Origin of the sequence: Amycolatopsis marina, assembly GCF_900111885.1 — a bacterium.
Classification (GTDB): domain Bacteria; phylum Actinomycetota; class Actinomycetes; order Mycobacteriales; family Pseudonocardiaceae; genus Amycolatopsis; species Amycolatopsis marina.
Genome location: NZ_FOKG01000001.1, coordinates 677,197 through 732,516 on the forward strand (window position 1 = coordinate 677,197; position 55,320 = coordinate 732,516).

Consider the following 55,320-nt stretch of genomic DNA (forward strand, 5'->3'; position numbering starts at 1 on the left):
GGCTTCGATGTAACGAAATGGGCCGGATATGCGGTACTCAGGGCAGCGCGTGAACTCAAGCTGACAACGAGTGTCCTGCCGATCCTGCGCAGCCATCCCGGAGTCCGTGCGGAGTTGCGCAGGCGGCTGGAGGACCTACGCGCCGGACGCACTGGAACACGCTGGGCACGTTTCCGGTGACTCTGTGCTCGCACGGGGACGGGTTTCCGTGACGTTCGGCGACAAGAACTGACCGTTCGTCGTTTGTGGTGCGCGCATTCTCGAAGGGTTATTAATTCGGCCCGACTAATCACCCCGGTTGACGTAGTCGTTCCCCAAAAGTGCAACTTGCAGCTACTCACGGTCATTTCACACCGAACGAGCGTGATTCACGACACGGGAGCACGGCTCAGTACGGCCGCGAAACCGAACGCCAGCCCCATGACGGTCACCTCGAGCGTTGCCCAGGTCGCCAGTGCGGTCCGCTGGTGCCGGACGATTCGGGGCAGCAACCGCCAGCGGATGTGCGCGCCGAACAGCGCGATCAGTACGACGCAGGTGGTCTTCAGCAGCACCAGCAGTCCGTACGGCGTCCCGAGGAGCCCGGCGAACAACGTCACCTTCGGGTTCAACACGATCTCCACGATGCCGTTGAACAGGCCGGTCAGCGCCGTGAGCGCCAGGCAAACCGTCGCCAGCCTGGAGAACCGGGGCAGCGCGCGGGCGAGCAGTGTGCGGTTACCGAGCAGCAGGACCGCCATTGCGACGAGTCCGCCCGTCCAGGTCACCGCGCTCATGACGTGCAGTTCGACGGAGATCATCGTGTAGTCGCGAAAGGCCCAGTTCGACGCGTGCCCGGTGACCGGGAGCGGCAGTAGCGCGAACAGACCGAGCCCGATCCTCAGCTCGGCGGGAACCCGCTCGCCGAGCCGCAGCGAGACCGTCCCGAGCACGGCGTGGGCCAGCGCGAGCGCCGCGACGATCAGCAGTGCCTTGCCCGCGCCGACCGTCACGACGTAGTCCCACACATCCAGGACGCCGATCGTGCTCGCCCGCGGCCGGAATTCCGCGGTCTGCAGGATCAGCATGACCAGGGCCAGCACCGACCACACCACCGCGCTGACCAGCGCCGCCTGCCGCGCCCGGAGCAGCACGGGTGCGGCCCGGCCGGGGCCCTCGCCGCCGACCAGTACCGGCAGCAGCGAAAACCCGACCGTGGCGACAGCCGCCAGGTTCAGCAGCACCCGGTTGATGCCGATGGCGGCCGAGACCACCTCGCTGACGTCCGCCACTCCCGGTATCGGCGCGGTCGCGGTGAGGGCGACACCGATGAGCGCACCGATGATCGCCGCCCCGACCAGGCCGAACGCGATGGAGTAGCGGACGCCGGAGGTGGTCCCGGCCTGGCTCACTCGGCGTTCCGTCCCATGCGGAGCGCCAATGTCAGCCCGACACCGAGCAGAACGACCGCGGCCGCGATCCACACCCAGATAGGCACGCCACCGGAGTCGGTGTCACCTTCTGCGCTGCCGGGGTCAGCGTTCTCCGCCCCGGGATCGGCGCCCGCGGCCGAAGCGCTCGCGCCCGCCGCGGGTGTTCCGGTTCCCGCTGTGGTGAGCGTGAACCGGATCTTCTCCTGCACCGAGTGCCCGTCGGCCGACAGAATCCGGAAGCCCAGCGTGTACTCACCCGCGGGGCCGAGCGGCCGCAGTGGTGCGGTCACCACGTTCTCCTGGACCTCGACCGGTCCCTCGGTCCACTGGCCCCCGTCCGGACCGGTCACCGCCACCTGGTTGACGTCGGCGTCCTGCACGTACTGGTCGAAGGTCAGCGTGACCTGGTCCGGACCGGCGTCCAGCTGCGCCCCGTCCTCGGGATCCGAGGAGATCAGCACGTTGTGCGCCGACGCGGGACCGGCGCCTGCCAGCAGTGCGAACATCGTGATTGCGACGGCGACCAGTGTGGCGAAACCGCGCCTTCCGCCCCGGCTCAGCGTGCGACTCACTGCTCGACCTTCGGTGTCGAAGCTGTCGTCTTCCGCGAACGCAGCAGCGCACCCGCACCGACGCCGAGGCCGAGCGCGCCGACCGCGAGACCGGCACCGCCGAGCCACCGGGCGGTGTCGTCGTCGGCGGAGGCCGCGGCGTGCTCGGTGTCCTCGCCGTCCTGCTCGGTAGCTCCGCCGTGGCCGTGGCCGTCCTGGTCGGCTTCGGCCAGCGCGACGGTCGGCGCGGGGTGCTCCGGCTCCTCGCCGCCCTCGGCAGGGGGTGGATCCTCCCAGTTCACGACCTTGCCGCCCTCGTAGGTCTGGGCGGCGGGCAGCACGAGCGTGTTGACCGTGGTCGGCAGGGGGCCCGCGGTGAAGGCGAACTCCTGATACTCCGTGGTTCCCGCGGCGATCTTGTTCTCCCCCTGCGCGGTCCAGGTGATGCTGGTGGCCACCTCGCTGACCTCGGCGTCCCGGCCGTTGCGCACCGGTTCGGGCAACTGCGTCTTGGTGACCTCCGCGGTCCAACCGGGAACCGGCTTCGTGCGCACCGAGCTGAGCGCGTATTCAGGGGGAATGGTCACTTCGACCTTGGTGGTGCCCGCGTCGGGCTCCTCGTTCGGCACCCGCAGCACGATGGCGCCGTACCCGCCCTTGGCGGGCTGCTCGCCGTAGACGTTGGCGGTGACGTGGGCGGAGGCGAGGCCCGGTAGCCCCAGGGTGAGCAGGCCTGCGGTGCCGAGTGCGGCGGTCAGTAGTCCGGCGCCGCGCAGTGGGCTGGGAATGTGACGGTTTTTAGACATGCGAAAGAAACTCCTGATCAGGATGATTCGACGAGCCGGTGGCTCGTGGGGATGAGGCGTATGGATCAGGAGGGAAGCGGTGGGCCGCGCAGACCGAGCACCTTCGGGACCAGCACCGACACCACGAGGGTGCTGCCCTGTGGCAGTGTGATCGTCGGCAGCGGCGCCGCGGCGGGGATCGGAGCCGGTCGCCACAGGATCGGCAGCAGCAGGCGCACGCTCGCCGCCACGGCGAGCAGCGCGACCTCCGCGCGTGCCAGGATCAACGCGGTGAGGACGGTGGCGACGACGTGAGCCGTGGTCATGGCGAGGCCGTCGTACGTGGGTGCGACGTGCGCGCCGTGGCCGACGAGCAGCTCGCTGAGCGCGAGGTGTGTCAGCAGTTGGGCACAGCCGAGCACCACGAGGATGCCGACGGGCCCGCGCGTCTGCTCGGCCAGCGCGGTCGAGACCCAGCCGATCAGCACGGTCAGCAGCAGGACCAGCGCCGTGTTCGGCAGCCCTCCGTCGGCCACCGCGTGCGCGGTGATCGCGAGCGCAGCCGAGGCGACGGCGAGCAGCGCACCGCGCGCCGCCGCGATCCCCGTTCGCGCAGGACGCGAGCGTCGAGCGCGGTGCGGAGGGAAGGCCGTGATCACCCACCCAGGGTATTCGACCCCGGTCCGTGAGCACGACGGCCGGGAGGGTGGCGCAGGTAACCCTGCGGCCAGGACAGCGAACCCTGTCGAAATGGTTATCTTCGCTGGTGGGAAGCGTCGAACGGGGCCCGGGTGGCCGGTAACACCGTGGACACGGGTTGCTGATCATTCAATCTTGGGCAACTGTATGTCCACCGCTGGCACTGTTGCGCCGAATGGGTGACGCATGAATTTGTTCGAGTACGTGGTCGACCGCTGGGACCGGCTGTCCCTGCAGAGTTGGCTGCATGTCAGCGTGGTCGTGCAGTCCACGATCATCGCCGCCGTGATCGGGATCCTGATCGGTATCGCGGTCTACCGCAGCCCGCTCGGATCCTCCATCGCCACCGCCCTGGCCAGCACGATCCTGACGATTCCCTCGTTCGCGCTGTTCGGCCTGCTGATCCCGGTCGTGGGGCTCGGGGTCGAGCCGACCGTGATCGCGCTGGTGCTCTACGCCCTGCTGCCGATCGTGCGCAACACGATCGTCGGACTCGGCGGGGTGGATCCGGCCGTTTCCGACGCGGCGAAGGGCATCGGCATGAACCGCCTCGGCGTGCTGACCAGGGTCGAGCTGCGGCTGGCCTGGCCGGCCATCCTCGCGGGAATGCGGGTCGCCACGCAGATGCTGATGGGTATCGCGGTGATCGCCGCATACGCGAAGGGGCCGGGCCTCGGATCCGAGGTGTTCTCCGGACTGACCGGCGCCGGTAGTGCGAACGCCCTCAACGAAGCCCTCGCAGGCACGCTCGGCGTCGTCATTCTCGCGCTGCTCGTCGACGGCCTCTATGTCCTGATCGCCCGTTTCACTGTCCCGAGGGGTGTGTAAGTGCCTGATAGTGCGTCTGAAAACGCGGAACTTCCCGGTAACGGCGATGCAGGACCCAGTAACGACACTGAACAAGTTTCCGGCGTCGAGATCCAGCTGGAGCACGTGACGAAGCGCTACCCGGGCAGCAAGGAGCCCGCGGTGGACGACTTCTCCATGGTGGTTCCGGCAGGCAAGATCGTCGTCTTCGTCGGCCCCTCCGGCTGTGGCAAGACGACCACGATGCGCATGATCAACCGGTTGATCGAGCCGACCTCGGGGCAGATCACCATCGGTGGTGAGGACGCGCTGAGCCTGAACCCGGACACGCTGCGTCGCAAGATCGGCTACGCGATCCAGCAGGCAGGACTGTTCCCGCACTTCACCGTGGCACAGAACATCGCCGTCGTGCCCGGCCTGCTCGGCTGGGACAAGAAGCAGATCGCCGACCGGGTGGACGAGATGATGGACCTCGTCGGTCTCGAGCCGTCGGAGTACCGGGACCGATTCCCTCGCCAGCTCTCCGGTGGTCAGCAGCAGCGGGTGGGGGTGGCCAGGGCGCTGGCCGCCGACCCGCCGGTGCTGCTGATGGACGAGCCCTTCGGTGCCGTGGACCCGATCACCAGGGGGCACCTGCAGGACGAGCTGCTGCGGCTGCAGGTGGAACTGCGCAAGACGATCGTCTTCGTCACCCACGACTTCGACGAGGCGGTCAAGCTCGGCGACAAGATCGCCGTGCTCGGGGACCGCTCCTCGATCCTGCAGTACGACACCCCGGAGGCGATCCTCGCCAACCCGGCCGATGACACGGTCGCCGGGTTCGTCGGCGCGGGCGCCTCCCTCAAACAGCTCACCCTGCTGCGGGTGCGCGATGTCGACTACTCGGCGGACGACGTGCTCACGGCGGGTCTCGACGAGTCGCCCGCCGGGCTGCGCGAGCGGATGACCGAGCGGCGCAAGACCTACGCGCTGGTGCTCGACCAGCGCAAGCGGCCGCTGCGCTGGGTGCACGTCCGCAACCTCGGCAAGGCGAACTCGCTGGTCACCGCCGGAAGGCCGGTCGGGGACACGGTGAGCACCCAGTCCACGCTGCAGGACGCGCTGGAGGCGATCCTGGTCGAGGGCGGCAACGCGGTGGTCACCGGAACGCGCGGGGAGTACGTCGGCACGATCGACATCCAGACCGTCACCAACACCATCGCGCAGCTGCGCGAGGAGCACGCCGAGGGTGCGCCTTCATGAGTACGGTCGACACGCAGGGCTTCTCCACCGAATCCGGCTCGAAGCGGGCCGAGCGGATCAAGCTGGTCGCCCAGCCCGCGGCGGTGCTGCTGATCGTCGGCGCGGTGCTGATCTGGGCGTTCGCCGGTGAGTTGAACGCCACGGAGCGGGAGACGCTGAACGTCACCTCGGTGCTGCGACTGCTCGGCGAACACCTGTTGATCACCATCGTGGTCACCGCGATGGTCGTGGGTATCGCGGTGCCGCTGGGCATCGCGCTGACCCGCCCCTGGGCCAAGGCCCTCGCCCCCGTCTTCCTGGCCATCGCCAATATCGGCCAGGCGGCTCCCGCGCTCGGTGTGCTGGTGCTGTTCTTCCTGCTCACCGGCTGGACCGGGTTGTGGGTGGCATCCATCCCGCTGGCCTTCTACTCACTGCTGCCGGTGCTGCGCAACACCATGGTGGGCTTGCGACAGGTCGATCCGGCGCTGGTGGACGCCGGTCGCGGAGTCGGCATGTCCAGTGCGGGAGTGCTCTGGCGGGTCGAGTTCCCGCTGGCGGTACCACTCATGCTGGCCGGTCTGCGGACCTCACTGGTGCTCGCGGTCGGCACGGCCACGCTGGCCCACTTCGTGGACGCGGGCGGCTTCGGCGTGCTGATCGACACCGGATACAAGCTCGCCCTGACGAAGGTGCTGGTCACCGGCGCGGTACTGGCCGTGGGTCTCGCGCTGCTCATCGACTGGCTCGGCGCTGTGGCGGAGCAGTACCTCGGACCGAAGGGACTGCGATGAAACACCGGCTCAAGGCCGCACTGGGGACCGCGCTGCTCGGCGTCTCCCTGGCAGGCTGCGGACTCGACGTCAACGCCGCACTGCCCTACAAGGTCGAACCCGGCTCGATCCAGGCGGTTCCCGAGTTGGCGGGCGTCGACGTCACTGTTGGTTCGAAGGACTTCACCGAGCAGATCCTGCTCGGCTACATGGCCGAACTCGCCCTTTCGGCGGCGGGCGCCGATGTCACCGACCTGACCGACATCAAGGGGTCGAGCAGTTCCCGGCAGGCGCTGCTGAGCGGCGAGGTCGACGTGATGTGGGAGTACACAGGCACGGGCTGGATCAACTACCTGGGCAACGAACAGCCGGTGCCGGGCGGGGAGCAGGCGCAGTACGAGGCCACCAGGAAGGCTGACCTGGAGCAGAACGGTGTCGTCTGGCTGGACTACTCGCCGCTGAACAACCAGTACGGGCTCGCGACCACGGAGGAGTACGCGGCCCAGCACGACCTGGCGACGACGAGCGACCTCGCCGCCTTCCTGAAGGAGAACCCGGCGGAGGCCGTCTACTGCCTCGAAACCGAGTTCATCAGCAGGCAGGACGGCTTCCCCGCCGCGGAGAACACCTACGGCCTTCCGGTCGCCCAGGTGATGCAGTTCGGCATCGGGGCCATCTATGCCGCCGTCGACGGCGGAACCTGCCCGATCGGGGAGGTCTTCACCACCGACGGGCGGATCGCCGGTCTCGGGCTGCGCGTGATGGAGGACGACAAGCTGGCGTTCCCGCAGTACAACGCGGCGATCACGGTGCGCAAGGAGTACCTCGACGCGCACCCGCAGATCGCCGACGTGCTGCAGCCGGTGTCCGACGCTCTGGACAACGAGACGCTGATCGAGCTGAACAAGCAGGTGGACGTCGACGGCAGGGAGCCGGGTGAGGTCGCCCGTGACTGGATGGTCGAGCAGGGCTTCATCACGACTCCCGACACGTAAGGTCCCCGAGTCAGGAGTTCCCCCGATCACCCCGCAGGGTCAGCCTTCCGTGGCTTGTTCGGCATCTGACTCACCCGAGAACGCGATGCGCCAGGTCGGTCAACGCCCCTTTGACCTCGGCGGGCGTGTGTTCGAGGGTTTCGCGCTGATAGCGGTGCACGTCTGGCGCTACCGGCGCGAGCAACTGGTCGACCATGACGTCCGGACGGTCGACGTGCGCGTCGCGTAGGAGCGTCAGCACGTGTGCGCGCCAGAACTGGTAGGCGCCGACGTCGAAGCGGGAGTGGCCGACTTCTGCCCCCAGGACGAGGTGGCCGTGCTGTTCAAGCAGGTCGACCATGACCGAGTAGAACGCCGCGAGGCGCTTCGCTGGCGCCGCGCCCGGTCCCAATGGTGGCGCTCCCGAGATGAGCTTGTCCTGTAGGGCGCGCTCGTGTTCGTCCAGCAGCGCCTCCGCGATCGCGGCGCGATCCGGGAATCGTCGATACAGCGTGGCCTTGCCGACACCGGCGTTGGCGGCGATCTGCTCCATCGACACGTTGGCGGCGCCGTGTTCGGCGAACAACGTCATCGCGGCATCCAGCACGCGGCGGCGATTGCGCGCGGCGTCTGCCCGTTCTGCGACCACGGGATTGAGACTACCGGAATAACCGAGACCACCGTCCGGTTAGGCTTATGTGGACGCATCGTCCAGTTAAGTGGAGCCTAGGAGACCAGCCATGCCCCCGTTGAACTTGTTGCACCTCGACAGCAGCGCTCGCGCGAACTCGTTCTCCCGGCAGCTGAGCCGCGCGTTCGCCGACGCCTGGACATCCGCCCAGCCCGACGGCCAGTACGTCTATCGCGACCTCGCCGCAACACCGACGCCGTCGATCGGTCAAGGCTGGACCGAGATCTGCGACGAGCTGCTCCGGCAGCAGATCACCGACCCCGCCCAGTACCCGGCGGTCGTGCACACCCCCGCCCAGCAAGACGCCTGGGCGATCGTGCGACCACTGCTCGACGAGCTGCTCGCCGCCGACGCCATCCTGATCGGCGCCCCGATGTACAACTTCTCGATCCCGGCGGCGCTGAAAGCATGGATTGACCAGGTGACTTTCCCCAGGATGTCCCTCGCGCCGCGCACGTTCGTCATCGCCGGAGCCCGTGGCGGCTCCTACCAGCCCGATACTCCCAGATTCGCGTTCGACCACCACGAGAGCTACCTGCGCGACTTCATCGACGGCCACTACGGCGTCGACGACGTCACCTTCATCAACGCCGAGCTCGTCAACACTCTCGTCGACCCCGCGCTCGAACACCTGGCACATGCACACGAGGCGTCCGTCGCCGCGGCGACCGCGCGCGTGCCCGAAGTCGTCGCCGACATCACCGAACGGCGGGCCACGTCATGAACTGGCTTATCCTCATCGCCGCCGGGATCCTCGAAGTCGGATTCGCGGTCAGTATCAAATCCACTGAGAACTTCACCCGGCCCCTGCCTACCGTGCTGTGTCTCGTCCTGATGATCAGCTCGGTCTACCTGCTCTCCTGGGCCATGAACACCATTCCCGTCGGCACCGCCTACGTCGTGTTCACCGGCATCGGCGCCGTCGGCGCGGTCACCCTCGGCGTCGTGATCGCAGGCGACGCGGTCACGTTGACCCGCCTCGCTTCGCTCGCCCTGATCGTCGGCGGCATCGCACTCGCACGACTGACCACCACTTCATGACCCCACGCATTTGGCCAGAACCAGCGCGCGCAAGCTCTAGCGGTCTGGAACGTTCACCACAGCTAAAGGCCCAGACGGTGCAGCAGGTTGTTCTCGAGCGTGTCGAGTTCGGCCCCCACCGCACGGTGCGCGGCCTTGCGGCGGGCCGTCGGCATCCGCTCGGCGGCGCGCACGGATGCCGCGAGCTGCTCCAGCGTGGCCAGGCCGTCCACGGCGAACTCCCGGTCGTCGGCGGTTGCGCGCTCCGCGGCTCGTAGCTCGCTCAGCCCGTCGGAGACACCGGCGATCCGGGCGTGCAGTGCCGCGCCCCTTCCGGTGAACTCGTGCAGCCGGTCGACCGCCACACCGAACTTCCGCGCCTGGTAGCGGTCGTACGCCTCACGGGCCGCGCCCGCCGCATGCACCGCGAACGGCGCCACCGCCGGGATGACGACCGGCGCGACGACCTTGGCGACACCGAGGGCGTTGCGGGCCTTTTTCACGGCGTCCTTTTGTGCCTTCTTGTCCGCCTTCTGCTCGGCCTTCGCAGCAGCCCTGTCTGCCTTGCCGGTACCGCGGGTTCGTGAGCGCACTGTCGTCACCTGCCTCTACCTCCGGTGTTGTCCGGACCGAACCTACTGGTCGCCCTCCGGGCGGGCATGTCGGCCGGTGTCGGCGGCACGCTAGTTCAATGGCCCGGCCAGCTGCGAAGTCATCAGCCTCGTGCGTTCCTGCTCATCAACGCCTTCTGCCCTTGCTTGATGCTCCTGCTCGTTTCCCACAGGGGCCCCGCATCGCCAAGAATCCTCACAACGTCCACCTCTGTTACCCATTCAAGCGCTGTCGGCTGTCGCCTTCGGGGCGGGCATGTCGGCCGGTGTCGGTGCCCGCTCTTAGAGTGAACCTATGAGTTTCGAGGTGCTGCTGGACGCGGGTGCGGTCACCCGCTGCAGGCGCAGGGTGCACCTCGAGCACGATCCGGCCATGCGCGCGGTCGAGCTTGGGCCGCCCGATCCGTCCATCGAGCAGCGCATTGCCGACGCTGCGACACACCGCGCGGACATCGCTCGGCGGCTGATCGCGGCCTCGGCGCGGGACCAGAGCGACAACGCAAGGATCTGGGCCACCGTGCCCCGTGACCTGCCCGCGGGTGAGCGGGTGCAACTCACCCGCACCGCGCTGGCCGACGGTGTCCCGTACATCTGGGGTGCGCTCCTGCCCGCCGACCGTGCCGCGGGCCGCAGGGGCGGGTCGGAGCTGCTGGTTCGCACCGAGCAGGGCTACCTGCCCGTGCTAGTGGTGCGCCACCGCATCACCGACCGGGGCTCCGGCGCCCGGACCACACCCATGACCGATCTCGACCCCGAGCATGCGAGCGCCGACCCCGAGCGCAAGGTGCGGTCCCAGCCGCGGGACCAGCTGCGGCTGGCGCACCTGCGGCGGCTGTTGCAGGCCGCGGGACACGCGGAAGGCGGCCGCGCGCTGGGCGGGGTGATCGGTCTCGACGCCGATGTGGTGCTCTGGCACGACCTGGACGCCGCCACATGGCCGGGCGGGCGTACCGCCATGTCGGAGTACGACGCCCGCTTCGCCGACCGTCACGCCGTGGCCATGGCGGCGGCCGAACAGCGGGAGGCGCTTGCCGAACCGTCCAGGATCGTCGAGTGCCGCAGCTGCCCGTGGTGGCCGACCTGCAATGCCGATCTGACCCGGACCCGGGACGTCAGCCTCGTGGTGCGCGGTGAGGACGCGGTCGAGCTGCGCAGGGTCGGCGTGTCCACGGTGGACAAGCTGGCCGCGCTCGAGCCGAGCGACGAGTTGCCGGTGCAGTGGACCGGGACGACGTTCACCGACGCCGTCGCGCTGGCGAGGGCCTGGCTCGCCGACCTCACAGTGGTGCGCAGGGTCGACGAGGTCGCGGTGCCGAGGGCGGACGTCGAGGTCGACATCGACATGGAGAGCTTCGGCGATTCCGGCGCGTACCTGTGGGGCTGCCTGCTCACCGGTGCGGACATCGGTATCGAGCAGGGCTACCGGGCGTTCGCCACCTGGGAGCCGTTGCCCACGGTCGATGAGGCACGTTCGTTCGCCGAGTTCTGGGCCTGGCTGCGCGAGGTCCGGCGGCGGACCGCCGCGGCAGGTCTGACCTTTCACGCGTACTGCTACAACGCCATGGCGGAGAATCGCTGGCTGTTCGGCTCGGTGCAGCGGTTCGCCGGGATGGACGGGGTTCCCGCACCCGGCGAGGTGCGGGAGTTTGTCGACTCCGACGAGTGGGTCGACCTCTTCCGCAGCGTGTCCGACCAGTTCCTCTGCTCCCATGGCAAGGGGCTCAAGGTCGTCGCGCCGGTCGCCGGGTTCCGCTGGCGGGACCCGGAAGCGGGCGGCGAGGCCTCGATGCGCTGGTACCGCGACGCTGTGGGGATGGACGGGGCGGCGCCGGACGCCGTCCAGCGGGAGCGCCTGCTGCGCTACAACGAGGACGACGTCCGGGCCACCTACGCGCTCCGGGTGTGGATGAGCGGTCCTGCGATCACCGAGGCCCCATACATGGGAGACCTGTAGCCCGGCCGGGGGCATCAGTCCAGGCAGAACTCGTTGCCCTCGGGGTCGGTCATCACGATGAAGCCGCCGCTCATCGGGGGATCGGGCTCGAAGCGGCTCACGCGAGTCGCGCCCAGCGCGACGAGCCGGTCGCACTCGGCCTCCAGCGCCGCCATCCGCTCGTCGCCCTGCAGCCCGGGAGCCGCGCGGACGTCCAGGTGGACGCGGTTCTTGGCGACCTTGTCCTCCGGCACCTGCTGGAAGAACAGTCGTGGGCCGTTCCCGTCGGGGTCCTCGACGGCCGATCCCGAATTCCGCTCCTCTTCGGGGACGCCGATCCGCTCGAGGAACTCGTCCCACGCGGCGAAGGCGTCGGCGCCCTCGGCCAGCTCGACCCCGGGTGGGGCGGGGTGGACGTAGCCCAGTACCTCGCGCCAGAAGGCCGACAGCCCCCTCGGGTCGCGGGCGTCGAAGGTGACCTGGATTTCGCGGCTCATCGTGTTGTTCCGTTCGTCGTGGATTGCGTGTGCAGGTAGAGGTCGCGTAGCAGGCAGACCTCGGCCAGGTGATGGAGCAGCTCGCGGTGGATGTGCAGCACCAGGTCGGCCATGGTCAACTCGGGGTAGGGCTCCTTCTCGCCGACCGGGACCCGGAGACCAGCCTCGCCGAGACCGCGCACCCCGGCCAGCCAGACGTCGAGCTGGGTCTCGAGCTGGTCGAGTGCGGCGGCCGCGCTGCCCGCGTACTCCCAGGTTTCGTACGACGCCTCAGGCGCACCGAAGTGCGACGCGTTGCGCATGGCGAGCACGCCGACGATGACGTGGCCGAGTCGCCAGGCGATCGTGGTGAAGGGCGCGGGGTCCGGCGGGGGAAACGCGTAGTCGATCGTGAAGTCCCCGGCACCGGCCTGCACGGGCGCGGTCGAGCTGCCGCGCGGCCGCAGGCTCCAGGCGTCCGGGACAGGCGACCAGAAGTACTCGTCGTCGGTCAGGCCGTCGAGCCGGCGTCGGACGTGCTGGTTCCAGTGGAACTCCCACTGCTCGCGCAGCGACCGGTTCCAGTCGAGTTCGTTCGTGTCCATGTGGTCACCATGGCACCCATGGCGGACAGGATCGGTCCGCTATTTCTGCCAGGGTGGGTGACATGGGAGTGGCAAGCGGTGACGACCTCGGTACGACGGAGCGCGTGCTCACCCTGCTCGGGCTGCTGCAGCAGCGCCGGGTCTGGACCGGCCCCGAGCTCGCCGACCGGCTCGGGGTCACGCCGCGCACGGTGCGGCGGGATGTCGAGCGGCTGCGCACGCTGGGCTATCCGGTGTTCGCCGATCAGGGTGTCGGAGGCGGCTACCAGCTCGGCCGGGGACAGGAACTGCCGCCGCTGCTGCTCGACGACGCCGAGGCGATCGCCACCGCGGTCTCGCTGCTCGCCGGTGCGGGTGGCGCGGTGCACGGCGCTGGCGATGCGGCACTCCGGGCGCTGACCAAGCTCGACCGCGTGCTGCCCACCCGGTTGCGGCACGAGGTGCGCGCGCTTTCCGCCTCGGTGGAGTCCTTCGGCGGAGGTCGTACCCCGGTCGACCCCGAGGTGCTCATGACGCTGGCCAGAGCCTGCCGCGACGAGGTCGAGGTCGGCTTCGACTACCCCGGACGGGGCGAGGTGCGTCGGCGGCGGGTCGAGCCCTACCGCCTGGTGGCCTCCGACCGGCGCTGGTACCTGCTCGCCTACGACCTCGACCGCGACGACTGGCGCAGCTTCCGCGTCGATCGGATGACCGAGGTGACAGCGCGGACCTGGCGCTTCCAGCCGCGCACCGCCCCCGACGCCGCGACCTACGTGCAGGAGGGTGTGGCGAGCCGGGTATACCAGCACCAAGCGCGCTTCCTCGTGCAAGCGCCGGCCGACACGGTGCGCGCCCAGGTTCCGGCATCGGCGGCCGTCGTGCGCGAGCGAGGGAGTGAGCACTGCGAGGTGCTCAGTGGCGCCGCTGACCTCGACTTCGTGCTCATGCACGTGCTCCTGCTGGGGCACGACTTCGAGGTGCTCGACCCGCCGGAACTCGGACGGCGCTGCCACGTGCTGGCGCAGCGGCTGCGGAAAGCAGGCGGCCCGGACACAACAGGGGTGTCCGGGCCCTCCTCCGACTAGCGCGTGCCCTAGCGCGGAGCCATCCGCAGCGAACCGTCGAGGCGGATGACCTCACCGTTCAGGTAGTCGTGCTCGACGATGTTCACCGCGAGCTGCGCGTACTCGTCCGGCCGGCCGAGGCGCTGCGGGAACGGCACACCGGCGGCGAGGCCGGCGCGGAACTCCTCGCCGACACCGGCCAGCATCGGGGTGTCGATGATGCCGGGGGCGATGGTCATCACGCGGATGCCGTGCTTGGCCAGGTCGCGCGCGGCGGGCAGGGTCATCCCGGCGACACCACCCTTGGACGCGGAGTAGGCGATCTGCCCGATCTGGCCGTCGAACGCGGCCACCGAGGCGGTGTTGATCACGACGCCGCGAGCGTCGTCGGTCAGCGGGTCGGTCTTGGCGACCGCCTCCGCGCCGAGGCGCATCACGTTGAACGTGCCGAGCAGGTTCACCTCGAGCACCTTGCGGAACAGCTCCAGGTCGTGCGGGCCGTTCTTGGACAGGATGCGGCCCGCCCAGCCGACGCCCGCGCAGTTGACGATCGTGCGCAGCGGCACGTCCGCACCAGCCGCCTGGTCCACCGCGGCCTGGACCTGCTCGGCGCTGGTCACATCGGCCTCGACGTAGGTCACGCCCTCGACCTGGTCCGCCTTCTCGATGGAGGCGGCGAGGTCGAGCCCGAAGACCTTGGCGCCCTTGGCGGCCAGTGCCTTCGCCGTCGCGCCGCCCAGGCCGGATGCGCCCCCGGTGACGATGGCCGCGGTGTCCTTGATCTGCATTTTCTTGGTGTCCTTCCTGTTCCCAGTCTGCGGACAGGTTAACGCCCGTTCGCGCCCCCTCGGGGAGTGTGCCTCCTCACCTGTCGCGCGGAGTACGTGGGCAGGTCCTCTTCCGTTTGCGGGGCGGTCAACTGCGGCTGGGACTTTCTGTGCATGAGCTCAGCTCGCATCGTGGTTGTCGGGACGGGATACGTAGGACTCACCACCGGGGCGTGCCTCGCCAGCCTCGGACATCAGGTGACCTGCGTCGACGTGGACAAGGCCAAGATCGCCAGGCTCGCCGCCGGGCGAGTGGACATCATGGAGCCCGGCCTCGCCGAGCTCGTCACGCGGGGGCTGACCTCCCGCAGACTCTCGTTCGTGGTCGGTGCGCGCGACGCCGTCGCCGATGCGGACGGAGTGTTCCTGTGCGTCCCGACGCCGATGGGTGCGGGTGGCGCGGCCGACCTGCGTGCGGTCGAGGCGGTGGCCGCCGAGATCCGCGACGGGCTGCCGTCCGGATGCACGCTGATCACCAAGTCGACCGTGCCCGTGGGCACCTCCGCACGGATCCGGGACCTGCTCCGCCGGGACGACCTGCCGGTGGTGTCGAACCCGGAGTTCCTGCGGGAGGGGACGGCGGTCGCGGACTTCCTCGGCCCCGACCGGATCGTCGTCGGCTCGGACGACCTCGACGCGGCCCGCTGGGTGGCCGAGCTGTACCGGGACCTGGCCGCACCGACAGTGGTCACCGACGCGGCGAGCGCGGAACTGGTCAAGTACGCCGCGAACTGCTTCCTCGCGATAAAACTGTCCTACGTGAACTCCATCGCCGAACTGTGCGAACGCCTCGGTGCCGACATCGACGCCGTGACCGACGGTATGGGCCACGACCGGCGGATCGGCCGGTCCTTCCTCCGGCCAGGGCCGGGCTGGGGCGGGTCCTGCCTGCCCAAGGACACCAGCGCGCTGCTGAACATCGCCGAATCGGTGCGCTTCGACTTCGGCCTGCTGTCGGCGGCGGTGGACGAGAACCTCTTCCAGCGGGACCGGATCATCTCCAAGATCGCCGGTGCCGTCGGCGGGAACCTCTCCGCCGCCCGGATCGGCCTGCTGGGCCTCGCCTTCAAGGCCGGGACGAACGACCTGCGTGACTCGCCCGCCCTGGCCGTGGCCTCGGTGCTGTGCGCGCACGGCGCGGAGGTCACGGCCTACGACCCCGCGGTCGGCGGCGAGCTGCCGGGGATGACCGTCGTCGACGACGCCTACCGCGTGGCGAAGGACGCCGACGTCGTCGTCGTACTCACCGAGTGGCAGGAGTTCCGGAGGCTGGACTGGGCGCACATCGGTGAGCTGATGGCCGGCGACGCCGTGGTGGACACCCGAAACCTGCTCGACCCCGGGGCGATTCTGGACGCGGGCCTGTCCTGGCAGGGCATCGGTCGCCCGCGGCGCCAACGTCGCCTCACCACCGCCTGACCCCGTCTCCGATCTCGCACTTTCCCGGGAAAGTGCGATACCCCGGGTACGCAACTACCGCACTTTCCCGGGAAAGTGCAGGTCCTAAGACTCTCGTCCGAGGTCGCGGGCTTGCCCCCTCGCACTTTTCCGGGAAAGTGCGAGGGGCGGGCCCGGCGAATAAGTTAGTTGGGTAAACGAAAGTCTTCGCCTACGCTGGTGACGTGTTCACGACGAGGCCGGAACTCGCCGGCACCCACGGCATGGTCGCGTCCACGCACTGGCTCGCGTCGGCCACCGCCATGGCGGTGCTCGAGGACGACGGCAACGCCTTCGACGCCGCGGTCGCGGCCGGATTCGTCCTGCAGGTCGCCGAACCGCACCTGAACGGACCCGCGGGCCAGGTCCCCGCGATCTTCGCGACCGCAGCCGACCGTACCCCTCGAGTCCTCTGTGGTCAGGGAACCGCACCCTCGGCCGCGACACCGGAGCACTTCGCCGGACTCGGGCTCGACCTGATTCCCGGCAGCGGCCTGCTCTCCGCAACCGTCCCCGGCGCGTGGGACGGTTGGCTGCTGCTCCTGCGCGACCACGGCACCAAGCGCTTGCGCGACATCCTCGGTTACGCAATCTCCTATGCCTGGAACGGCGTCCCCGTGGTCGATCGGATCACCAGCACGATCGGCACGGTCGCCGACCTCTTCGCCCGGCACTGGCCCACGTCCGCCCAGCTCTGGCTGCCCGGTGGCGAGCCGCCCGCGCCGGGTTCCCTGCACAGCAACCGCACGTTGGCCCGCACGTGGCAGCGTCTGCTGACCGAGGCCGAGACGGCGAGCGGCCGCGAGGCCCAGATCGACGCCGCCCGTAGGGCCTGGTCGCACGGCTTCGTCGCCGAAGCGGTCGACGCCTTCAGCAGGAAGGCGTTCCGGGACGACTCGGGCCGCGATCACGCGGGCCTGCTCACCGGGGACGACCTGGCGAACTGGGAGGCGACCTACGAGGACGCGCTGATCACCGACCTCGGCGAGTGGAGCCTCGCCAAATGTGGCGCCTGGACCCAGGGGCCCGCACTGGCGCAACAGTTGCTGATGCTGAACGGCTTCCGCGACGAGTTGTCGTACGTCGACGGCGTCCCCACGGCGCACACCGTCCACGTGGCCACCGAGGTCACGAAGCTGGCCTTCGCCGACCGCGAGGCCTGGTACGGCGACAGCGACGACGTGCCGCTCGACCTGCTGCTTTCCCCGGAGTACACCGAGGCCAGGCGAGCGCTGGTGGGCGCGCAGGCCAGCGCCGAGCTGCGACCGGGGGCACCCGGCGGCAGGCAGCCGCGGCTGCCGGACGTGCTCGCCCGGACCCGCGGCGGCGGCTCCGGTTCCGGCGCGACCGGCGAGCCGACCGTCAGCCCCACCGGAGCGTCCAGGGGCGACACCGTCCACATCGACATCGTCGACTCGTTCGGCAACATGATTTCCGCGACGCCCTCCGGCGGCTGGCTGCAGTCCAGCCCGACGATCCCCGAGCTGGGTTTCTGCCTCGACTCCCGCGCCCAGATGTTCTGGCTGGAACAGGGCCTGCCCAACTCGCTCGCGCCGGGGAAACGGCCGAGGATCACCCTGTCGCCCTCGATGGCGCTGCGTGGCGGGGAGCCGACGATTGCGTTCGGCACTCCGGGCGGTGACCAGCAGGACCAGTGGCAGGTGTGCTTCTGGCTGGCGCACACGATCGACGAGCTGAACCTCCAGCAGGCCATCGACTCCCCGGCCTGGCACACGACGGCTTTCCCCAGCTCGTTCTACCCGCGCTCGTGGACACCCCGAGAACTGGTCGTGGAATCGCGGCTCGGCGCCGAGGCGATCGAGGAGCTGCGCGAACGCGGGCACGAGGTGGTGGACGCCGGTCCGTGGGCCCTCGGCCGGCTGTCCGCGGTGTCCCGCGATCGGGCCACCGGCATCCTGCGTGGCGCCGCGAACGCCCGCGGCATGCAGGGCTACGCCGTCGGCCGCTGATTTCGGGGAGTGTCAGGCCAGGTCGAACGCGGCGCGAATCGCTTCGGCCAGCTGGGCTTCCTGCTCGGGCAGCAGAAACCCGATATGGCGGCCGAGTGCGTTCTTGGGCACGGTGACGATGTTGTCGCAACTGACGACGCTGTCGTGGTCGAGACCGTTCGCGCCGTCAACCGGCACCTCGGTGGACAGGCCGCGAATCGTGCTGGTGATGGGCGCGACGCTGACCCGCGTGAGATGGGGCCGCACCAATTCCCGGGTAAGGACGAGCACCGGGCGCGCCTTGTCCAGCTTGGCGATGTGGATCGGGCGCATCAATCCAGGTCATTCATGGGAGTACGGGCGGCGTACTCCGCGAGTTCATCCATATCGTGATCGTTGTGCAGGCCGCTCAGGATGGCGGCATCACGAGCGGCGACCGTTCGCCGTCGTTCCCGCTCAACCGCCTGTGCCACGAGCGCGGCCCTGCTGGTGGCCGTTCCATGTTCGACGGCTCGGTCGATGAACTCGACCAGGTCGTCCGGGAGCCGTACCGCGATCTGCTTGCTCATACCACAATGGTACCAGCGCGGTACCAACTTCGATGTCACTCCGAGTACCAGACAGGCCGCGCGCTGCCCTTCGCCACTGTTCAACTCGAATCCGCTACGACGCGGGCCAGGATGACGACACCCAAGGCGAGCACAGCACACGTCGCGGCAAGCCACACGTAGCTCTGCATCGGAGAGTCATAAAGGGTGTGCTCGTCGCGGTACCGGTTCAACCGCGTGCCGATCAGCCTGATGAGGACGGCGCTGAGTACGAACCCCATTGCCCAGCCTGCGTCGGTGATCAGGGATTTCCCGTCGAACACCTCTTGAACAACCGCGCCGAAGACAAGCCCGGCCAGCAAAAGTGGGAAAACGAGGCAGCCCGCCCCCGTCCATCTGACCGCTCCGACCTGGAACATGCCACGTCTCCTCGGACCTGCGGATTCACGTCCTCGCAAGGTTAGTGCGCCGGAGGTCCATGCGATGCTCACGCGCTCAACCGCCGGTCGGGTCCTCGGCGATCACCCAGTACTCGACGAACCGGTCCCCGTCGCGGCGCAGCAGGTCGTGGCCATGGAATTCCGAAGGCGAACCCTGGTAGCGCCCGGTCGCCACCCACCGGCCCGCCACCAGGTCACCCTGCTCGATCGGCCCGAGTTCGATGTCGAAGCTCAGCTCGTCGAACATCTCTCTGCCCTGACGGATCACGGCGGCCAGCTCGTCCGGACCATGTACGAGGCCAGGTTGCCCCGGCCAGTTGCCGACGAAGTCGTCGGAGACCACGCCTCGCGCGATCGCCGGGAGGTCGGCGAGGCTGCCGTTCCACAGTTCGTGGATCCAGCGTTCGTACATCGTCATCAGCCCTCCCACAGCCAGAACTCGACCCCCTGGTTGTCCACGCAGTCGGCAGTACGCCCATAGGGTTCCTGCTTGGTTTCCCGTACCTGTCCACCCTGTGCCAGCACCCGCCCGGCGGCGCTGTCCAGGTCGTCCACCGCGTACATCAGCTTCCAGCCGGGGTACTCCTGCCCGCCCCAGATTCCGGCGTCCGGTAGTCCGCTGCCCTCCACATGCCAGGCTCGCGGCACGGTTCCCGTGGCGAACTGCCAGCCCAGCACGGCGCCGTAGAACGACCGGGCCGCCTCGTCGTCCGGCACGGTGAAGGTGAAGTACGCGGCGTGGCCGTGCCTCGGTGCCGGTGCTCCCGCCGACGACCGCCGCGGCGCCTGGCTGACCATCCAGCGCTGACCGAACGGGTCCCGGATGCTGCCGGTCCGCCCGTGCCCCCGGTCCTCTGCCGGGCTCAGCAACTCGGCGCCCCGCTCGACCGCTCGCGTCAGGGTCGCGTCCACATCGGTCGCCTCCACCCGCAGCGAGGCGCCGCCGACCCCGGCGACGTGGCCGACCTCGGGGAACTCCTCGGCCATCATCAGCACCGAGTCGCCGATCGCCACCTCGGCGTGCCCGATCTTGCCGTCCTCCATCACGATCGGCTCGCCCCTGCGCTCGGCGCCGAACACCTCGACGTAGAAGTTGAGTGCCCGCCGGGCGTTGTCCACGACGAGGTAGGGGCTGATCGAGTGGTAGTCGGCTCGTGGGCCCGCCTGGGCGGGTTCCGTGGTGGTCATGGTGTCTCCAGTCGTGGTCGGGGCAGGCAGGATGAGGCTGCGCAACCGCTCCCGCAGGTCGTCGGCGAACGCCGGGTCCGGGGCGATCGGCTGGTGCGGCCTGCGGAGGGTGGCCAACGGATCGTTGTCAGTCATCACAGCCCTCCTTCCGCTCGTACTCGGCCCGGAACGCTGACCGGGCGCGTACCAGCAGCGCCTCCGTGGCATGCACCGTTCTGTCGAGGATCTCCGCGACATCCGGGACGCCGAGCCCGTCGAGGTAGCGCAAGGTCAGTGCGGCCCGGTGATGCGCCCCCATCGCGGCGAGCACCTGCCGGGCTCGCAGGGCGTCGAGTTCGGCGTCCCATGGGTCCACCGACTCCGGTTCGGCCTCGTGGACCAGCCGCAACCCGCGTTGCTCCCGCTCACGGCGACGCCAATGGTCGGCGAGCTTGTGCCGCGCGACCCCGATCAGCCATGGAATGCTCACCGCGGGCGCGTCCGGCTTGCGCGTCGCGGCGACAGCCCCGAGGAACGTCTCCGAGGTCAGCTCCTCGGCGAGCGCCCGGTTCCCGCACCGGGACAGCAGGTAGCCGTAGACCTCCGGCAGCGCCGCGTCGTAGGTCTCCAGCAGCGCGAATGCCGGATCTCGGTGCACCCGTGGCTCGCTCTGTGTCCGATCGGCGTCACTCCGCAAGCTCCGCTCCACGTGCAGTTCGCTCGCGGGCTGCGGAGGGTCCGCGCCGGTCTCGCTGGGTGGCTCGCTCACGTCCCCATCGTCGTCCGGGGACCGACTTCTCCGACGGGTACGGAGCCGACTTTCTGAGATTTCCACCGAACGCGCACGGTGATGCGGTGCTCGCGGGCGTGGTCGGGCGGCAGCAGCGCGTAGACGCTCACCAGCCAGAGGCCGTGCTTCGCCCGGACCCGGCGCAGGTAGTCCTCCGCGCACGCGCCGGTGTAGCGGACGAGCCAGCCCTCCCACAGCGCCGAGCGGTGCTCCAGCACGAAGCCCATGTCGTCGACGAGTTCGGTGTAGAGGTGTTCGCGGTAGCCCTTCGCGCGCTCGAACCGGTACTCCAGCTCGTGCGGATATCCCCAAACGATCACGCCGCGAGCGTGCGCGGGAACCTGCAGGGTCGAAACCTTCGACTGTCGGGCTTTCGACCTACTATCCGTGCACGCGTGATCTCCAGCGGTAACGACGCGAGGTTTCGAGGGGTGGTAGGGGTGGGGGAGCCGAGAAAACCGAACTTCCGAATGCGCCAGCTCGCGCGCACGCTGCGCAGGCTCCGGGAGCAGGCGCGGCTGACCCAGGAGGAGACCGCGCGACGGCTGCGGCTGTCCGAGGCGAAGCTGAGCCGGATCGAGCACGGGCAGCTGCCGAACTATCACGAATTCCTGGCCATGCTCGATCTCTATGGCGTGATCGTCTCGGACTACGACGAATACGTCCGCATGTACGACCGAGCCGAGGAACGCGGCTGGTGGCACGCCTACGGGCACGACGACAGAGGTTTTGTCAGCATTGAGGCTGAGGCATCGGTGGTGCGGACGTACCAGCTCGGATTCGTACCCGGCCTGCTACAGACCGAGGGATACATGCGGGCTGTTTTTGCGGCAGAGAGGGAACCGCTCGATAGCAACATTCTCGAGAAGCAGGTTGAGGTGCGGCTGCGTCGCCAGCATCGTCTCTTCGAGGAACCGCTGCTCGGTGTGCATGCGGTGGTGGACGAGTCCGCACTGCTCCGCAACGCGTGCGATCGGGAGCAACTGGTCCAGATCGCAGCTCGCGCGGAACTGCCGAATGTGAGCTTCCAGGTGATTCCCAGCCAGGTGAAAGTACACGAGGGGCTGTACAGCAACTTCATCGTTGTAAGTTTTCCCGGCAAGCACGAGCCGGACCTTGCGTACATCGAGTACGGGTTCGGGTCGCTCCAGATAGAGAAGGCGAGTGAGGTTCGCGCTGCTAGGCTTTCGTTCAGTCACCTTGCTGGATTGGCACTGGACGAGCAGCGCTCGATCGCCTGGCTTCGGCGAGTGGCCGACGAACTGTGAGTCGATCCGGGAGGCGCACCTCGTGGAACTGGCCGAAGTTCACTGGCGCAAGAGCAGCCACAGTGGTGGGGGCCAGAACGGTGACTGTGTCGAGGTTGCCTTCGCCGGTTCGGCGGTGGCGTTGCGCGACTCGAAAGCTCCGAATGCGGGCGTGCTGGTCGTCGCTCCGGCTGCCTGGAAGTCGTTCCTTCAGCACAACCGCGAATCCTGCTAGCGCACGAGTAGCTACGGCATTGTCGTGCGAGGGCGATGGGCCCGGACATCCACAGGTCGGCCATCGGGATCGCGAGCCGTCATCGTCCATTGCGTGGGCAGTGTCTCGATCTCCCCGGCAGGCCATCCGGCGACGACGATTCGCTCGCGAACCGCACACAGTTGCGCGTACGTCCCCACGCGCAGTCCCCATCCCGCCTCGCCCAGGGGGTCGAGATCAGTGCCGGGGGCGGTAGTGGTTTCGACGATCATCAGGTGGTCGGCCCCACCGACATCCACGACAGCGATTCGGGGATCAGCAGAGGTCGCGGCGCGCTCGAACGCGAGTGTTGCTCCGAGTAACCCGGTGTAGTACGCCACGAGTTGGTCGAGGTCGGTCGTGGATAGTGTCAGATGATTGATTCCGAGCAGATCGGGCATGGTGCACCGAGCGTAGCGCCGTCGCTGATCACAAGATCATTCTCAGCGCCCGTCTCACGACTCTTTCTTGCGGGCCAGCACGACGACGTAGTCGAAGACGTACGTCGGCGACGGGGCTGTGGGGCTGACATTCGCGCGTGCGGCGTAGTCGAGGAAATCGCGGTCCAGTGCCGCCACCCGCTCCGGGTCGTCGGCGATATCGGCGTAGGTCGCGATGGCCGGGCCGAAATTGGCCTTGTAGTACGCGCAGAAATCCTCCTTGTCCGCGAAGTGCTCGACCACGAGATCACCCGCCATCATGTCCAGGTGGCTCACCCGGTTCCCGAACAGGAGCTCCACGTGCTCGGCCGAGCCCCACAGCATCGGCGACTGAGCACCCGCGGGAGACGGCGGTGCGTACGGCGCGAACACCTCGAAGAACCGCGCGATCGAACCATCAGCGGCCCAGTTGATCAATCCGATCGTCCCGCCGGGCTTGCAGACACGCAGCAGTTCGTCGGCCGTGCGTTGGTGGTCCGGGGCGAACATCGCGCCGATACAGGACATGACCACGTCGAACTCGCCGTCCTCGAAGGGAAGCTGTTCCGCGTCGGCCTCCACCCACTCCAGCTCGAGGCCGCGCTCCAGCGCTCTACGGCGGCCGGCGTCGAGCAGTTCCGGGGTCAGATCCGAGGCAACCACGGAAGCACCCCGCGCCGCCGCGGGCAGTGCGGCGCCACCTGTGCCTGTTGCGACATCGAGCACGCGGTGCCGGGCCTTGATGCCGCACGCCTCGACCAGGCGGTCTCCCAGCCCGGCCAGCACGTCGTCGGCAACCCGCGCGTAGTCGCCGAGCGCCCATACCGATCGGGCCTGCTCCTTGACCGTCGAGTTCTCGTCACCAGTCATGGCAGGCTCCCTTCGCAGGGCGCCCAGTGTGCGCCCGCTCCCATCGGCAAGCAACGCCCGATCAGGCGGATCCGGGCAAAGCAGTTCGAGGTGTCACCCGACGGGGGTACCGTTTCTGGGTGTTCGAGGGCGATTGGCTGCTGGGCGATGTGGTACTCGTCGCCCTCGCTGCTGCCGCCTTGATCGCAACCGTGCTGGTGATGCTGAGCAGGCGCCGCTCGGCGCCACGGTCTGAGCTTCCTCCCGGACTGTGGCAGCGGGAGGAGTTGTTCGAGTACGCCCGATCGGCCGGCCTACACGTACGTGAGCACGGCAGGCCGGGGGAGTTGCCCCAGCAGGTGGACATCACCGCGTACCGCATCCTGCAGGAATCGCTCACGAACGTGATCGAGCACGCGAATCAGCCCACCGAGGTGAACGTGCGATTCGACCGCCGCCACCGCGTGTTCGAACTCGTGGTTCGCGACGACGGCAAGGGCGCGAGCGCCGCCAGGGTGGGCGACGGCTTGCGTGCCATGCGCGCCCAGGCTGCCGCTCTCGGCGGACGGGTGGAGATCAGGACGACCAGCGCGGGCGGTTTCCAGGTGCGCGCGGTGCTTCCGCTACCGGCGCGGGCCTGACCGAGCCGCTCATCTGTGCTTGAGGTGCAGGGCGACCCGCACCACGAACACGACGGCGAGCACGGAGACTAGAGCGATCTCCAACGGCATGTCGAACTCCTTCCAACCGCCCCGATGCTGCGCCCGTGAGCGCGAGCATCCTGGGACGGCGGAGCCCGACACGGCCGATCTCACCCGTTGGGGGACGGCTCGGTGCCCGAACCGCCTCAGTCGCGCTGGGTCGGCGGGGCCAGTTCGAGCTGGTCGGCGAGCAGTTCCTCGAACTTCTGTCTGGTGTCGGCCGGGTCGGTGCCGAACTGCTCGACGATGATGACCTTGTCGTACAGCACGTAGACGCCACGGAACACGCTCTTCTTGGCCGTCTCGCCGGTACCGTACACGGGCACACCCTGCAGCGACAGTTCCGGCCGCGCCGGAATGCCGCCCTCCTCCTGGGTGGCCGCGTACGCCTGGGCGGCGGTCGCGGCGGCCTGCGCGTCCTTCACGGTGAGCGCGAACAGACCGACGATGTAGTCACCGTCAGCAGTCGTCTTGAGCAGGCCTTCGCTCATGTCGGCGTCCTTGAGGGCCGCGATCATCGGCTCCGGCAGCAGTTTGTTCTCGGCCAGCTTGTCCAGGTCGAACTCGCCGCCACCGCTGCGCTCCTCACCCGGCGGGTCGACGAGTGCGGAGTCCAGGTCCTTGGGTTCCGACTTGACCGCGGGCGGCTCCGGCAGCGGCTCACTGGTCGGCGCGGGCGCCTGCTGACTGGTCTCCTGCGCGGCTGGTGGCTGCGATTCCTGACCGTTGTCCTTGATGAACAGCAGCCAGACGGCCACGCCGAGCCCGGCGAGGACCACGACGGCGAGCGCGGAGAACGCGATCTTGCGGCCCTTGCCGGATGACGACTTCGTCTCGAAGGTCTCCGGTCCCTGCGCGACCCATTCGGACTCACGGGGCGGCGGTGCGATCGGCGGGAAGTCCGAGCCGCCCCAGGGCGGGCTGACGTCTTCCTGCGGGGCGTTCCACGGCTGCTGGCCCTGCTGCATGTGCGGCGGCGGAGCGAAACCACCCGCCGGGGAGGCGGGGCCCATGCCCTGCTGCTGGTGCTGGTGCTGCGCGGGGAAGCCGCCGGCGGGGGACGACGGCGGTGGCTGCTGCGGTGGCTGAGCCTGCCAGTTCGACACCACCTGCGTGCGCTCGGCGCCACCGTCGACCGGCGTACCGGCAGGCGGGCTGGGCGGACCTTGCCCCTGACCCTGCTGGGGCGAGACCGGCTGGATGATCTGCGTCGAGTCGGCCGGTGGGCCCGCACTGTTGCCCTGCGCGGGCTGCTCCCCCGAGCTCACCGCCGACGAGAGGATCTGATCGCGACGAGACCGGTACTCATCCGCACTGAGGTTGCCCGAAGCCAGGTCCTCGTCCAGCTTGCGCAACTCTTCCTGCCAGGCCACCCCGGCACCCCCTTTGGGATAATCTCCGTACGCGTTCCGGGCCTCAGCACACCCCGACGATGGGAAACCCAGCACATTGTGCACCGCGGCGACGGGACCACTGCCGCCGACCACCCAGTCGTAACCTACTGTGCGGCCGCTCGCCCGCTCGTGTCCGGCGCGATATCCCGTCCTCCTGGAATCTGGTTGTTATCGAGGGTTCTGCGCGAGCACGCCGCCGATGGCCTCGATCACGTCGTTTCGCAGGAGCGGTGTCTCCCCACCTGCCACATTCCGCTCGGCGAGTTCCACCATCACGACCTCACGGTCGGCGAGCAACTGTGCGGCGCTCGCCGCGGGGTCGTCCGCCACGGTCTCGGCATGCACGATCAGCAGATCCTGGAAGCCGGCCGCGAGGAACGGGCTGGCGAACTGCGTGAACGAGTCAGCGATGAGGCCGGTCCTCTCCGCGATCGTGCCGGTGCCCGATGTGCCGGTGAGCCGCAGCGGCTCCCGGAAGTCGCTGGCCACGTACCGCTCTCGGTTGGTCTCACCGTCCGGGGCCAGCTCGTACTTGCGCATCTCGCGCTGCTCGGACCGGCCGAGCAGCGGCGGCAGGTCGGCGGGCCATTCGCTCAACGCGCCGGGATTGACCTCCCACGAGGACGTGACCCCAGGCGTGAGCTGCTCGGCCAGCGCGTAGGTCATCGTCAGGCCGCCCTCGTAGGTCCAGTGGGTGTCGTTCGGGCCGTAGAGCGGATGCCCGACCCTGGCGGCGGTCCTGGCCAGCTCGGTCCGGAGGTCGACAGCGCCAGCCTCGCTGGTGACCCGGTTCCAGAACCGCCCCGACAATTCGGTCGCGCACTTCTTGCCCGCGTAATCAGCAGGGAGGTTTTCCGGGACGGCGGTGCTCTTGTCCGGGGCGATCACGAGTTCGAACCGCCGCCCGGAGGACTCGACCACGTGGCGCAGCCGCTGCAGCGCGCCGATCACCTGATCGAGCTCCAGGTCCGGTTTGCATTTGTTGCTGACGTCCGCGCCGAGGTACAACCAGTCGCCCTTACCGAAGATCATGTTCGGGTAGTAGGTGTCGCGCTGCTCGTCGGGGTTCTGTCCGCCCGGCACCTGGGGATCGATCCCCACCGGCCCGGAGGGTGTGCCCCGGCCCGACTCCGGCGAGTCGCCGAACAGACCCGTGCTGACGCCGCTCGCCGCGTCCACACCTGCCTCACGCAGCGGCAGATGATCGCTCGCCCATTCGGGAAAGGAGGTGAAGAAGCCCCAGCCGTCGCCTGGGGAGGGGAACGCCTGCAGGTCGCGGTTCTCGAACGGTTGTGGCCGGACACCAAGGACGAAGGCCATCGCGGGCGCGAGAAAGAAGACGAGCGCGCAGGCGAGGGCCGTGCGCTGCCGCCGACTGTGCCGGGGCCGGTACAGGCTGTGCTCGTTCGGCAACCACGCTTCGGGTGTGGCAGGCAGCCCGCCGTTGGCGGGAGTGAGCGGCGGGGGACGACTGACCACGGCACTACGGTATCCGGTGCCCGGAAACGGGGTGGCCGGTTCCGGCATTCTCGAATCGGGGGTGAACACGGTGCGTGTGCAGCACCGCGGATTTGGGCACCTCGATCCGACCGACCCCCCACCTCCCGTAACCTGCCCGCATGGGTATGGGGACCCCGCATCAGCGGCTCATCGAGTGGACCGGGGAACGATGCGTGCCGTGGACGCCCGACATCCAGGTCATCTACGAGCACTATCACCGGTATGCGTTCGCCCTCCGATTCACCGAGGGCAAGCGGGTGCTCGATCTGGCCAGTGGTGAGGGCTACGGCTGCGCGCTGATGGCGGCGAAGGCGAGCTCGGTCGTGGGGCTGGAGATCGACCCGGTCACCGTCGAGCATGCCCGCGCCAACTACCCGCTCGGCAACCTGAGCTTCGAGGTCGGCTCGATCACCGACCCGGACGCGCTCGCGGACGCGGCTCCGTTCGACGTCATCACCTGCTTCGAGGCCATCGAGCACGTCGCCGAGCAGGATCAGTTGCTGGAACTGGTGCGCAACCGCCTCGCCCCGAGCGGGGTGCTCCTGTGCAGCACGCCCGATGTCGCTGTGTACACGGAGGATCACGGCAATGAGAATCCGTTCCACGTGCACGAACTGCACGAGGACGAGTTCCACGATCTGCTGTCCGCGCGATTCGGCAACGTCGTCGTGCTCCGGCAGAACGTCGCCGTCGGCTCGCTGATCCACGACAACGCCTCCGCCGGATCCGTGCGCGAGACCGAGGCCCACTCGCTGCGGAGCAGGCAGGGACAGGACTGGGCCGTCGAGGCCGGCGCTCCGCACACCTACCTGCTGGCCATCGCCTCCGACAAGGAGATCGACGCGCCGACTACTTCGGTGCTGGTGGACCCGGACCTGACACTCGTCGCCTCGGCCGCCGAGCGGGCAGGCGCCGAGCAGCGCAAGGAGACCGAGCAGGTACGCGGCGAACTCACTACCCGGCTGACCGAGGCGGCGGCCAGGGAGCACGAGCTGACCGACGAGCGCGACGCCGCTCTGCATCGCGCGCACCTCACGCGCGAGGAGCACCGGAGGGTGGCCGCGGAGGCCGATCGTCTGCGCCGCAAGAACGAGCACGACGACGTCCGGCTGAACTGGTTGACCGGCAACCTCGCGGACCTTCGGCGGACCGTGCACGAGTTGGCTACCGAAAATGCCACGCTGCGGGCCGAGCATTCCGCGATGGCGCAACGCATGATCGGCCGCTACCGCTCGACCATCGAGCGGGTCGCTCCACGAGGTACCCGCAGGCGCAACGCGTACGAGCTCGCTCTCGGCAGGCAGGCCGGGGTGCTTCCGGAGGCGCCCGCGCAACCGGGTCCGGTCGCCGTGACCACCAGCGGCGAACCGATCGTCAGCGTGGTCATCCCGACCTACGGCAACTGGGCCTACACCCGCCGCTGCCTCGAATCGATCGAGGTCCAGCTGCCGACAACGCCGTTCGAGGTCATCGTCGTGGACGACGCCTCGGTCGACGACTCCGCCGACCGCGTGGCGGGCTGTGCCGGGGTGCGGCTGGTGCGTGCGCCCCGGAACCTCGGGTTCGTCGGCGCCTGCAACCTCGGCGCGGAGCACGCCAGGGGAAGTCTGCTGATGTTCCTCAACAACGACACCGAGGTGCGCGAGGGCTGGCTGGACAAGCTCGTCGAAGTGGTCGAGGACCACTCCGACGTCGGGCTGGTCGGTGCCAAGCTGGTGTATCCGGACGGCCGCCTGCAGGAGTGCGGCGGCATCGTCTGGGCCGACGGAACCGGATGGAACTACGGCAGGGGCGGGTTCACCCACGAGCTCCGCTACCAGACCCTGCGCGAGGTGGACTACTGCTCGGGCGCGGCCCTGCTGGTTCGCACCGATCTGTTCAACCGCATCGGCGGATTCGACACGAGGTACGCCCCCGCCTACTACGAGGACACCGACCTGGCCTTCGCCGTCCGGGCAGCGGGCTTCCGCACCATGGTGCAGCCCGCGTCGGTGGTGGTCCACCACGAGGGCGTGTCGAACGGGACCGATGTCTCCTCGGGCGTGAAGCGCCACCAGGAAATCAACCGGTCGGTCTTCGCGGAGAAATGGGCTCCTGTGCTGGCCAAGCAGTTGAGCGAGGCGAGCCCGCTCAACCTGTGGCTTGCCCGGCAGCGTACGAGCAGGGGACACCACGGTGGCCTGGTCCTCGTGGCGGATCACCAGGTGCCGCGGCCGGACGAGGACTCCGGTTCGATCCGGATGGTCCGGCTGCTCGAGTTGCTGGTCGAACTCGACCAGCGCGTGGTGTTCTTCCCGATGAACCACGCGGTTCCGGAGCGGTACGTCGCGCCGTTGCAGAAGCTCGGTGTGACGGTCGTCGCCGGGCCCGCGGAGCAGGCGGAGTTCCTCCGTGAGGCGGGTGCCGAGCTGCGCCTGACGGTGTTGTCCCGGCCGCAGGTCGCCTGGCAGCTGCTGGAAAACATCCGCGAGCACGCGCCGGACAGCGTCGTCGCGTACGACACGGTGGACGTGCACTTCCTCCGGCTCACCCGGCAGGCCGACCTGGCAGCACAGAACGGCGACACCGCGGCCGAGGCCACGCTGCGCAGGCGCGTCGAGGTGTTGCGGGAAATGGAACTGGGACTCGTGCGAACCGCGGACCTGACGTTCACCGTCTCCGACGTCGAGCGCGACCTGCTGGGCGAGCTGGTGGATTCCGCGCACGTCGAGGTGCTGTCGAACGTGCACAGCCCGGAAGGGACGCAGGCGGTGCCGGACGGACGGTCAGGGGTGCTGTTCGTGGGAAGCTTCGACCACATCCCGAACCGCGATGCCGCACTCTGGCTGAGCAGGGAGATCATGCCGCTCGTGCGCCGTCGCAGGCCGGATGCCGTGGCGCACATCGTGGGCAGCAACCCCCCGCAGGAGATGCTGGACCTGGCCGGAGACGGCGTGGTCGTGCACGGCTGGGTCGACGACCTCGACGCCGCCTACCTTTCGGCCAGGGTGGTGGTCGCACCACTCCGGTTCGGAGCCGGAGTAAAGGGCAAGGTCGGCGAGAGCCTCGGGCACGGCGTGCCCGTCGTCGGCACCGACCTGGCCGCGGAGGGCATGCACCTGGTTCCGGGACGGGACATCCTGATCGGGGACACGAGCGAGGAGATCGCCGAGGCGATCCTCACCCTGCTCGACGACGATGCGCTGTGGCAGCGGATGTCCGAGGACGGGAAGGTCGCCGTGCTCCGCAGATTCGGTCCTGACGTCGCTCGGAACACCCTTTCCGGGGTGCTCGCCCGGACCCGCTCGCACTAGCTCGGGAGGGGCTCAGACGTGTCGACCTCTCGCCACAGGCCCGCCGCGCGCGACCACGCCGACCCCAACACCGGTTTCGCCTGGTTGCGGATGATCGGGGCGACGCTGGTCGTCATCGACCACAGTTCCCCGCTCGTGCATCCCGAGCGCCTCACCGTCTTTCCGGCCAGTTGGCAAGCCTCGCCGGGCTACATCGCGCTGATGGCGTTCTTCGCGATGAGCGGTTACCAGATCAGCGACAGCTGGGCCAGGGACTCCTCTTGGTGGCGGTTCAGCGCCCGCAGACTGCTGCGAATCCTGCCGCCGCTGCTGGTCGTCGTGATGGTCACCGTGTTCGTCATCGGGCCGATCTTCACCGTGCTGACCACGGCGGACTACTGGGCGAACATCCAGACCTGGCGCTATCTGGTGGGAACCTCGCTGTTGCTGCTCCTGCAGCACTCGCTGCCAGGGGTCTTCGTGGACAACCCCTACCCGTGGTCGGTGAACGGGTCGCTGTGGACGCTGCCGATGGAGCTGATCGGCTACGGGATCGTGCTCGTGGTCGGCCTGGTCATCGCCTTCGGGGTGACGCGTCTGGTGATCCTGCCCCTGCTGGCCGGGCTCGTCGTCCTGGACGGCATGTTCCAGGCGACCTTCGGCTACAACGGCGATGCCGGTTCCCTGCTCAGCGTGCCGACCGGTTCGCTGGTCTCCTTCATGGTTCCGTTCGTCATCGGGATGGCCATACACACGTTCCGCGACCGGATACCACTGCGTCCGCTCGCGGCGAGCATCCTCTTCGTGGCTTGGATCGGGGCGCACTGGACCCCGCTGGACCGGTACCTGCTGCCCGCAGCGGCCGGCTACGGCGCGATCGTGCTCGCCCACCACTGGCCCCGGCGCCTCGAGGTCGACGGTTGGCTGATCTTCGGTAGCTACGGCATGTACATCTGGGCGTTCCCGGTGCAACAGATGATCATTCACGCCGGAGTGCGCGACCAGTGGGTACTGATGGCGCTGGCCGTCCCCATCTCGTACATCTGCGGAGTGCTGTCCTGGTTGTTGGTCGAGGCACCCACGCAGAAACTGCGCAGGTTCCTGCGAGCACCCCGGCCGGTGCTGCCGCCGGACGCAGCCGAGGTCACCCAGCCGATCGCCCGGGTCCGCGCGCCCTGACCGGGCGTGACCTGTGGCTCAGGATCTGTGATTAGGGCCCGACAAAGCAGACACGATCTGTAGCCTGGTTCGTCGGCACGCGCACATTGGATTGGGGGAAGCTGGCATGGTCGCGGGAGGCGAACCATTACCCCGTCGATCGCACAGCGGATACGCCGACCGCAATCTCGGCTTCGCCTGGCTTCGTCTCGTGGCCGCCTTCATCGTGATCACCAACCACAGTGCGGGCCTGGCCATGTACAAGGGCGCCTCCCTCGTGCCGCCGTCGTGGCAGTTCGCGCCGGGACACCTCGCGCTGATGGTGGTGTTCGCGATGAGTGGCTACCAGATCAGCGGCAGCTGGCAGCGCGACCCGAGCTGGTGGCGCTTCTGCGCTCGGCGCCTGCTCCGGATCCTGCCTCCGGTCCTGGCTCTCGTCGTGATCACGGTGTTCGTGATCGGCCCGATCTACACGACGTGGTCCCTGGGGGACTACTGGACCGACAAGCAGACCTGGCGGTACCTCGTGGGCACCTTCCTGGTGCTCCTGCTCCAGCACGACCTGCCCGGCGTCTTCGCCGACAACCCCTACCCGTACTCGGTGAACGGATCGATCTGGACGCTGCCGATGGAACTTGTCGGCTACGGGATCGTGCTCGTCGTCGGGCTGCTGCTCGCGCTCCGCATCCCGCGGCTGGTCGTACTGCTCCCGCTGACGGTGGGGATGTTCGTCCTGGACACCCTCATCGAGGCCCAGGGGGGCGACGTCGGCTCACTCATCTCGAGCCTGCCCACCGGTCCGCTGGTCGGCTACATGGTTCCGTTCGTCCTCGGGATGGTGCTGTACTCCTTCCGCGAGACGATCCCGCTGCGACGGCTGCCTGCGCTGGCGCTGTTCGTGGCGTGGCTGCTGCTGCGCACGTCGCCCGTCGAGCAGTTCCTGCTGCCGATCATGGCCACCTACTGCGCCGTCGTGGTGGCCCACCACTGGCCGAAGCGGCTGGAGCGGACCGGGCCGTGGGTGATGGGCAGTTACGGCACGTACCTCTGGGGCTTCCCCGTCCAGCAGATGATCGTCTCGGCCGGAGTTCGCGATCCCTGGGTGCTCGTGGCCTGCGGGGTGGTGGCCGCGTACGTCTGCGGCGTCCTCTCCTGGCGTCTGGTCGAGGTGCCGACTGCTCGGCTGCGGAAGTACCTGCGGAAACCGCGGGCAAAACCCGCTGCGCCGACCGCGGCGATGTCACCTGAGGACGAGGTCAGTCCGGCGGCAGCACAGACTTCAGCGAGTCGATCGTCCGGTTGAGTTCCCCGGTGAGTGCGGCCTGATCGCCGTCGCGGGGCTGGGACACCCAGACGTTGACGGCCGACTTGCCGGACGTGTACCAGGACAGGTGCATGCTCCGGTCGCCGGATTCCGTGCTCAGTGCGGGCTGTGCCGCGTCGAGCCGCTCGTAGCCGCTGCTCGTGCCGAGGTCGCGCATGTCGCCGGCGAGTGCCTTCGCGCTGTCCGCGTCCGGCGTGGAGATCACCAGCAGGAAGTACGACGTGTCGCCGTCGGTGGAACCACGGTGGATCACCTCGGTCGCGCCGTGTTCCTGGAAGATCGCCGCTGCCTTCTCCGGATACAGGTCGAGTTCGACGCCCTTGTCGATTGCCAGGGTGGAGTTGTTCGGGCTCGCGTTGCCCGGCAACGTCGGCAGCCGGTCTGCCAGCGCCACCTCCACCGAGTTGTCCGGCGCCGTGCTGGTGCTCGGCTGCGCGGCGGTTCCGCCGCTGTCGTCGTCACCGCGCCCGAGCCACCACGCTCCGCCGATGATGAGCGCGAGCACCAGCAGTACGCCCAGCGAGATGAAGATCCAGGAGGTTCGCTGCCCACGGGGCTCGGACCGGGCTGGTCTCGGCTGCTGCAGCCGAGGCGGGCGTCGGCCGGACGGTGCCAGCGGCGGTAGCGCGGGTACCGGGCTCAGTATCTGCGTCGGCTGGTCGAGCAGGGGATACGGCATGGATTCGGTACGCCGGTGGTCGGCGGGGCTCGGTGCCGTCGTCGGGCGCTCCGTCCGCAGCAACGCGGCGGCTGGAGACGGGCGATGAGTGGGTTCGGGTGCTGCCGGTGCGACGGGCTCCGACACGGGAGCGGGTTCCGGAGCGGGCTGGGATTCCCGGCCGGGGTTGGTGCTGCGCCAAGCGGCCGTCGCAGCCTGATCGTTCCGGCGGAGCGGCGACACTCGGGGTGACACCATCGCCCCGCCGGACGCCGACGCGAGTAGTTCGTCGCGAAGCCTGCGGTGCTGGTCGTGACTGATCTGCCCGTCGGCAAGCTCGGCATCGAGACGCCGCAGTTCGTCCTGCCAACCCATCTGGACCCCCGCTCGTGACCAACGCGACGTGCTTCCCCGGAGTGTGCCCGGGTGCCGCCCGTACAGGGTATTGTGCGGGCCGATCCGGGACTGTTAAGAGCTGTCCTGCGTACAGTTGAAGTATGTCGTGGTTTGGTCGAGACAAGACACAGTTCGTTACCGCCGAAGAGGCGCTGCCCGGCCGGGAGACGCCGCTGGCGGTCCCAGAATGGCACGCGGTCAACACCGACCGGCGGATCACCCCTCCGTTCCCTGAGGGCATGCGGACGGCGGTCTTCGGTCTGGGCTGCTTCTGGGGTGCGGAGCGCCTGTTCTGGCAAACCCCCGGCGTCTACTCGACGGCGGTCGGTTACGCGGGCGGGTACACCCGGAACCCGACGTACGAAGAGGTCTGCAGTGGGCGGACCGGGCACACCGAGGCCGTGCTCGTGGTCTACGACCCCGCGCAGGTGAGCTACGAGAACCTGCTGAAGGTGTTCTGGGAGGGCCATGACCCGACCCAGGGCATGCAGCAGGGCAACGACGTCGGGACCCAGTACCGCTCCGCGATCTACTACACGGACGACACCCAGCAGGTGGCCGCCGAGACCTCGAGGGACGCGTTTCAGTCGGCCCTGCGCGCGGCGGGACACGGGGAGATCACCACAGAACTGGCCCCGCTGACTGAGTTCTACTACGCGGAGGACTACCACCAGCAGTACCTGCACAAGGTGCCGAACGGCTACTGCGGTCTCGGCGGCACCGGCGTGTCGTGCCCGGTGGGGTTGGGCATCCGGGAGGGCTGAGCCGGACCGTGGGCCGCTACGAACAGGCCCTGATCGGTCTCGTTGGCGAGTAGAACGGGTCCCGAGGGCAAGAAGGAGCCCCAGGCGCTTGCATCAGAGGCGACACTGGGGCGTTCGAGTTCGAAGATAACATTCGTGCATGCCGCCTGTCGAGGTCGACGTGCCTGCCGTGTGGAACATGCTATCTGAGGCTCGGATGGCTCCCTACCTTCGAGACGCTGGGGGCGACAAGAGCAAGGCGCTTGAGTTGTACGAGTGGAGTGCCCGGACGTCGTGTATGGCCTTCGAGGTTGTCGGACACCTTGAGGTTCTGCTTCGCAACGCCCTCGACCGTTGCCTGCGCCAACATTTCCGTGAAGAGCAGCGTGGAATACCTTGGTTTCTCTTGCCCACTCCAGGTGGTGAATACGTTGCGGAAGCGGTGGATTCTGTTCGGCAGCGACTCCGGCCGCTGGGGAAAGAGTCTCGGCACCAGGTCATCGCGGGGTTGAGTTTCGGGTTCTGGTCGGGGCTGCTTGGATCCAGATACGAAGAACTCTGGCGGGACTGCCTTCGCAAGGCTTTCCCCAACTCCTCTGGACGCCGTAAAGATGTCTCAGTTGCCCTCGAACGAGTGCGGAAGTTCAGAAATCGTCTAGCTCATCACGACTCGATGATCAACGTCGATGTCCCTTTCGAGATACGTCAAATAATTGAGATCGCTTCCTACATCGACACGAACGCGGCAGCGTGGTTGGAGCGGTGTAGCGGAGTTATGGACGTATATGGCCGCCGACCGGTCTGTATCGAGGACACTGTCGTGGTCGCGGCGCGAGATGCTTGGCCACAGTACGAGCAGTGCCGCGCATATGTATGTCAAGCTGGTCGTGCCTTTCGGTCAGTGGACCGAATGGCTTTCTACGCTGGTCGGGAAATCAAGCTTGACCTTCCTGCAGTTCTGCATCGGCGTGACAATGTTGAGTGGACTTCAGAGGAAGCTGAACGTTTGCGCACCTCTGGTGACCGATATGATCGGAAGATTGCCGAGGTGATTGACAAGGCACCGCGGGTCGACGGGCGTTGCCAGGTCTTCTTGCTAACTGGGCCGGGACACCCGAAGCATCGGCAACTGAGCGCCTGTCTCCCACACGACGTCTTTGGACGAGGTTCCGCGTTCGTGCAGAGACAGCGGTATGTCTCGCTGCACTCGCTTGAGGTAGCCACCACAACCGCGGAGCTTTGACGACCTTTGTGTCGCTCCCTTGACCCAAAACCGTCGGGCTTCTAGTTCTGTGTCAACCCATTGACACAGGAGTTCTCGTGCTGATCTGGGCGCTGCTCGTCCTGTTTGTCGTGCTCCGGCTACGCGCCGGCGCCGAACCGCAGAGCACAGACCCAGCTGTCCTGCCGATCGTCCGGCGTCGGTCCGCGCTGCTCCTCGGTGGTGTGCTGCTGGCCTGCGTCCTGGCAGGGGTGACCGCACAGTCCGGCCGGTTCGGCCTCGGGCTCGCGCTGGCGGGCCCGGTGTTCTGCCTGGTGCTCGTCGCGGCGCTGCTGGCGGCCGAGTTCGGTGTCAGACCACCCGAAACGGCACACCGGCGCGCCGCCGTCCACTCCCGCAGGCCCTCCGACTACATCCGTGGCACCCAGCTGGTCACGGTGGGCGGACTGTTCACGGCCACCGTCGCGTTCCTGCTCATGTCGCAGAGTGACCGCGATGATCGACTCCGGATCCTTTGCCGAAGGGGAACGTCTGCCGCCCGTCCGTCAGCTCGCGGGTGATCTCGGGGTCGCGCCCGGCACGGTCATGCGTGCTTACAAGGCACTCGAGCGCACCGGCCACGTCAGAGGCGATCGCCGGATGTGAGCCGGATGCTCATGTGATGGTCGCGCGGGCGATCTCACCCGTGTCCGGTCCGGCCTGCGCCACCGCGACGCCGTCGGCGCTCCAGATGCCCGACCGGCCTGCCGTGCGCGCGAAGCCGCCACCGGTGGGTCCGGCGAAGCTCGCCGTCGCGGCCCACACGTCGTGGTCGGCGGCGACCCGGCGGGCACGTTCACCATGGAGCGCTGCCTCGTCCGCGGTGTGCACGACGCCCGCGACATACACGTCCATACCCAGCGCGGCGGTGTCGGCGGCGTGTCGCGCGGTGCCCGTGTCCTTGCAGATCGCGAGGCCCAGCCGCCAGCCGTCGAGGTCGAGCACGACAGGACCGGGGCCCGGTGTGCACCGCGCGGTCTCCGTCGAATGCAGCCAGATCTTGCGATACGCCACGCTCGACCCGTCGCCGTCGACGGCCAGCATCGCGATGTACGAGTGACCGTCCTCAATGGTCACGGCGCCCACCAACGCCGTCGACCCCGTTTCGGCACATGCTTCCACGATGGGTGAAAGCCGGGAGTCCGCAGCGGTGATCGCCTCGGCATCCAGCTCGTAACCGGTCAGGGAGAGTTCGGGAAAGACCACCACTCCGGCGTTCGCGGACCGTACAGCGTCCCCGTGGCGGACCGCGTTCGCCGCGATGTCGTGGCTTACACAAAACGGCTGGGCGACGGCGATGACGAGGGGACCGCGCATGCGGCGAGCCTACGTGCCGCGGTCCGCAGGCAAACCAATTTTCCGGAATTGGCTCTGGGGCCGGGGACCCGGCCCGCCGAGGATGGGATCCATGAGTGAAACAACCAGCACATCCGCCCAGCAGGTCTCCATCACCGCGGCCATCACCGCCCTGCCCGGCCCGTTCCAGCCGCGCGATCTGGCGTTGGTCAACGACACCGTGGTCCGGGTGGCGAGGCTGCTGGGCGAGTTCCCCTGGCATCAGCACGACGAGGACGAGTTGTTCCTCTGCTGGGACGGCAGCTTCCGCATCGAACTGGAGGGGCAGGAGCCCGTCGTGCTGTCGAAGGGCGACGTCTTCGTGGTGCCGAAGGGCGTCCAGCACCGTCCGGTCGCGGAGACCACCGCGCACACTCTGTTGATCGAACGGCCCGAGACGAAGCAGTACGGGAACTGAGCCGGGGTCGCCGGGTGTTCGGGAGCAGGTGATCCATGCCTCGCTAGCATGTCGTCGCGGTCACGATCCCGTGGTCGACGAGGGGGTATGGGTGCAAAACCAGGTCAACTCCGGCAGACCGAGACTGGTCGCCGGCCGGTACGCCGTGCTGGACGAACTCGGCCGAGGCGGCATGGGGGTCGTCTGGCGAGCCGACGACCGGGTCATCGGCCGGCAGGTCGCGCTCAAGGAGCTGCGCGCGCCCATCGGTGCGGGAGCCGCCGACCGGGCGACCTATCTCGAGCGGGTGCTGCGGGAGGCCCGCACCGCGGGCAGGCTGAACGACCCGGCCGTGGTCACGGTGTTCGACGTGCTGCCGGGGCAGGACGTCACCTACATCGTGATGGAGCTGGTCAGCGCCCCCACACTTGCCGACCTCATGGCACGGCAGGGCCCGCTCGATGCCGCACGGGTCGCCGATATCGGGACGCAGGTGCTCGGCGCCCTGCGGACGGCGCATGCCGCGGGGATCGTGCACCGCGACGTCAAACCCGCCAACATCATGGTGCTGCCGAATGGCAGGGTGAAGCTCGCCGACTTCGGGATCGCCAAGGCGATGGACGACCCGAGCCTCACGATGACCGGCGGCATCATGGGCTCGCCCGGATACATGGCGCCCGAGTTGTTCGCCGGCGCGAGCCCCGCGCCGGCCTCCGACCTCTGGTCGCTCGGCGCGACCCTGTTTCACGCCGCGGAGGGCCATGCCCCGTTCCAGCGCGACAGCACGGCGGCCACCGTGCACGCGATCATGTACGAACAGCCGCAGGTGCGCCGCTGCCGGGGACAACTGGCCGTCGTGGTCCAGGGACTGCTGACTCAATCCGTGCAGGACAGGGTGACCGCGCAGCGAGCGTCGGCGCTGCTGTCGGCGGTGGTGTCCGGTGGTCCAGACGCGACCGAGGCCAGGCCGGTCGAGGAGGTGGCGGCCCAGTACGTCGGCACCGCCACAGCCGTGGTGCCGGAGGGCGCTGACACCGCGCCGGAGTCGAAGCGGCGGCGAGGGCTGCTGCTGGTGGGTGCCGCTCTGGCCGTCGTCGCGGTGCTCGGCGCGATATTTCTGCTTCCGCCGGACACCGAGCAGAAGACGACCACCGTGGCCAACGCCGGTGACTCGGAGGCCGCGCAGCAGGCCGAGCAGGCCGATGTGCCCGGAGACGCCGCCGCTCCTGGCGCGGCATCGGGACCGAACGAGCAGGCCACGCCAGGCGAGGTGGCGGAGCGCGCGGAAGCCGGCACTGCGGACAAGACAGGCAGATCCGATGAGTCAGGCGGGACCGGCGAGAGTGCCGAGGACGCGGGGAGCGGTGCCGAACGCACCGAGAGCACGGCCCTCGCGCCACCGCCCGCGTCGAATCGTGAGTTGCTTCCGCTGAGCAGGTACAACCATCCCAGGGGAGCGCACTTCACCGGGACCGCCAACGTCAGGGTGCCGGGCGGCTTCTCGTCCGAGGGGGTACTCGGTTCCCTCGCGGCGGAACCGGAGCAGGGGACGCGGAAGCTGTATGCCTGCACGCTGGCAAAGCGAGGGGGCGACTGGTTCTCCTCCATCGACCAGTCCGGCGGTTGTGAAGGACAGCGGGCCGTCGGCCTGCTCGGCTTCATTTTCGATGCCGCGCCGGACGGCGTTCCCGCGCGCCCGCTGTACCGCTGCAACGCCGGTGACAGCCACTTCGACTCACTGAACGCCAACTGCGAGGGCGAGGTTCGCGAGCTGCTGCTGGGCTACCTCATCACCGGCTGACGGTTGCTCGATTCGTGACCGTGGTTTGAGTAGCGATACTCAAGACTTCGGCCGCTCTTCGGCGCAGGGTGAGGCACATGACTTCATCAGGTCCGGCCACCTCGCCCACCACGAACGCGTTCTTCGCGCAGGCCGCGATCTCCTTCGGCGTCGCGATCGTCGCTGTCGCCGTCGGCATCGCCTACCTTCCGGTGAACGGCTGGGTAAGAGGGTTCCTGGCCCTCGGCCTGCTGTACACCGTCACGTCCGCCTTCACTCTCGCCAAGTGCATCCGCGATCGGCAGGAGGGCAGCTACCTGGTCAGTCGGGTGGACCAGGCCAGGCTCGACAAGCTGCTCGCCGAGCACGACCCGTTCCGAGTGGAGGCCGCGTGAGCCGACGCGGTCAGGGCCCGTTCACACAGGCCCTGACCGCATCTCGTCCGGCCTGTCAGCGGAAGTTGATGTCGCTGCAGGAGTAGAACGCGTTCGTGGTGTCCGCGACGTCCCATACCGCATAGATCATGTGGTGCCCGGTCTTCCCGGCAGGCAGCGTGCCCGTGTGCCGGACGGTGAAGGGCGGCCGCTGGCCGTTGAACGGGACAGTGAGGAACGGCTCCAGCTCCAACTGGGACCGGGTCAGTGGCTGGTTCGGGTTCCAGCCGTTCTTCGTCACGTAGTAGTGGAACTTCGACGTGGCGTGTGCGGCCGTGAGGGTCCACACGAACTCGAACTGCTGGCCGCTGGTCAGCGTGGTCTTCGGCCACGCCTTGCTCTGGTCGTCCAGCGGCGCGAACGCCCTGTGGTTCGCCGCGCAGAGCTGCCCGTCATTCGGCCCACGGCTGGGGAATCCCTTCGGCCCCTCGACACTCTGTGGTTCCCACTGGATCGGCCCGCAGTTGCTGACGTTGCCGAGCTTGCAGTGATAGGAGCGGCTGGGTGGGTTGTTCGTGTAGCCGTGCGCGTTCGCCACACCGGCGAAGGCCACCGGCAGGATCAGGGGCGCCAGGCCGAGTACGCCGATGCCGAACGCCCGCCGGATTCGTTTCCCGAGCATTGTTACTCCTCTCGCAGGGGGTATCGCTGAGTGTCAGCTACCGCGAGATTGGTGTAGACCACTGAGCGGCCCACAACGGACGTAGCTCGGTAGGGGCGATTCGGCCCGCGGGTTACGTCGAATGGAGTAGTGCTTGACGTCTGCCCCCGGTGCCCGTTGCGTTCCCGGCAACGGGGGGGTCAGGCGGACAGAAAACGGACAGGAAACCGCGGCGTCGATTCCCGGGAGGCGTCCCGCGTTCGCCGGGACGAGGCGGCACGGCCGGAGCTCGATTCGCCCGCCGACCTGCTGAGACTGCCTGAGAGCGGATGACGGGACTCGAACCCGCGACCCTCACCTTGGCAAGGTGATGCGCTACCAGCTGCGCTACATCCGCACTGCACCGTTGGCCGGTGCGAGGCACAGTCTATACAGGTCGGTTTCAGCGCTTGTGAGCCACCCGGACGGTGGGACTCTTGTTACGGCGGGCGTACAAGGGGTGACGACGGCCGCTTCGCTCCGTATGGTGTCAACATTCAACCGAAAGGGTTACGGACCCGGAGGGGGTGCCTGGCTGGATGACGGTGTCGAATCCGCGCCGGGACGACATGCGCACCGCGCCCTCGGCGGCAGACGAGCCTGCGCTGCTTCAGCGCCTGCGTGAGGGCGACGACGCGGCCTTCGGGGAGCTGTTCGAGCTGCACGCGGCGGCCGTCCGTCGCCTCGCGCTCGGTATGGCGGCAGATCGTGCCGAGGCCGAGGACATCACCGCCGAGACGTTTTTCCGGGTGCTGCAGGCACTGCGCCGCGGCTCCGGCCCCAGAGACAATGTCCGCGCCTACCTGCTGACCGTCGCCAGGAGGGTCTGCTGGGAGTGGCACGGCGCACGCCGCGACGTGCCGGTCAGCGACGACGAACTCAACACGCGGGCGGGAGCGGGGGCGGACTCACAGGCCAGGGCCGCGGAGCACAACCTCATCTCCCGCGCGTTCTCCAGCCTGCCCGAGCGCTGGCGTTCCGTCCTCTGGCAGACCGAGGTCGAGGGCGAGCAGCCGGCCGTGGTCGCGCCGCACTTCGGCCTGAGCCCGAACGCGACCGCCGCGCTGGCCCGCCGCGCCCGCCTCGGGCTGCGCGCCGCCTACCTGCAGGCCCATCTCGCGGTGCACCGGAGCTCCGACGGCTGCCGCACGGTGATGGAGAAACTCGGTGGCTACACCGCGGGCAGTGTCACCGGCGCCGAGGCGCGCAAGATTCGCGCACACCTGATCATCTGCGCCACCTGCCGCTCCACCCATGACGAACTGCGCGACGTCTGTTCGACGTTGCGCGCGCACGCCGGAGTGGTGGTGCTGCTGGTGCCAGCTTCGGCATTGGCCTTCGGCTCGGGTGCGGGAGCCGGTATCGGCTCGGCGGGCTCGATCGGCTCTGTCATGTCGATGGCGGGCACCGCGGGCGGGACCGGCGCGGCGGGCACCGTCGGCGCCGGCGCGGCCGGCGGGTTCGCCATGGCCGTCGGGGCCAAGGTCAAGGTCGGTCTCGCGCTGGCCTCGACGGCGGCTGCGGGCGCGTTCGGCGTCGCCGTCGGCCCGGTGGTCGATTCCGGGCCGACCCAGACCATCGGACTTCCCGGTGGCGGCGGTACCGCCGAGCTGAGTATCGAGCCGTCGAAGCCCTCGCCGATCCCGCGGACCTCCGAGGTGGCCGGTACCGGCTGGCGCGTACCCGAGGTGCCAGGACAGTCGAAGCAGCGGCAGGGCCCAACGGAACCCGCGGGGCAGCAGGCCAACGAGTACCAGGCTCCGAAACAGCTCGAGCTTCCCGGGCAGGCCGAGCAGGACAGGACCGTCGTCGGCGGGCACGAACTGCCCGGCACCAGCAGTGCGCCGGAGGACCGCGAGACCTCGGACTCCCAGCCACGCATCGACAAGCCGGACGAGAGTGGCGAGAGCACTGAGGACACCACTGTGCTCGATACCAGCACCGGACCCACCGGCACACCGACGAACCCTTCGAACACGCCGACCAGCGGCACGGGCGACCCCACGACACCGCGGGAAATCGGCACCACTCGGCCGGGTGGTGGCGCGCGCGTGACCGATGAGAGCAGCGCGCACGACGAACCCCGTCCCAGGGACACGATCAAGCGTGACGCCGAACCCGGCGGTGGGCGGGGTGGCGACACCGGTCAGCGCGACGGCGGAGGGTCCTCCGGCGGCCAGGCGCGCAGCGATCTGGAGCCCGCGGGGCAGGCGGACGCGGGTACCCCGGCGGCCGCCACGGCTGGGCAGGCACGGCAGCCGATCATCCGGGTCATCGTGATCCAGTTCACCGTCGCAGACGGTGACGGGCGGACCTGCCGCGCTGGGCTGGACGGGTAACGCCCGTTCTGACGTCGCGCACCAGCAGTTGATCACGGTAACGTTGGAGCGGTTCAGCGATCGCCGTTCCAGGAGGAGACGATGACCCGGCTGGTACAGGGTTCGGACGGTCGGGCCTGGGAAGTTCGCGCCCAGATGGAGTGGCGCAGGCCTGCGACGGCCGACGATTTCGAGCACGACGTGGCGGCGAGCTACGCCCCGGGAATCGCGATGATGATCGTCACGCTGGTCCTGGCGCTCGTCCTGATCATCTGGATGCCCGACGACGTCATCGTGCCCAGCTGGATTCCGCTGGCGCTGCTCGTGCTGGCGCTCTTCTTCCCGCTGCGCTGGATCCTGCGCCGCCCCTGGACGGTGGTCGCCGAGACCGAGGGCGATCCGGACGGGGAACGGCCTTCCGAACGCTGGGTCGGCACCGTGCGCGGTGTCTTCGGGGTACGCGGCGAGGTGAACAAGATCGCCAAGTCGATTCAGCGACACGATCTCCCGGACTTCGAGGGTCCGCTGCATCCCGTGGAGTGAGTCATGCCGGAGTTACCCGAGGTCGAGGCACTGGCGCATCACCTGCGTGAGCATGCCGTCGGACGGACGGTGACCCGGATCGACATCACCTCGCTCTCGGTGCTGAAGACCGTCACACCACAGTGGACCGACCTGCACGGCAGGCCGGTCACCGCAACGGCACGGCATGGAAAGCACCTCGACCTCGTCGTTGACGACGAGCTGCACCTGATCGTGCACCTGGCTCGCGCGGGGTGGCTGCGGTGGTCGGACTCGCTGTCCCCGGTGCCGCCGAAACCTGGCCGTGGCCCACTCGCACTGCGCGTGCACCTCGGCGGTCCCGGCTTCGACCTCACCGAGGCCGGCACCAAGAAAGGGCTGGCCGTGTGGATCGTGCGCGATCCGGCGGAGGTGCCGAGTATCGCCCGGCTGGGTCCCGACGCGCTCGCACTGGACCGGGCAGGGCTGGAGAAGCTGTTCGCGGGGCGCACATCTCGGTTGAAGACCGTGCTCACCGACCAGTCCGTACTGGCGGGAATCGGCAACGCCTACTCCGACGAGATCATGCACGCCGCGAAACTTTCCCCGTACGCGACCGCGGGCAAACTCTCCGCCGAGGCGCTCGACCGGCTTGCCGAGGCCATCGAGTCGGTGCTCACGAGCGCGGTCCAGCGGTCGGTCGGGCAGGACGCCGCGCGGCTCAAGGGTGAGAAGCGCTCCGGTCTGCGTGTACATGGCAGAGCAGGGCTGCCGTGTCCCGTCTGTGGTGACACCGTCCGGGAGATCTCGTTCGCGGACAAGGCGTTCCAGTACTGCGCGACCTGCCAGACCGGCGGCAAGGCGCTGGCCGACCGACGGCTGTCCCGGCTGCTCAAGTAGGCAAGTCAGGCGCGGAGGGCACGCAAGTCGCCGATCGAGCTGTCCACTGTGGAAGCCGTCATCCGAACTCGCACTTTTCCGCAGAAGTGCGGTAGCGGGATCTCGGCGTCCGCGACCCACCTGACCACGGTCTGAGCACGACCGCTCACTGTGGGGTCAGCCTCACCCCCCGCAGAACTTTGCGAAAGACCTTGCAAGTGGCCGCTTCAGCGCAGAGCATTGACGCCGTGACCGGGCTGCCTTTTGCGCAAATCATCCCCTGGGGTGTCGCGACGCTGGCGGTCGTCGTCATGGCGGTACTGCTGATCAAGTCGCGCAGACCCAGCAGTTTCGTCGACGACGCGGTACTCGAGGCCGTCTACCTCATGTCGAAGGCAACGCCGGATCTCCGGCAGGGGCTCGACCAGGTGGCGGCGGACCGGATCACCACCCGCCTGCTCGAACTGCTCAAGTGCGTCGCCGTGGGCATCACCGACGCCGAGGGCACGCTGCTGTCCTGGGACGGCGAGGCGAACGACCACTACGTGGATCTCGTGGACGCCATCGGCACGACGATCCGCAAACACCGCCGCGAGGTCGTGCCGCACGACAAGATGCCGTGCAACCACCGTGGCACCTGCCGGATGCGCACCGCGGTGATCGTGCCGCTGGTGGTCGAGGAGAAGACGGAGGCCACGCTGATCGTCGTCGGCCGGACCAGGGGCAAGCGACTCGTGCAGATGGCCGACGCGGTCGCGCAGTTCGTCTGCACGCACTTCGAGCTCGCCCGGCTGGAGGAGTCCCGGCACCAGCTGCAGAACGCCGAGATCAAGGCGCTGCGCGCGCAGATCTCCCCGCACTTCGTCTACAACGCGCTGAACACCATCTCCTCGTTGATCCGCACCGATCCCGAGGAAGCGCGCGAGCTGCTGCAGGAGTTCGCCGACTTCACCAGGTACTGCTTCCGCAGCGACGGCATGTTCACCACCCTGTCGGACGAGCTGCGCAACATCGACCGCTACCTGACCATCGAGAGCGCGCGGTTCGCCGGCAGGCTGAACGTCCGGCTCAAGATCGCTCCGGAGGTGCTGTCGGTGGTGGTGCCGTTCCTGCTGATCCAGCCGTTGGTCGAGAACGCCGTGAAGCACGGCCTCGCCAAGAAGCCGGGCGGCGGCACGGTCACCGTGACCGCACAGGACTACGGCGCCGAGGCACTCATCAGCGTCGAGGACGACGGCGTCGGTATGGACCCGGACCTGCTCGACGACATGCGCGACTCGAAGAGCAGTGCGCACATCGGGCTCAGCGGGATCAACCGGCGAATGCGGCAGGTGTTCGCGACCGAGTACGCGCTGATGGTGGAGACCGCGCCGGGCGCGGGCATGAAGGTGACGATGCGGGTGCCGAAGTTCGTTCGCGGGATGCGGCCGGACATGCTGGCGCTCGCGGCGCAGTCGTCCGCGGAGGACGATGAGCCCGCGGTTCCGCAACAATCCGGTCGCGGCGCCGTCGCCGGCCGCCTCACCTGAAAGTGAAATACCTCGCGTGCGCAAGTACCGCACTTTCCCGGGAAAGTGCGGTTTACCCGGGCGGTACGTGACTGGCAAGTACGCTGGATTTATGAGTGTGACGGACCTCCTGGCCTCCCGGATCCCCAAACTTGCCGAGCACCGTGACCGCGACATCGTCGCCGTGGTGAAACTGCACGGGGTGATCACCCCGCAGCAGTCCCCGCTGGGGCGCGGGTCGATCAATCTCTCCACCGTGGAGTCGGCGTTGACCAGGGCGTTCGAGCACGATCGGCTGCAGGCCGTCGCGCTGCAGATCAACTCGCCCGGTGGCGCGCCGACACAGTCCGGCCTCGTCGCCGAGCGCATCCGCCAGCTCGCGGACAAGCGGGGCGTTCCGGTCCTCGCGTTCGCCGAGGACGTCGCCGCGTCCGGTGGCTACTGGCTGGCCTGCGCGGCCGACGAGATCTACGCCCACCGCACGTCGCTGGTCGGTTCGATCGGAGTGATCAGCGGCGGATTCGGCTTCACCGGCCTGCTCGAGCGGTTCGGGGTCGAGCGCAGGCTGTACACGGCTGGGGAGAACAAGTCGCGGCTCGACCCGTTCAGCCCGGAGAAGCCGGAGGACGTCGAGTGGCTCGGCAAGCTGCACACCCAGCTGCACGACCTGTTCGTCGACTGGGTCAAGGAGCGCAGGGGTGACCGCCTCACCGATGGCGAGGACCTGTTCACCGGTGACGTCTGGCTCGGCGCGAAGGCCGTGGAGCTGGGCCTGATCGACGGGGTGGGCAACCTGCGCGAGGTGCTGGCCGAGCGTTACCCGGACGCCACGATCTCCGTCGCCGAGCCGAAGCGGCCCCTGCTCGCCCGGCTCGGGGTCGGCGCGCCAGCCGCGGCACTGCTCGACGCGGTGCAGACCAAGGCGACCTGGGCGCGGTTCGGGCTCTAGTGGTTACTTCCTGTCCCCAATCACGGCGCCGGTTCGCCCGCTCGCGGTGTGGACATTGCGGCCTGCACCCGGCAGGATGCTTGTCACTGTGAGTGCTCATGATGACACCCGAAAGCTGCTGGTCCTTGCCGTGGACGACGAGCTTCCGGGGCTGAACCAGCTCAAGCACTGCCTGGACGAGAATCCGCACATCGGGCGGGTGATCCCGGCAGTGGACGCCTCGGAGGCGCTGCGCCTGCTCGGCACAGGGGACGAGGAGATCCGCGTTCGCAAGGAACGAGGTCTGCCTCCGGTCGACGCCGTCTTCGCCGACCTCGACATGCCGGGACTGTCCGGCATGGAGATGTCGCGTGTGTTCGCGTCGCTCAACCCCGCGCCCGTGCTGGTGTTCGTCACCGGTCACGCGGAGGAGGCGGTCAACGCCTTCGATCTCGGCGCGGTGGACTACGTACTCAAGCCGTGCAGGCAGGATCGGCTGGACAAGGCCGTCGGCCGGGTGCTGCAGAAGATGCAGGCCGCGCCGGTCCGTGAACTCGTGCCGGGTGGGGAGCCCGCGCGCGGCGACGAGGAAGTGATTCCCGTCGAGCTCGCCGGGACCACCAAGCTGATTCCGCGTTCATCGGTTCGCTGGGTGGAAGCGCAGGGTGACTACGCCAGGCTCTACACCAACGAGGGCAGCCACCTGGTGCGGATTCCCCTCGCCCAGCTGGAGGAACGCTGGGAGCAGGCCGGCTTCGTCCGCATCCACCGCTCGTTCCTGGTGGCGCTGTCGCTGATCACCGAACTCCGGATGGGGCAGGGCGGCTACCAGGTGGTGATCGGCAACGAGGAGAAGGTGCTCCCCGTGAGCAGGCGGCACACCCGCGAACTGAAGGACAAGCTGGTCGGCTCGTCTCGGGGTGGCTAGTCCGGTGTTCGCCAGGGCGCCATGAGCGAAGACATCTACCGCAACGTCGACGGAGTGCGTGAGCCCGATCCGACGCTGGGTAAGAACCTGAGCAGGCTGCCGGAGCCGCCGACGGAACAGCTCCCCGTCGTCCCCAGCGAGCCCGAGCCGCCACCGAAGGTGCGTCGCAAGAAGGTCGTGCTCGCCGACCCGCGCCAGCAGTCGCACACCCTGCGCGCGAGGGTCGAACTGGAGGAGCAGACGAGCTGGGGCGAGCTGCTGATCAAGGACCTGGTCAAGGCGCAGCTGCGGGCCGCGCTCTGGCTGGCCCTGCTCGTGGTGGTCGTGCTGGGTTCGCTGCCGCTGGCGTTCTTCTTCTCGCCTACGCTGGCCGGGGTCACGTTCGTCGGAGTTCCGGTCTCGTGGCTGTTGCTCGGGGTCGCACCGTTTCCCCTGCTGTTCGGCGTCGGGCTGTGGTACAACCGGCTCGCCGAGCGCCACGAGCGCGATTTCGTCGACATGATCGAGAACTGACTCCGGGACCCGGCCGGAAGCGGGTGTCCCCGCGGACCGGTCCGGCCCGGGCTAGCGAGGACGTAGTTGAACGTGTGGGCGTTGGTCAGCATGGCGCTGGTCGCCGCGATGACCTTCTATCTCGGTCATCGCTCGTCCCGCTTTGCCAACACCACCCACGACTTCCTCGTCGCCCGGCGCACCGTGCGCTCCCGCCGCAACGCCGCTGCCATCTCCGGCGAGTACCTGTCCGCGGCCTCGTTCCTCGGGGTGGCAGGCATCATCCTCAAGGAGGGTGCCGACGCGCTGTGGTACCCGATCGGCTTCACCGCCGGTTACCTCGCGCTGATGTTGTTCGTGGCCGCGCCACTGCGGCGTTCGGGTGCGTACACCCTGCCCGACTTCCTCGAGGCCCGGCTGGGATCGCAGCGGCTGCGCACCGTCTCCACCTGGTTCGTCGTGGTGATCGGCATTCTCTACATGGTGCCCCAGTTGCAGGGTGCCGGCCTCGCGATGACCACCTTGATGCCCTCGGCTCCCGCCTGGTTCGGCGCGGCGGTGGTCACGGTGATCGTGACGCTCAACGTGCTCGCCGGCGGGATGCGAGCGATCACCGTCGTGCAGGCCTTCCAGTACTGGCTGAAGCTTTTCGCGATCGCGGTTCCCGCGTTCGTGCTGAGTGCCGTCTTCATCACCGGTGGCGGGACGGAGACGGCGGGCTCACTCGGTTCGCCGGACGCCCCGAACTTTCCGAACGAGACGACCGTTTCGGTGCAGACCGGCGTCTCGCTGCAGGTCAGGTCGGAGACCCCGGTGTGGGCGCCTGCCGGGGCACCGAACCAGATGGTGTGGCTGCCGGGGTACGAGTACGACATCGAAGCGGGCACGTCGCTGCGTTTTCCCGCGGGAGCGCCGGTTCCGGTCGTCGAGGCCGCCACCGCGGAGAACGCGAGTTGGCTGCGGCCGAGCGCCAGCGGAACCGAAGGGCTGCTCAGCACCTATTCGCTGATCCTCGCGACCTTCCTCGGCACGATGGGCCTGCCGCACGTGCTCGTCCGGTTCTACACCAATCCGGACGGTAAGGCCGCGCGGCGCACCACGGTGCACGTACTTCTGCTGCTCGGGCTGTTCTACCTGTTTCCGACAATCCTCGGTGCACTGTCGCGAATGTACGTGCCGACCCTGCTGATGACCGAGCAGACGGACGCCGCGGTGCTGTTGCTGCCATCGGCCGTCCTACCGGGTGTCGGCGGGCAGATCCTCGGGGCGATCACCGCTGCCGGAGCGTTCGCGGCGTTCCTCGCCACGTCGTCCGGGCTGTTGGTGAGCGTGGCGGGCGTGGTGTCCACGGACGTGCTGCGCAAGGGTCGTGTCCGCGACTTCCGGCTAGCCGCGCTGCTGGTGGCGCTGGCGGCCTGCGCTACGGCCATACTGCTTCGGCCCTCGGACCTTTCGTTGAGTGTCGGCATGTCCTTCGCGCTGGCCGCCTCCACCTTCTGTCCGTTGCTGGTGCTCGGAATCTGGTGGCGCAAGCTCACCTGGGCCGGGGCCATGGCCGGGATCTGTGTCGGGGGCGGACTCGTGGTCGCCGCCCTGGCATCCAATGTGGTCAGTGGATACACCGGCGGCTGGGCGCCGTGGTTCCTGGAGCAGCCTGCCCTGTTCACCGTGCCGGCCGCCTTCCTGGTCACCATCATGGTCAGTCTCGGTACCGCGCGAAGCAGGCCGGACGATCTGAACCTGGTGATGCTGCAGCTGCACGCACCGGACCCGCTCGGGTTCATGCGGGACCGCGCCGTCGCGCGCTTCGGCAAGGCCGAGGAACGCGTGCGCCTGGGCAAGGGCCGCCACCGCAAGTAGCCCCTGACGGCAGCACGGGTCGTGCACTGCGGGTAGTTGGCGGTTGACAGACACAACGAAATGGAAGTCCGGCCCCGCGCCGGAGCCCCTCGGGCGGGCTTTTACACGCGGAAGACGGATGCACGTGCGACGATGGAGGCGTGGTGAACATTTCCGACGTGCCCATGGCCTCCGTGACCGACCTGCCCGCGGACCGCCTCTCGCTGCTCGACGTGCGTGAGCACGACGAGTGGGCCGCCGGGCACGCTCCCGAAGCTTTGCACATTCCCCTCCGTGACCTGCCCGCCCAGCTCGACGAGCTGGCGAAGCTGCCCGACGACCAGCCGCTCTACGTGATCTGCCGGACCGGAGGGCGGTCAGCGCAGGCTGCTGCCTGGCTCAACGCCAACGGCTGGGACGCCGTCAACGTGGCCGGTGGCATGAAGTCCTGGCACACCGAGGGCAGGCCCCTGGTCAGCGACCGCGAGGGCGCAGCCCCCGAGGTGCTGTAGCCGGTGGCGGTCCTCATGCGCTCTCTCGACGTCTGTCTGAGAACTCGGGTCCGCGGTCGAGTCGCCAGGGCTCTGACTTCCAGCGACCGTGCTGCTCTGTTGTTCGACGCCCTGCCGCCTCGACAGCGGGACTTCGTCGGCCGAGTTCGACACATCACCCTGATGACGCAATCCACCGTTCCCATGCGCTCTCTCAGAGACAAGGCCTAGCGATGCAGCCCGGCCACCCGCAGTACCCGCCCATGCCGCCCGTACGGCAGGGCGGGGCCGTGCCGTACGGGCGGCAGCAGCATGCCGTGCATCCGGCACCGCAGCCCGCGCCGCAACGGCCGTCGCGGCCACGGGCCAGGGTGCGTTGGGTGGCGACGGTGCCCCCGGGAGCCCTGCCTCCGCGGCGTCAGGTGCGAGCCGAGCGCTACTCGGGACCTCCTGGCTACCCGGCGCCGCCGCGCTGGGGATTTCCCAACCTCGTGTGGCGCTCGCCGACGGCTGTGCCGGGCACCGCATCCGGTGCGGCACGCCCGATGCAGCGGCTGGTGTTGCTCGCGCGAAACGTGAGTGGCCTGCTCTGGATACTGGCCACGATCGCCCTGATCGCCGCCGGTGCCGAAGTGTGGCGCTACGTCCTACTGGTGCAGAGCAGGAACTCGGCGTTGAGCACCAGTGTGGTGGCGACATCCGACATGCTCGTGCTGATCGCGTCGATGCTGGCGTTCGTGCTGGGCACGTTCGGGCTGGCCGGGACCGTGTGGTGGCTGTTCGTCGCGCGAGCGGCGGCCGCGGAGGAATCCGGCGCCGAACCGGCCCGGCCCGCGTGGCAGGTGCTCCTCGGGACGGTCGTGCCCGGTCCCAACCTGGTGCTGGCCGGACCGATCCTGGCGGAACTCGAACACGCCGTTCTGCGCAGGCCGGTTGGCGAACGCCCCCGTCCGTCCCGGCTGGTGCTCGCGTGGTGGGGCGCCTGGGTGGCCAACGGGCTGCTGCTGGTGCTGATGGTCGTGTGGCGGACACGGGACGGCGTGCAGGCGCAGGCCGACGGGGTCCTGTTGAACACCCTCGTGGATCTCTCGGCCGTGGCGCTGACGGTGCTGACCGCGCTGGTCGTCGGCCGCTTCACCCGGCTGTTGGCGCCGATCGGCGAGTTGTCGGCAGGGCAGCGTCCGCCGCGCGTGCTGGATGTGACCGGGGCGCCCGCACCGCGGCGTCCCCGCCGCCCGGCGACCGCCGCCCGGTAGACCCGGTCAGGCGACCGGGAGCGTGCGCAGGCCGCGGATGACGAACTCGGCCCTGCGCCCGGGTTCGTCCGCGGGGCGCAGGCCGGGCACGCGCCGGATCAGCGCACCGAGCGCCGCGGCGATCTCGATGCGCGCGAGCGGCGCGCCGACGCAGTAGTGGATGCCGCCGCCGAAGCCGAGGTGCGGATTGGGGTCGCGGCCGACATCGAGCGTGTCGGGATCGGCGAAGACCTCGGGGTCGCGGGCGGCCGCGCCGAGCAGGGCGGCGATCTTCTCGCCCTCGGCGACCTGGAAACCGGCGATCTCGACGTCCTTCGTGGCCGTTCGCTCGAACAACTGCAGCGGCGAGTCGAAGCGGATCAGCTCCTCCGTCGCCGTGGCGAGCAACCCGGGATCGGCCACCAGGCGATCCCACTGCGCGCGGTGTGCCAGCAGGGCGGCCACACCGTTGCCGATGACGTTCACCGTCGCTTCGTGACCCGCCATGAGCAGCAGCACCGCGGTGGCCACCACCTCGTCACCGGTGAGTTCGCTCGCCACCAGATGACTGACCAGGTCGTCGCCGGGGTGGCGTGTCCTGTTGCCCGCCAGGTCCCGCAGATAGCCGGCGAACTCCCCGGCCGCGCGCTCGGCGGCGTCCCGCTGCTGCTCGGGCAGCCCGTACTCGTACATCTTCACGATGGCGTTGGACCAGGGGACCAGCAACGGGCGGTCGGCGGGCGGGACGTCCAGCAGTTCCGCGATCACCTCGACCGGCAACGGCGCGGCCAGGTGTTCGAGCAGGTCGGCCTGCCCGTTCGCGGCGATGCGCTCGACGAGCGTGCCGACCATGCGGTCGGCCAGCGCTTCCACGGTCGGCCGCAGCCGCTCCACATGGCCGCGGGCGAAGGCCGAGGACACCAGCCTGCGCAGCCGGGTGTGCGCGGGCGGTTCGTTCTCCAGCAGGGAGTTGCGGTGCAGCAGGTTGAACGAGACGAACCGGTCGGCCGGCGTGGCGTCGGACCAGATCCGGCCGAGGCCGCGATGCCGCAGCACCGCGGAGGCCGCGTTATGGGACACGGCGACGGCGAGGCCGAGCCCTTCGTGCCGGTGCACCTCACCCTCGGCGCGCAACTGGGCGAACGCGGGGTAGGGGTCGGCGAGGAAGGCGGGATCGCGAGGGTCGAACACACCTCGACCTTAGCCGCGGGGCCGCATCTCCACCCAGAAGTTCCCCAATGTGGCATTGGGGAACTTGGATGTCCCCAATGCCACATTGGGGGACATCTCCCCGCCCCCGGGTGCACCCATCTGCTGACCGGCTCGTCCGTTAGGTAGCGTCTGCCGGGACGTCAGCAAGGAGGCGACATGGGCAAGGGTGCGCGCAAGAAGGGTCCCAAGAAGGACTCGACGCGGAAGCCGAAGGTGCGCGATGTGTTCGTCGGGCAGCCGTTCGAGGGGCTCGCGGCCGAGCCGGAGCTGATCGCGCTGCGCGAGTTCGTCCCGTCGGCCACTGCTCGGCTGTCACTCAAGGACAGTCCGGACAGGACGGTGACACTGGGGACCGTGCTGCCGATGGCCGCAGCCGGGTTCGTCCGCACGGACGGTGAGATCTTCGTCGGTATGCAGGTGCAGACGCGGTCCTCCGACATCAGTCGTGACCTCGGGCGTTCGCTGCTGTGGGCGCTGGAGGCCAAGGAGGGCGACGTCCTCTCGGTGCCGGACACCACCAGTCCGCCCGAGCCGGGAGAGCGGCTGCAGGACCTGCTCGTGGCCGACGCCGAGCTCGACATCCAGCTGCACAAGGACTTCTCCTGGTGGTTGCCGGAGGACGCCGACGCGACGGGCGACATCGCCATGTCGCTGGAGCGGGCCAACGCGGCGATCATGCCGACCGAGCGGATCGGCCCCGCCGCCTACTGGGTGGAGGCCGGGGACAAGGCGCACCTGCGCTGGGTCTGGCCCGAGCAGGAGAACGTGTTGCTCCAGGCGCTGGCCCGGCTTTCCGCAGCCGGGGAGATCGGCCTGGGTGAGGGATCCCGCTACGCCGGCTCCTTCCGCGCCCATGGGCTGCTGGTTCCGGTGTGGGACCTCGACCCCGAGGCGCACGCGAGGGAGTGGGAGGAGCCCGCCCGCGAGCTCGGCGAGCGGCTAACGGCTGCGGTGAAGTCGCTGGACAGCGAACCGCTCAACGCGACCGAGCGTCGTGCGCGTGACGGCCTGGTCGGCCGCCAGCTCACCCTGCGGTGATCCTGCACATCTGTCCGCTGGCCGACTGGGCAGCCGTGCCGCGCGGTGGTGAGTATCGTGCCGCCTCGCTGGACGAAGTCGGGTTCATCCACTGTTCGGAGCGGGGCACGGTCCACCTCCCCGCGGATCGGCTCTACGCCGGGCGAACCGACCTGCTGCTGTTGGAGATCGACCTGGCTCGGCTCGACGCCGAGGTGCGCTGGGAACCGGCCGACCCGCCCGCACCGGGGATGCCGTGGTTCCCGCATCTCTACGGGCCGCTGCCGCACGCCGCGGTGGTCGCGACACATCCGTTCCCGCCCAGCTCGGACGGCTCCTTCCGGTTGCCGGAGGCGCTGGCGGCCGGCTGAGCAGACCGCGTTACCGTGACCGCAATCATGGCTCACCATGCTTGAGGATCAGAGGGGACAGGCGGTGCACGGCGAACTCACGGACTTCGGCGAGTTCGTGGAGGCCAGCCTTCCCGGTCTGCTGCGCTATGGGCACGCGCTGACCGGCAATCCGCACGACGCGGCCGACCTCGTGCAGACAGTGCTGGAGAAGATCGGCTCGCGCTGGACCCACGTGCAACGCAAGACCGGCGACCCGCTCGCCTACATCCGGCGGTCAATGGCCAACGCGCACATCAGCCGCTGGCGTCGAGTGCGCAGGGAAAGCCTGGTCGCGGACGTTCCGGAGACCCGACTGGTCACTCCGGCGGACCCGTTCGAGCACGAACCGCTGTGGCAGGCGTTACGCGCACTCCCGCCGAGGCAACGCGCGGTCATCGTGTTGCGTTATTACGAGGGACTGTCCGAGGCGGAAATCGCCGACTCACTCGGCATCAGCACGGGGACCGTGAAGAGCCAGGCGAGCAAGGCGGTGGCCTCGTTGCGGACCAAGCTGTCGTCTTCCGACGAGCCAGGAGGGAGGGAACCATGAGCGGGCCCCAGGACGCCGAGGACCCCCTCGGCGAGGAACTCCGCACCCTGTTCGCCGACGATCGGCTCGATCTGCACCCGGTCCCGCAGGCGCGTGCGTCGATCGTCTCCGGAGCGCGCCGGATCCGGCGCAGGCGAACCGCGCTCAGCGGCGGGGGCGCAGCAGTGGTGGTCGCTCTGGTCGCGAGCACCGTGCTGTTCAACAACCGCACGCCTGGCGAGGACGCGCCACCGGCAGGCAGCGACACCGCACTCGCGATCGAATCGGCCGCGCCCACGCCGACCAGCGCGCGTATCGAGTCGGGCAGCGCCGAGCTGCCGCCCCCACCCGACGTGGCCGACGAGCCGCGTGCCGATTCCAGCGGGAAGCCACAGGGCTCGGTCGCGTCGAGTGCTCCGGCTTCGCCGGAGTCGACCTTCCAGGCTGTCTCCGGTCCGGTGCTCGGCCCGGACGGTTACGGCGGTCTGCGGTTGGGCATGTCCTTCAGCGATGCCGCCGCCACCGGCGAGC

61 protein-coding genes and 1 tRNA gene (2 of these 62 cut by a window edge) are annotated in these 55,320 nt (G+C 68.8%); 37 read left to right on the plus strand and 25 right to left on the minus strand.

The window, feature by feature from the left end; translation table 11 throughout:
• Window positions 1-180, plus strand: partial view of a phosphotransferase family protein gene (locus BM199_RS03335; protein ID WP_091669103.1) — the 3' portion only. 651 nt of this gene lie to the left of the window's left edge; only the last 180 of its 831 coding nucleotides appear in the window; the start codon falls outside the window, past its left edge; its stop codon occupies window positions 178-180.
• Between the two features lie 188 nt (window positions 181-368).
• On the opposite strand, the gene BM199_RS03340 is transcribed toward BM199_RS03335, so the two are convergent.
• From BM199_RS03340 to BM199_RS03355, 4 genes are all read right to left on the minus strand, one after another.
• Window positions 369-1,391, minus strand: a complete 1,023-nt coding sequence (locus BM199_RS03340) for a copper resistance D family protein (protein ID WP_091669106.1) — start codon at window positions 1,389-1,391, stop codon at window positions 369-371.
• Window positions 1,388-1,918: a copper resistance CopC family protein gene (locus tag BM199_RS03345; RefSeq protein WP_091669779.1), complete on the minus strand. Its 531-nt coding sequence runs from the start codon at window positions 1,916-1,918 to the stop codon at window positions 1,388-1,390. The genes BM199_RS03340 and BM199_RS03345 overlap by 4 nt, the downstream gene beginning before the upstream one ends.
• A 62-nt stretch (window positions 1,919-1,980) precedes the next feature.
• Entirely contained in the window at window positions 1,981-2,769 is a 789-nt protein-coding gene (locus BM199_RS03350) for a YcnI family copper-binding membrane protein (protein ID WP_091669109.1), read from the minus strand.
• A gap of 65 nt (window positions 2,770-2,834) precedes the next feature.
• Window positions 2,835-3,407: a hypothetical protein gene (locus BM199_RS03355; RefSeq protein ID WP_245788103.1), complete on the minus strand. Its 573-nt coding sequence runs from the start codon at window positions 3,405-3,407 to the stop codon at window positions 2,835-2,837.
• A gap of 226 nt (window positions 3,408-3,633) precedes the next feature.
• Here BM199_RS03355 and BM199_RS03360 point away from each other — a divergent pair, with 226 nt between their 5' ends.
• The 4 genes from BM199_RS03360 to BM199_RS03375 all read left to right on the plus strand — a co-directional run bounded on the left by BM199_RS03360 (window position 3,634) and on the right by BM199_RS03375 (window position 7,243).
• Window positions 3,634-4,275 carry an ABC transporter permease gene (locus BM199_RS03360; protein ID WP_091669112.1) on the plus strand — a complete coding sequence of 214 codons (642 nt, stop codon included), beginning with the start codon at window positions 3,634-3,636 and terminating at the stop codon, window positions 4,273-4,275.
• A gap of 105 nt (window positions 4,276-4,380) precedes the next feature.
• Window positions 4,381-5,496, plus strand: coding sequence for an ABC transporter ATP-binding protein (locus tag BM199_RS03365; RefSeq protein WP_245788104.1), 1,116 nt, complete (start codon window positions 4,381-4,383; stop codon window positions 5,494-5,496).
• Window positions 5,493-6,269, plus strand: coding sequence for an ABC transporter permease (locus tag BM199_RS03370; RefSeq protein ID WP_091669116.1), 777 nt, complete (start codon window positions 5,493-5,495; stop codon window positions 6,267-6,269). Before BM199_RS03365 ends, BM199_RS03370 begins: the two co-directional genes overlap by 4 nt.
• Complete coding sequence (locus tag BM199_RS03375) at window positions 6,266-7,243, plus strand: glycine betaine ABC transporter substrate-binding protein (RefSeq protein WP_091669119.1); 978 nt, start codon at window positions 6,266-6,268, stop codon at window positions 7,241-7,243. The genes BM199_RS03370 and BM199_RS03375 overlap by 4 nt, the downstream gene beginning before the upstream one ends.
• 70 nt (window positions 7,244-7,313) lie before the next feature.
• Here BM199_RS03375 and BM199_RS03380 read toward each other — a convergent pair whose 3' ends face one another.
• Window positions 7,314-7,871: a TetR/AcrR family transcriptional regulator gene (locus BM199_RS03380; protein WP_342741689.1), complete on the minus strand. Its 558-nt coding sequence runs from the start codon at window positions 7,869-7,871 to the stop codon at window positions 7,314-7,316.
• A gap of 91 nt (window positions 7,872-7,962) precedes the next feature.
• Here BM199_RS03380 and BM199_RS03385 point away from each other — a divergent pair, with 91 nt between their 5' ends.
• A complete protein-coding gene (locus tag BM199_RS03385) occupies window positions 7,963-8,637 on the plus strand; it encodes an FMN-dependent NADH-azoreductase (RefSeq protein WP_091669122.1) in 675 nt (224 codons plus the stop codon).
• On the plus strand, window positions 8,634-8,954 hold the full coding sequence (locus BM199_RS03390) for a DMT family transporter (RefSeq protein ID WP_091669125.1): 321 nt from the start codon (window positions 8,634-8,636) through the stop codon (window positions 8,952-8,954). Before BM199_RS03385 ends, BM199_RS03390 begins: the two co-directional genes overlap by 4 nt.
• A 62-nt stretch (window positions 8,955-9,016) precedes the next feature.
• Here BM199_RS03390 and BM199_RS03395 read toward each other — a convergent pair whose 3' ends face one another.
• A complete protein-coding gene (locus BM199_RS03395) occupies window positions 9,017-9,526 on the minus strand; it encodes a DUF6474 family protein (protein ID WP_245788105.1) in 510 nt (169 codons plus the stop codon).
• 313 nt (window positions 9,527-9,839) lie between these two features.
• Between BM199_RS03395 and BM199_RS03400 the strand changes: the two genes are divergently transcribed.
• Entirely contained in the window at window positions 9,840-11,498 is a 1,659-nt protein-coding gene (locus BM199_RS03400) for a TM0106 family RecB-like putative nuclease (protein WP_091669128.1), read from the plus strand.
• A 14-nt stretch (window positions 11,499-11,512) separates the two neighbouring features.
• Here the strand turns inward: BM199_RS03400 and BM199_RS03405 are convergent, their stop codons facing one another.
• Window positions 11,513-11,974 carry a VOC family protein gene (locus tag BM199_RS03405; RefSeq protein ID WP_091669131.1) on the minus strand — a complete coding sequence of 154 codons (462 nt, stop codon included), beginning with the start codon at window positions 11,972-11,974 and terminating at the stop codon, window positions 11,513-11,515.
• Window positions 11,971-12,558: a DinB family protein gene (locus BM199_RS03410; protein ID WP_091669133.1), complete on the minus strand. Its 588-nt coding sequence runs from the start codon at window positions 12,556-12,558 to the stop codon at window positions 11,971-11,973. Before BM199_RS03410 ends, BM199_RS03405 begins: the two co-directional genes overlap by 4 nt.
• Window positions 12,559-12,620: 62 nt before the next feature.
• On the opposite strand from BM199_RS03410, the gene BM199_RS03415 reads away from it, so the two are divergent.
• Entirely contained in the window at window positions 12,621-13,622 is a 1,002-nt protein-coding gene (locus BM199_RS03415; RefSeq protein ID WP_091669136.1) for a helix-turn-helix transcriptional regulator, read from the plus strand.
• Between the two features lie 8 nt (window positions 13,623-13,630).
• Here BM199_RS03415 and BM199_RS03420 read toward each other — a convergent pair whose 3' ends face one another.
• Window positions 13,631-14,389 (minus strand): SDR family NAD(P)-dependent oxidoreductase, encoded by a 759-nt coding sequence (locus BM199_RS03420; protein ID WP_091669139.1) that lies wholly within the window; start codon window positions 14,387-14,389, stop codon window positions 13,631-13,633.
• A gap of 153 nt (window positions 14,390-14,542) precedes the next feature.
• On the opposite strand from BM199_RS03420, the gene BM199_RS03425 reads away from it, so the two are divergent.
• Together BM199_RS03425 and BM199_RS03430 are read left to right on the plus strand one after the other, a co-directional pair.
• Window positions 14,543-15,847: a UDP-glucose dehydrogenase family protein gene (locus BM199_RS03425; protein ID WP_091669141.1), complete on the plus strand. Its 1,305-nt coding sequence runs from the start codon at window positions 14,543-14,545 to the stop codon at window positions 15,845-15,847.
• A 203-nt stretch (window positions 15,848-16,050) separates the two neighbouring features.
• Window positions 16,051-17,835, plus strand: coding sequence for a gamma-glutamyltransferase family protein (locus tag BM199_RS03430; RefSeq protein WP_091669144.1), 1,785 nt, complete (start codon window positions 16,051-16,053; stop codon window positions 17,833-17,835).
• A 12-nt stretch (window positions 17,836-17,847) separates the two neighbouring features.
• Here BM199_RS03430 and BM199_RS03435 read toward each other — a convergent pair whose 3' ends face one another.
• The 7 genes from BM199_RS03435 to BM199_RS03465 form a co-directional block, all read right to left on the minus strand.
• Window positions 17,848-18,147 (minus strand): type II toxin-antitoxin system PemK/MazF family toxin, encoded by a 300-nt coding sequence (locus BM199_RS03435; protein ID WP_091669147.1) that lies wholly within the window; start codon window positions 18,145-18,147, stop codon window positions 17,848-17,850.
• Entirely contained in the window at window positions 18,147-18,383 is a 237-nt protein-coding gene (locus BM199_RS03440; protein ID WP_091669149.1) for a YlcI/YnfO family protein, read from the minus strand. The genes BM199_RS03435 and BM199_RS03440 overlap by 1 nt, the downstream gene beginning before the upstream one ends.
• A gap of 80 nt (window positions 18,384-18,463) precedes the next feature.
• Window positions 18,464-18,781, minus strand: a complete 318-nt coding sequence (locus BM199_RS03445; protein ID WP_091669152.1) for a hypothetical protein — start codon at window positions 18,779-18,781, stop codon at window positions 18,464-18,466.
• 76 nt (window positions 18,782-18,857) lie between these two features.
• Window positions 18,858-19,220, minus strand: coding sequence for an ester cyclase (locus BM199_RS03450; RefSeq protein WP_342741690.1), 363 nt, complete (start codon window positions 19,218-19,220; stop codon window positions 18,858-18,860).
• Window positions 19,220-20,125: a VOC family protein gene (locus BM199_RS03455; RefSeq protein ID WP_091669154.1), complete on the minus strand. Its 906-nt coding sequence runs from the start codon at window positions 20,123-20,125 to the stop codon at window positions 19,220-19,222. The genes BM199_RS03450 and BM199_RS03455 overlap by 1 nt, the downstream gene beginning before the upstream one ends.
• Entirely contained in the window at window positions 20,118-20,627 is a 510-nt protein-coding gene (locus BM199_RS03460) for an RNA polymerase sigma factor (protein WP_091669793.1), read from the minus strand. The genes BM199_RS03455 and BM199_RS03460 overlap by 8 nt, the downstream gene beginning before the upstream one ends.
• 107 nt (window positions 20,628-20,734) lie before the next feature.
• Window positions 20,735-21,079, minus strand: coding sequence for a hypothetical protein (locus tag BM199_RS03465; protein WP_245788106.1), 345 nt, complete (start codon window positions 21,077-21,079; stop codon window positions 20,735-20,737).
• Between the two features lie 120 nt (window positions 21,080-21,199).
• On the opposite strand from BM199_RS03465, the gene BM199_RS03470 reads away from it, so the two are divergent.
• Both BM199_RS03470 and BM199_RS03475 read left to right on the plus strand, forming a co-directional pair.
• Window positions 21,200-22,027: a helix-turn-helix domain-containing protein gene (locus tag BM199_RS03470; protein ID WP_245788107.1), complete on the plus strand. Its 828-nt coding sequence runs from the start codon at window positions 21,200-21,202 to the stop codon at window positions 22,025-22,027.
• Window positions 22,028-22,049: 22 nt separating this feature from the next.
• On the plus strand, window positions 22,050-22,241 hold the full coding sequence (locus tag BM199_RS03475) for a DUF397 domain-containing protein (protein ID WP_091669160.1): 192 nt from the start codon (window positions 22,050-22,052) through the stop codon (window positions 22,239-22,241).
• 11 nt (window positions 22,242-22,252) lie between these two features.
• Here the strand turns inward: BM199_RS03475 and BM199_RS03480 are convergent, their stop codons facing one another.
• Together BM199_RS03480 and BM199_RS03485 are read right to left on the minus strand one after the other, a co-directional pair.
• Window positions 22,253-22,660, minus strand: a complete 408-nt coding sequence (locus BM199_RS03480) for a VOC family protein (RefSeq protein WP_091669163.1) — start codon at window positions 22,658-22,660, stop codon at window positions 22,253-22,255.
• A 54-nt stretch (window positions 22,661-22,714) separates the two neighbouring features.
• Window positions 22,715-23,548 carry a class I SAM-dependent methyltransferase gene (locus tag BM199_RS03485; protein ID WP_091669164.1) on the minus strand — a complete coding sequence of 278 codons (834 nt, stop codon included), beginning with the start codon at window positions 23,546-23,548 and terminating at the stop codon, window positions 22,715-22,717.
• 119 nt (window positions 23,549-23,667) lie between these two features.
• Here BM199_RS03485 and BM199_RS03490 point away from each other — a divergent pair, with 119 nt between their 5' ends.
• Window positions 23,668-24,168: a sensor histidine kinase gene (locus tag BM199_RS03490; RefSeq protein WP_091669166.1), complete on the plus strand. Its 501-nt coding sequence runs from the start codon at window positions 23,668-23,670 to the stop codon at window positions 24,166-24,168.
• A gap of 206 nt (window positions 24,169-24,374) precedes the next feature.
• Here the strand turns inward: BM199_RS03490 and BM199_RS03495 are convergent, their stop codons facing one another.
• Both BM199_RS03495 and BM199_RS03500 read right to left on the minus strand, forming a co-directional pair.
• Window positions 24,375-25,601 carry a flagellar basal body-associated protein FliL gene (locus BM199_RS03495; RefSeq protein ID WP_091669169.1) on the minus strand — a complete coding sequence of 409 codons (1,227 nt, stop codon included), beginning with the start codon at window positions 25,599-25,601 and terminating at the stop codon, window positions 24,375-24,377.
• A gap of 189 nt (window positions 25,602-25,790) precedes the next feature.
• Entirely contained in the window at window positions 25,791-27,101 is a 1,311-nt protein-coding gene (locus BM199_RS03500) for an alginate O-acetyltransferase AlgX-related protein (protein WP_245788108.1), read from the minus strand.
• 140 nt (window positions 27,102-27,241) lie between these two features.
• Here BM199_RS03500 and BM199_RS03505 point away from each other — a divergent pair, with 140 nt between their 5' ends.
• From BM199_RS03505 to BM199_RS03515, 3 genes are all read left to right on the plus strand, one after another.
• Window positions 27,242-30,415: a glycosyltransferase gene (locus tag BM199_RS03505; protein ID WP_091669173.1), complete on the plus strand. Its 3,174-nt coding sequence runs from the start codon at window positions 27,242-27,244 to the stop codon at window positions 30,413-30,415.
• Window positions 30,416-30,433: 18 nt separating this feature from the next.
• Window positions 30,434-31,573, plus strand: coding sequence for an acyltransferase family protein (locus BM199_RS03510; protein ID WP_281245655.1), 1,140 nt, complete (start codon window positions 30,434-30,436; stop codon window positions 31,571-31,573).
• A gap of 106 nt (window positions 31,574-31,679) precedes the next feature.
• The gene (locus tag BM199_RS03515; protein WP_091669175.1) at window positions 31,680-32,855 is read left to right on the plus strand and encodes an acyltransferase family protein; all 1,176 of its coding nucleotides are present in this window, start codon (window positions 31,680-31,682) and stop codon (window positions 32,853-32,855) included.
• Here the strand turns inward: BM199_RS03515 and BM199_RS03520 are convergent.
• A complete protein-coding gene (locus tag BM199_RS03520) occupies window positions 32,809-33,909 on the minus strand; it encodes a hypothetical protein (protein WP_091669178.1) in 1,101 nt (366 codons plus the stop codon). The two genes, BM199_RS03515 and BM199_RS03520, sit on opposite strands and share 47 nt — an antisense overlap.
• A 122-nt stretch (window positions 33,910-34,031) precedes the next feature.
• On the opposite strand from BM199_RS03520, the gene msrA reads away from it, so the two are divergent.
• The 3 genes from msrA (at window position 34,032) to BM199_RS03540 (ending at window position 36,540) form a co-directional block, all read left to right on the plus strand.
• A complete protein-coding gene (gene msrA, locus BM199_RS03525) occupies window positions 34,032-34,694 on the plus strand; it encodes a peptide-methionine (S)-S-oxide reductase MsrA (RefSeq protein WP_091669180.1) in 663 nt (220 codons plus the stop codon).
• A 1,299-nt stretch (window positions 34,695-35,993) separates the two neighbouring features.
• Window positions 35,994-36,455, plus strand: coding sequence for a hypothetical protein (locus BM199_RS03535; RefSeq protein ID WP_091669183.1), 462 nt, complete (start codon window positions 35,994-35,996; stop codon window positions 36,453-36,455).
• Window positions 36,391-36,540, plus strand: coding sequence for a GntR family transcriptional regulator (locus tag BM199_RS03540; protein WP_091669186.1), 150 nt, complete (start codon window positions 36,391-36,393; stop codon window positions 36,538-36,540). The genes BM199_RS03535 and BM199_RS03540 overlap by 65 nt, the downstream gene beginning before the upstream one ends.
• Window positions 36,541-36,549: 9 nt before the next feature.
• Here the strand turns inward: BM199_RS03540 and BM199_RS03545 are convergent, their stop codons facing one another.
• Window positions 36,550-37,251, minus strand: a complete 702-nt coding sequence (locus BM199_RS03545; protein WP_091669189.1) for a carbon-nitrogen hydrolase family protein — start codon at window positions 37,249-37,251, stop codon at window positions 36,550-36,552.
• 91 nt (window positions 37,252-37,342) lie between these two features.
• Here BM199_RS03545 and BM199_RS03550 point away from each other — a divergent pair, with 91 nt between their 5' ends.
• The 3 genes from BM199_RS03550 to BM199_RS03560 all read left to right on the plus strand — a co-directional run bounded on the left by BM199_RS03550 (window position 37,343) and on the right by BM199_RS03560 (window position 39,841).
• Window positions 37,343-37,687 carry a cupin domain-containing protein gene (locus BM199_RS03550; RefSeq protein WP_091669192.1) on the plus strand — a complete coding sequence of 115 codons (345 nt, stop codon included), beginning with the start codon at window positions 37,343-37,345 and terminating at the stop codon, window positions 37,685-37,687.
• A gap of 91 nt (window positions 37,688-37,778) precedes the next feature.
• Complete coding sequence (locus BM199_RS03555) at window positions 37,779-39,467, plus strand: serine/threonine-protein kinase (RefSeq protein WP_245788109.1); 1,689 nt, start codon at window positions 37,779-37,781, stop codon at window positions 39,465-39,467.
• 77 nt (window positions 39,468-39,544) lie between these two features.
• Window positions 39,545-39,841, plus strand: coding sequence for a YiaA/YiaB family inner membrane protein (locus tag BM199_RS03560; RefSeq protein WP_091669195.1), 297 nt, complete (start codon window positions 39,545-39,547; stop codon window positions 39,839-39,841).
• 55 nt (window positions 39,842-39,896) lie between these two features.
• Here BM199_RS03560 and BM199_RS03565 read toward each other — a convergent pair whose 3' ends face one another.
• Window positions 39,897-40,502 carry a lytic polysaccharide monooxygenase auxiliary activity family 9 protein gene (locus tag BM199_RS03565; RefSeq protein ID WP_091669197.1) on the minus strand — a complete coding sequence of 202 codons (606 nt, stop codon included), beginning with the start codon at window positions 40,500-40,502 and terminating at the stop codon, window positions 39,897-39,899.
• Between the two features lie 303 nt (window positions 40,503-40,805).
• Window positions 40,806-40,878, minus strand: a tRNA-Gly gene (locus tag BM199_RS03570).
• A gap of 181 nt (window positions 40,879-41,059) precedes the next feature.
• Between BM199_RS03570 and BM199_RS03575 the strand changes: the two genes are divergently transcribed.
• From BM199_RS03575 to BM199_RS03620, 10 genes are all read left to right on the plus strand, one after another.
• Entirely contained in the window at window positions 41,060-42,859 is a 1,800-nt protein-coding gene (locus tag BM199_RS03575) for a sigma-70 family RNA polymerase sigma factor (protein WP_245788110.1), read from the plus strand.
• Window positions 42,860-42,940: 81 nt separating this feature from the next.
• A complete protein-coding gene (locus BM199_RS03580; RefSeq protein WP_091669200.1) occupies window positions 42,941-43,381 on the plus strand; it encodes a DUF983 domain-containing protein in 441 nt (146 codons plus the stop codon).
• A 3-nt stretch (window positions 43,382-43,384) separates the two neighbouring features.
• The gene (locus BM199_RS03585; protein ID WP_091669202.1) at window positions 43,385-44,239 is read left to right on the plus strand and encodes an Fpg/Nei family DNA glycosylase; all 855 of its coding nucleotides are present in this window, start codon (window positions 43,385-43,387) and stop codon (window positions 44,237-44,239) included.
• A gap of 218 nt (window positions 44,240-44,457) precedes the next feature.
• Window positions 44,458-45,747: a sensor histidine kinase gene (locus BM199_RS03590; protein ID WP_091669809.1), complete on the plus strand. Its 1,290-nt coding sequence runs from the start codon at window positions 44,458-44,460 to the stop codon at window positions 45,745-45,747.
• Window positions 45,748-45,838: 91 nt separating this feature from the next.
• Entirely contained in the window at window positions 45,839-46,675 is an 837-nt protein-coding gene (locus BM199_RS03595; RefSeq protein ID WP_091669205.1) for a S49 family peptidase, read from the plus strand.
• A gap of 76 nt (window positions 46,676-46,751) precedes the next feature.
• Window positions 46,752-47,582: a LytR/AlgR family response regulator transcription factor gene (locus BM199_RS03600; RefSeq protein WP_091669208.1), complete on the plus strand. Its 831-nt coding sequence runs from the start codon at window positions 46,752-46,754 to the stop codon at window positions 47,580-47,582.
• Window positions 47,583-47,603: 21 nt separating this feature from the next.
• On the plus strand, window positions 47,604-48,095 hold the full coding sequence (locus BM199_RS03605) for a hypothetical protein (protein ID WP_091669210.1): 492 nt from the start codon (window positions 47,604-47,606) through the stop codon (window positions 48,093-48,095).
• Between the two features lie 90 nt (window positions 48,096-48,185).
• Window positions 48,186-49,934 carry a sodium/solute symporter gene (locus BM199_RS03610; protein ID WP_091669811.1) on the plus strand — a complete coding sequence of 583 codons (1,749 nt, stop codon included), beginning with the start codon at window positions 48,186-48,188 and terminating at the stop codon, window positions 49,932-49,934.
• 164 nt (window positions 49,935-50,098) lie between these two features.
• Window positions 50,099-50,425 (plus strand): rhodanese-like domain-containing protein, encoded by a 327-nt coding sequence (locus BM199_RS03615; protein ID WP_177242464.1) that lies wholly within the window; start codon window positions 50,099-50,101, stop codon window positions 50,423-50,425.
• Between the two features lie 242 nt (window positions 50,426-50,667).
• Window positions 50,668-51,660, plus strand: a complete 993-nt coding sequence (locus BM199_RS03620) for a DUF4328 domain-containing protein (protein ID WP_091669213.1) — start codon at window positions 50,668-50,670, stop codon at window positions 51,658-51,660.
• 6 nt (window positions 51,661-51,666) lie between these two features.
• Here the strand turns inward: BM199_RS03620 and BM199_RS03625 are convergent, their stop codons facing one another.
• Entirely contained in the window at window positions 51,667-52,830 is a 1,164-nt protein-coding gene (locus BM199_RS03625) for a cytochrome P450 (RefSeq protein WP_091669216.1), read from the minus strand.
• A gap of 177 nt (window positions 52,831-53,007) precedes the next feature.
• Between BM199_RS03625 and BM199_RS03630 the strand changes: the two genes are divergently transcribed.
• From BM199_RS03630 to BM199_RS03645, 4 genes are all read left to right on the plus strand, one after another.
• Window positions 53,008-53,889, plus strand: a complete 882-nt coding sequence (locus tag BM199_RS03630) for a DUF5926 family protein (protein WP_091669218.1) — start codon at window positions 53,008-53,010, stop codon at window positions 53,887-53,889.
• On the plus strand, window positions 53,886-54,239 hold the full coding sequence (locus tag BM199_RS03635; protein ID WP_091669221.1) for a DUF952 domain-containing protein: 354 nt from the start codon (window positions 53,886-53,888) through the stop codon (window positions 54,237-54,239). Before BM199_RS03630 ends, BM199_RS03635 begins: the two co-directional genes overlap by 4 nt.
• Before the next feature lie 64 nt (window positions 54,240-54,303).
• Window positions 54,304-54,810, plus strand: coding sequence for a SigE family RNA polymerase sigma factor (locus BM199_RS03640; protein WP_091669224.1), 507 nt, complete (start codon window positions 54,304-54,306; stop codon window positions 54,808-54,810).
• Window positions 54,807-55,320: the 5' portion of a hypothetical protein gene (locus BM199_RS03645; protein ID WP_091669226.1), read on the plus strand. The gene runs 317 nt beyond the window's last position; only the first 514 of its 831 coding nucleotides appear in the window; it begins with the start codon at window positions 54,807-54,809; its stop codon lies off the right edge, out of view. The genes BM199_RS03640 and BM199_RS03645 overlap by 4 nt, the downstream gene beginning before the upstream one ends.

Coding starts and splice junctions, on each gene's coding strand:
- BM199_RS03345 (WP_091669779.1), bottom strand. CDS start 1,918: ATGTTCGCACTGCTGGCAGGCGCCGGTCCCGCGTCGGCGCACAACGTG.
- BM199_RS03350 (WP_091669109.1), bottom strand. CDS start 2,769: ATGTCTAAAAACCGTCACATTCCCAGCCCACTGCGCGGCGCCGGACTA.
- BM199_RS03360 (WP_091669112.1), top strand. CDS start 3,634: ATGAATTTGTTCGAGTACGTGGTCGACCGCTGGGACCGGCTGTCCCTG.
- BM199_RS03370 (WP_091669116.1), top strand. CDS start 5,493: ATGAGTACGGTCGACACGCAGGGCTTCTCCACCGAATCCGGCTCGAAG.
- BM199_RS03375 (WP_091669119.1), top strand. CDS start 6,266: ATGAAACACCGGCTCAAGGCCGCACTGGGGACCGCGCTGCTCGGCGTC.
- BM199_RS03385 (WP_091669122.1), top strand. CDS start 7,963: ATGCCCCCGTTGAACTTGTTGCACCTCGACAGCAGCGCTCGCGCGAAC.
- BM199_RS03390 (WP_091669125.1), top strand. CDS start 8,634: ATGAACTGGCTTATCCTCATCGCCGCCGGGATCCTCGAAGTCGGATTC.
- BM199_RS03400 (WP_091669128.1), top strand. CDS start 9,840: ATGAGTTTCGAGGTGCTGCTGGACGCGGGTGCGGTCACCCGCTGCAGG.
- BM199_RS03405 (WP_091669131.1), bottom strand. CDS start 11,974: ATGAGCCGCGAAATCCAGGTCACCTTCGACGCCCGCGACCCGAGGGGG.
- BM199_RS03410 (WP_091669133.1), bottom strand. CDS start 12,558: ATGGACACGAACGAACTCGACTGGAACCGGTCGCTGCGCGAGCAGTGG.
- BM199_RS03415 (WP_091669136.1), top strand. CDS start 12,621: ATGGGAGTGGCAAGCGGTGACGACCTCGGTACGACGGAGCGCGTGCTC.
- BM199_RS03420 (WP_091669139.1), bottom strand. CDS start 14,389: ATGCAGATCAAGGACACCGCGGCCATCGTCACCGGGGGCGCATCCGGC.
- BM199_RS03425 (WP_091669141.1), top strand. CDS start 14,543: ATGAGCTCAGCTCGCATCGTGGTTGTCGGGACGGGATACGTAGGACTC.
- BM199_RS03435 (WP_091669147.1), bottom strand. CDS start 18,147: ATGCGCCCGATCCACATCGCCAAGCTGGACAAGGCGCGCCCGGTGCTC.
- BM199_RS03440 (WP_091669149.1), bottom strand. CDS start 18,383: ATGAGCAAGCAGATCGCGGTACGGCTCCCGGACGACCTGGTCGAGTTC.
- BM199_RS03445 (WP_091669152.1), bottom strand. CDS start 18,781: ATGTTCCAGGTCGGAGCGGTCAGATGGACGGGGGCGGGCTGCCTCGTT.
- BM199_RS03450 (WP_342741690.1), bottom strand. CDS start 19,220: ATGACGATGTACGAACGCTGGATCCACGAACTGTGGAACGGCAGCCTC.
- BM199_RS03455 (WP_091669154.1), bottom strand. CDS start 20,125: ATGACTGACAACGATCCGTTGGCCACCCTCCGCAGGCCGCACCAGCCG.
- BM199_RS03480 (WP_091669163.1), bottom strand. CDS start 22,660: ATGCCCGATCTGCTCGGAATCAATCATCTGACACTATCCACGACCGAC.
- BM199_RS03485 (WP_091669164.1), bottom strand. CDS start 23,548: ATGACTGGTGACGAGAACTCGACGGTCAAGGAGCAGGCCCGATCGGTA.
- BM199_RS03505 (WP_091669173.1), top strand. CDS start 27,242: ATGGGTATGGGGACCCCGCATCAGCGGCTCATCGAGTGGACCGGGGAA.
- BM199_RS03515 (WP_091669175.1), top strand. CDS start 31,680: ATGGTCGCGGGAGGCGAACCATTACCCCGTCGATCGCACAGCGGATAC.
- BM199_RS03520 (WP_091669178.1), bottom strand. CDS start 33,909: ATGGGTTGGCAGGACGAACTGCGGCGTCTCGATGCCGAGCTTGCCGAC.
- msrA (WP_091669180.1), top strand. CDS start 34,032: ATGTCGTGGTTTGGTCGAGACAAGACACAGTTCGTTACCGCCGAAGAG.
- BM199_RS03540 (WP_091669186.1), top strand. CDS start 36,391: ATGATCGACTCCGGATCCTTTGCCGAAGGGGAACGTCTGCCGCCCGTC.
- BM199_RS03545 (WP_091669189.1), bottom strand. CDS start 37,251: ATGCGCGGTCCCCTCGTCATCGCCGTCGCCCAGCCGTTTTGTGTAAGC.
- BM199_RS03550 (WP_091669192.1), top strand. CDS start 37,343: ATGAGTGAAACAACCAGCACATCCGCCCAGCAGGTCTCCATCACCGCG.
- BM199_RS03560 (WP_091669195.1), top strand. CDS start 39,545: ATGACTTCATCAGGTCCGGCCACCTCGCCCACCACGAACGCGTTCTTC.
- BM199_RS03565 (WP_091669197.1), bottom strand. CDS start 40,502: ATGCTCGGGAAACGAATCCGGCGGGCGTTCGGCATCGGCGTACTCGGC.
- BM199_RS03575 (WP_245788110.1), top strand. CDS start 41,060: ATGACGGTGTCGAATCCGCGCCGGGACGACATGCGCACCGCGCCCTCG.
- BM199_RS03580 (WP_091669200.1), top strand. CDS start 42,941: ATGACCCGGCTGGTACAGGGTTCGGACGGTCGGGCCTGGGAAGTTCGC.
- BM199_RS03585 (WP_091669202.1), top strand. CDS start 43,385: ATGCCGGAGTTACCCGAGGTCGAGGCACTGGCGCATCACCTGCGTGAG.
- BM199_RS03595 (WP_091669205.1), top strand. CDS start 45,839: ATGAGTGTGACGGACCTCCTGGCCTCCCGGATCCCCAAACTTGCCGAG.
- BM199_RS03600 (WP_091669208.1), top strand. CDS start 46,752: ATGCTTGTCACTGTGAGTGCTCATGATGACACCCGAAAGCTGCTGGTC.
- BM199_RS03605 (WP_091669210.1), top strand. CDS start 47,604: ATGAGCGAAGACATCTACCGCAACGTCGACGGAGTGCGTGAGCCCGAT.
- BM199_RS03610 (WP_091669811.1), top strand. CDS start 48,186: ATGGCGCTGGTCGCCGCGATGACCTTCTATCTCGGTCATCGCTCGTCC.
- BM199_RS03615 (WP_177242464.1), top strand. CDS start 50,099: ATGGCCTCCGTGACCGACCTGCCCGCGGACCGCCTCTCGCTGCTCGAC.
- BM199_RS03620 (WP_091669213.1), top strand. CDS start 50,668: ATGCCGCCCGTACGGCAGGGCGGGGCCGTGCCGTACGGGCGGCAGCAG.
- BM199_RS03630 (WP_091669218.1), top strand. CDS start 53,008: ATGGGCAAGGGTGCGCGCAAGAAGGGTCCCAAGAAGGACTCGACGCGG.